General features: G+C 74.4%; 47 protein-coding genes, 1 pseudogene and 1 riboswitch (2 of these 49 cut by a window edge). Of the genes and pseudogenes, 33 read left to right on the top strand and 15 right to left on the bottom strand.

Annotated features, from left to right (window positions below; genetic code table 11):
* Nucleotides 1-1,332, top strand: partial view of a glycosyltransferase 87 family protein gene (locus ACWCHM_RS20015; RefSeq protein ID WP_454219350.1) — the 3' portion only. It extends 6 nt beyond the left edge of the window; only the last 1,332 of its 1,338 coding nucleotides appear in the window; its start codon lies beyond the left edge, outside the window; its stop codon occupies nt 1,330-1,332.
* Here the strand turns inward: ACWCHM_RS20015 and ACWCHM_RS20010 are convergent.
* Nucleotides 1,231-1,782 (bottom strand): GNAT family N-acetyltransferase, encoded by a 552-nt coding sequence (locus tag ACWCHM_RS20010; RefSeq protein WP_204956942.1) that lies wholly within the window; start codon nt 1,780-1,782, stop codon nt 1,231-1,233. The two genes, ACWCHM_RS20015 and ACWCHM_RS20010, sit on opposite strands and share 102 nt — an antisense overlap.
* A 77-nt stretch (nt 1,783-1,859) precedes the next feature.
* On the opposite strand from ACWCHM_RS20010, the gene ACWCHM_RS20005 reads away from it, so the two are divergent.
* From ACWCHM_RS20005 to ACWCHM_RS19985, 5 genes are all read left to right on the top strand, one after another.
* Nucleotides 1,860-3,089 (top strand): winged helix-turn-helix domain-containing protein, encoded by a 1,230-nt coding sequence (locus tag ACWCHM_RS20005; protein WP_421489086.1) that lies wholly within the window; start codon nt 1,860-1,862, stop codon nt 3,087-3,089.
* A 4-nt stretch (nt 3,090-3,093) separates the two neighbouring features.
* Nucleotides 3,094-3,786: a DUF2752 domain-containing protein gene (locus ACWCHM_RS20000; RefSeq protein WP_421489085.1), complete on the top strand. Its 693-nt coding sequence runs from the start codon at nt 3,094-3,096 to the stop codon at nt 3,784-3,786.
* Nucleotides 3,787-3,934: 148 nt separating this feature from the next.
* Nucleotides 3,935-4,678, top strand: coding sequence for an FAD-dependent thymidylate synthase (thyX, locus tag ACWCHM_RS19995; protein WP_204957321.1), 744 nt, complete (start codon nt 3,935-3,937; stop codon nt 4,676-4,678).
* Between the two features lie 46 nt (nt 4,679-4,724).
* Entirely contained in the window at nt 4,725-5,651 is a 927-nt protein-coding gene (gene dapA, locus ACWCHM_RS19990) for a 4-hydroxy-tetrahydrodipicolinate synthase (RefSeq protein WP_204956944.1), read from the top strand.
* A 52-nt stretch (nt 5,652-5,703) separates the two neighbouring features.
* A complete protein-coding gene (locus tag ACWCHM_RS19985) occupies nt 5,704-7,392 on the top strand; it encodes a ribonuclease J (protein WP_357685152.1) in 1,689 nt (562 codons plus the stop codon).
* A 75-nt stretch (nt 7,393-7,467) separates the two neighbouring features.
* On the opposite strand, the gene ACWCHM_RS19980 is transcribed toward ACWCHM_RS19985, so the two are convergent.
* Both ACWCHM_RS19980 and ACWCHM_RS19975 read right to left on the bottom strand, forming a co-directional pair.
* Nucleotides 7,468-8,457, bottom strand: a complete 990-nt coding sequence (locus ACWCHM_RS19980; RefSeq protein ID WP_454219348.1) for an SMP-30/gluconolactonase/LRE family protein — start codon at nt 8,455-8,457, stop codon at nt 7,468-7,470.
* Nucleotides 8,458-8,660: 203 nt separating this feature from the next.
* Complete coding sequence (locus ACWCHM_RS19975) at nt 8,661-9,539, bottom strand: helix-turn-helix domain-containing protein (RefSeq protein WP_454219347.1); 879 nt, start codon at nt 9,537-9,539, stop codon at nt 8,661-8,663.
* Between the two features lie 183 nt (nt 9,540-9,722).
* Here ACWCHM_RS19975 and ACWCHM_RS19970 point away from each other — a divergent pair, with 183 nt between their 5' ends.
* Entirely contained in the window at nt 9,723-10,922 is a 1,200-nt protein-coding gene (locus tag ACWCHM_RS19970) for a S1 family peptidase (protein WP_454219346.1), read from the top strand.
* 84 nt (nt 10,923-11,006) lie between these two features.
* Here the strand turns inward: ACWCHM_RS19970 and ACWCHM_RS19965 are convergent, their stop codons facing one another.
* Entirely contained in the window at nt 11,007-12,611 is a 1,605-nt protein-coding gene (locus tag ACWCHM_RS19965) for a YbjN domain-containing protein (protein ID WP_454219345.1), read from the bottom strand.
* Nucleotides 12,608-13,084 (bottom strand): YbjN domain-containing protein, encoded by a 477-nt coding sequence (locus tag ACWCHM_RS19960; RefSeq protein WP_454219343.1) that lies wholly within the window; start codon nt 13,082-13,084, stop codon nt 12,608-12,610. The genes ACWCHM_RS19965 and ACWCHM_RS19960 overlap by 4 nt, the downstream gene beginning before the upstream one ends.
* Before the next feature lie 113 nt (nt 13,085-13,197).
* Here ACWCHM_RS19960 and ACWCHM_RS19955 point away from each other — a divergent pair, with 113 nt between their 5' ends.
* Nucleotides 13,198-15,669: a DNA translocase FtsK 4TM domain-containing protein gene (locus ACWCHM_RS19955; protein ID WP_454219341.1), complete on the top strand. Its 2,472-nt coding sequence runs from the start codon at nt 13,198-13,200 to the stop codon at nt 15,667-15,669.
* Between the two features lie 61 nt (nt 15,670-15,730).
* On the opposite strand, the gene ACWCHM_RS19950 is transcribed toward ACWCHM_RS19955, so the two are convergent.
* Nucleotides 15,731-15,976, bottom strand: a complete 246-nt coding sequence (locus ACWCHM_RS19950) for a hypothetical protein (RefSeq protein ID WP_281899691.1) — start codon at nt 15,974-15,976, stop codon at nt 15,731-15,733.
* A 143-nt stretch (nt 15,977-16,119) separates the two neighbouring features.
* Between ACWCHM_RS19950 and ACWCHM_RS19945 the strand changes: the two genes are divergently transcribed.
* A complete protein-coding gene (locus ACWCHM_RS19945; RefSeq protein WP_454219338.1) occupies nt 16,120-16,650 on the top strand; it encodes a DinB family protein in 531 nt (176 codons plus the stop codon).
* Nucleotides 16,651-16,673: 23 nt separating this feature from the next.
* On the opposite strand, the gene ACWCHM_RS19940 is transcribed toward ACWCHM_RS19945, so the two are convergent.
* Nucleotides 16,674-16,988 carry a DMT family transporter gene (locus ACWCHM_RS19940; RefSeq protein ID WP_204923907.1) on the bottom strand — a complete coding sequence of 105 codons (315 nt, stop codon included), beginning with the start codon at nt 16,986-16,988 and terminating at the stop codon, nt 16,674-16,676.
* Between the two features lie 58 nt (nt 16,989-17,046).
* Nucleotides 17,047-17,113: riboswitch (guanidine-III (ykkC-III) riboswitch) on the bottom strand.
* Between the two features lie 91 nt (nt 17,114-17,204).
* Between ACWCHM_RS19940 and ACWCHM_RS19935 the strand changes: the two genes are divergently transcribed.
* The 11 genes from ACWCHM_RS19935 to pspM all read left to right on the top strand — a co-directional run bounded on the left by ACWCHM_RS19935 (nt 17,205) and on the right by pspM (nt 30,849).
* On the top strand, nt 17,205-18,128 hold the full coding sequence (locus ACWCHM_RS19935) for an ornithine cyclodeaminase family protein (RefSeq protein WP_454223119.1): 924 nt from the start codon (nt 17,205-17,207) through the stop codon (nt 18,126-18,128).
* Nucleotides 18,129-18,310: 182 nt separating this feature from the next.
* Nucleotides 18,311-19,849, top strand: coding sequence for a 30S ribosomal protein S12 methylthiotransferase RimO (rimO, locus tag ACWCHM_RS19930; RefSeq protein WP_454219336.1), 1,539 nt, complete (start codon nt 18,311-18,313; stop codon nt 19,847-19,849).
* A gap of 77 nt (nt 19,850-19,926) precedes the next feature.
* On the top strand, nt 19,927-20,514 hold the full coding sequence (pgsA, locus tag ACWCHM_RS19925) for a CDP-diacylglycerol--glycerol-3-phosphate 3-phosphatidyltransferase (protein WP_454223118.1): 588 nt from the start codon (nt 19,927-19,929) through the stop codon (nt 20,512-20,514).
* 260 nt (nt 20,515-20,774) lie between these two features.
* Nucleotides 20,775-23,966, top strand: a complete 3,192-nt coding sequence (locus ACWCHM_RS19920; RefSeq protein ID WP_454219335.1) for a hypothetical protein — start codon at nt 20,775-20,777, stop codon at nt 23,964-23,966.
* A gap of 345 nt (nt 23,967-24,311) precedes the next feature.
* The gene (locus ACWCHM_RS19915; RefSeq protein WP_454219334.1) at nt 24,312-24,773 is read left to right on the top strand and encodes a hypothetical protein; all 462 of its coding nucleotides are present in this window, start codon (nt 24,312-24,314) and stop codon (nt 24,771-24,773) included.
* Between the two features lie 44 nt (nt 24,774-24,817).
* Nucleotides 24,818-27,001 (top strand): sensor histidine kinase, encoded by a 2,184-nt coding sequence (locus ACWCHM_RS19910; protein ID WP_454219333.1) that lies wholly within the window; start codon nt 24,818-24,820, stop codon nt 26,999-27,001.
* A gap of 41 nt (nt 27,002-27,042) precedes the next feature.
* Entirely contained in the window at nt 27,043-27,663 is a 621-nt protein-coding gene (locus ACWCHM_RS19905; RefSeq protein ID WP_281899672.1) for a response regulator, read from the top strand.
* Between the two features lie 128 nt (nt 27,664-27,791).
* Nucleotides 27,792-28,367 (top strand): CinA family protein, encoded by a 576-nt coding sequence (locus ACWCHM_RS19900; protein ID WP_454219332.1) that lies wholly within the window; start codon nt 27,792-27,794, stop codon nt 28,365-28,367.
* 166 nt (nt 28,368-28,533) lie between these two features.
* Nucleotides 28,534-28,977, top strand: a complete 444-nt coding sequence (locus ACWCHM_RS19895) for a helix-turn-helix domain-containing protein (RefSeq protein WP_204956964.1) — start codon at nt 28,534-28,536, stop codon at nt 28,975-28,977.
* A 188-nt stretch (nt 28,978-29,165) separates the two neighbouring features.
* The gene (locus ACWCHM_RS19890; RefSeq protein WP_204956965.1) at nt 29,166-30,038 is read left to right on the top strand and encodes a PspA/IM30 family protein; all 873 of its coding nucleotides are present in this window, start codon (nt 29,166-29,168) and stop codon (nt 30,036-30,038) included.
* 22 nt (nt 30,039-30,060) lie between these two features.
* Nucleotides 30,061-30,849, top strand: a complete 789-nt coding sequence (gene pspM / locus ACWCHM_RS19885; RefSeq protein ID WP_204956966.1) for a phage shock envelope stress response protein PspM — start codon at nt 30,061-30,063, stop codon at nt 30,847-30,849.
* A 66-nt stretch (nt 30,850-30,915) separates the two neighbouring features.
* Here pspM and ACWCHM_RS19880 read toward each other — a convergent pair whose 3' ends face one another.
* Together ACWCHM_RS19880 and ACWCHM_RS19875 are read right to left on the bottom strand one after the other, a co-directional pair.
* Nucleotides 30,916-34,527, bottom strand: a complete 3,612-nt coding sequence (locus ACWCHM_RS19880) for a hypothetical protein (protein WP_454219331.1) — start codon at nt 34,525-34,527, stop codon at nt 30,916-30,918.
* A gap of 151 nt (nt 34,528-34,678) precedes the next feature.
* Nucleotides 34,679-35,509 carry a DNA-formamidopyrimidine glycosylase family protein gene (locus ACWCHM_RS19875; RefSeq protein WP_421489072.1) on the bottom strand — a complete coding sequence of 277 codons (831 nt, stop codon included), beginning with the start codon at nt 35,507-35,509 and terminating at the stop codon, nt 34,679-34,681.
* 109 nt (nt 35,510-35,618) lie between these two features.
* Here ACWCHM_RS19875 and ACWCHM_RS19870 point away from each other — a divergent pair, with 109 nt between their 5' ends.
* The gene (locus ACWCHM_RS19870; protein ID WP_454219329.1) at nt 35,619-36,887 is read left to right on the top strand and encodes a hypothetical protein; all 1,269 of its coding nucleotides are present in this window, start codon (nt 35,619-35,621) and stop codon (nt 36,885-36,887) included.
* A gap of 49 nt (nt 36,888-36,936) precedes the next feature.
* Here the strand turns inward: ACWCHM_RS19870 and ACWCHM_RS19865 are convergent, their stop codons facing one another.
* From ACWCHM_RS19865 to ACWCHM_RS19855, 3 genes are all read right to left on the bottom strand, one after another.
* On the bottom strand, nt 36,937-37,074 hold the full coding sequence (locus ACWCHM_RS19865) for a CPCC family cysteine-rich protein (protein ID WP_454219327.1): 138 nt from the start codon (nt 37,072-37,074) through the stop codon (nt 36,937-36,939).
* The gene (locus ACWCHM_RS19860; RefSeq protein ID WP_454223117.1) at nt 37,040-37,159 is read right to left on the bottom strand and encodes a CPCC family cysteine-rich protein; all 120 of its coding nucleotides are present in this window, start codon (nt 37,157-37,159) and stop codon (nt 37,040-37,042) included. The genes ACWCHM_RS19865 and ACWCHM_RS19860 overlap by 35 nt, the downstream gene beginning before the upstream one ends.
* A 63-nt stretch (nt 37,160-37,222) precedes the next feature.
* The gene (locus ACWCHM_RS19855; RefSeq protein ID WP_454219325.1) at nt 37,223-38,017 is read right to left on the bottom strand and encodes an SAM hydrolase/SAM-dependent halogenase family protein; all 795 of its coding nucleotides are present in this window, start codon (nt 38,015-38,017) and stop codon (nt 37,223-37,225) included.
* Between the two features lie 100 nt (nt 38,018-38,117).
* Between ACWCHM_RS19855 and ACWCHM_RS19850 the strand changes: the two genes are divergently transcribed.
* Nucleotides 38,118-38,663 carry a hypothetical protein gene (locus tag ACWCHM_RS19850; RefSeq protein ID WP_281899657.1) on the top strand — a complete coding sequence of 182 codons (546 nt, stop codon included), beginning with the start codon at nt 38,118-38,120 and terminating at the stop codon, nt 38,661-38,663.
* A gap of 67 nt (nt 38,664-38,730) precedes the next feature.
* Here the strand turns inward: ACWCHM_RS19850 and ACWCHM_RS19845 are convergent, their stop codons facing one another.
* Nucleotides 38,731-43,404 (bottom strand): Lhr family helicase, encoded by a 4,674-nt coding sequence (locus ACWCHM_RS19845; RefSeq protein WP_454219323.1) that lies wholly within the window; start codon nt 43,402-43,404, stop codon nt 38,731-38,733.
* 179 nt (nt 43,405-43,583) lie between these two features.
* Between ACWCHM_RS19845 and ACWCHM_RS19840 the strand changes: the two genes are divergently transcribed.
* From ACWCHM_RS19840 to ACWCHM_RS19795, 10 genes and pseudogenes are all read left to right on the top strand, one after another.
* On the top strand, nt 43,584-43,961 hold the full coding sequence (locus ACWCHM_RS19840) for a hypothetical protein (RefSeq protein WP_281899653.1): 378 nt from the start codon (nt 43,584-43,586) through the stop codon (nt 43,959-43,961).
* A gap of 107 nt (nt 43,962-44,068) precedes the next feature.
* Complete coding sequence (locus tag ACWCHM_RS19835; protein ID WP_454219322.1) at nt 44,069-46,903, top strand: Na+/H+ antiporter subunit A; 2,835 nt, start codon at nt 44,069-44,071, stop codon at nt 46,901-46,903.
* Nucleotides 46,900-47,370, top strand: coding sequence for a Na(+)/H(+) antiporter subunit C (locus ACWCHM_RS19830; RefSeq protein ID WP_281899650.1), 471 nt, complete (start codon nt 46,900-46,902; stop codon nt 47,368-47,370). Before ACWCHM_RS19835 ends, ACWCHM_RS19830 begins: the two co-directional genes overlap by 4 nt.
* On the top strand, nt 47,367-48,872 hold the full coding sequence (locus ACWCHM_RS19825) for a Na+/H+ antiporter subunit D (protein ID WP_204956975.1): 1,506 nt from the start codon (nt 47,367-47,369) through the stop codon (nt 48,870-48,872). The genes ACWCHM_RS19830 and ACWCHM_RS19825 overlap by 4 nt, the downstream gene beginning before the upstream one ends.
* Nucleotides 48,869-49,453 carry a Na+/H+ antiporter subunit E gene (locus tag ACWCHM_RS19820; protein WP_204956976.1) on the top strand — a complete coding sequence of 195 codons (585 nt, stop codon included), beginning with the start codon at nt 48,869-48,871 and terminating at the stop codon, nt 49,451-49,453. The genes ACWCHM_RS19825 and ACWCHM_RS19820 overlap by 4 nt, the downstream gene beginning before the upstream one ends.
* Nucleotides 49,450-49,713: a monovalent cation/H+ antiporter complex subunit F gene (locus tag ACWCHM_RS19815; RefSeq protein WP_204923926.1), complete on the top strand. Its 264-nt coding sequence runs from the start codon at nt 49,450-49,452 to the stop codon at nt 49,711-49,713. The genes ACWCHM_RS19820 and ACWCHM_RS19815 overlap by 4 nt, the downstream gene beginning before the upstream one ends.
* A 154-nt stretch (nt 49,714-49,867) precedes the next feature.
* Nucleotides 49,868-50,221 (top strand): monovalent cation/H(+) antiporter subunit G, encoded by a 354-nt coding sequence (mnhG, locus tag ACWCHM_RS19810; RefSeq protein WP_204956977.1) that lies wholly within the window; start codon nt 49,868-49,870, stop codon nt 50,219-50,221.
* Nucleotides 50,222-50,382: 161 nt separating this feature from the next.
* Nucleotides 50,383-51,735: pseudogene (locus ACWCHM_RS19805) on the top strand (hemolysin family protein); the annotation flags it as partial.
* 143 nt (nt 51,736-51,878) lie between these two features.
* Nucleotides 51,879-52,943 (top strand): hemolysin family protein, encoded by a 1,065-nt coding sequence (locus ACWCHM_RS19800; protein WP_454219320.1) that lies wholly within the window; start codon nt 51,879-51,881, stop codon nt 52,941-52,943.
* 180 nt (nt 52,944-53,123) lie between these two features.
* Complete coding sequence (locus tag ACWCHM_RS19795; RefSeq protein WP_421489063.1) at nt 53,124-54,053, top strand: sporulation protein; 930 nt, start codon at nt 53,124-53,126, stop codon at nt 54,051-54,053.
* A gap of 74 nt (nt 54,054-54,127) precedes the next feature.
* On the opposite strand, the gene leuE is transcribed toward ACWCHM_RS19795, so the two are convergent.
* Both leuE and ACWCHM_RS19785 read right to left on the bottom strand, forming a co-directional pair.
* Nucleotides 54,128-54,793 carry a leucine efflux protein LeuE gene (gene leuE / locus ACWCHM_RS19790; RefSeq protein ID WP_204956981.1) on the bottom strand — a complete coding sequence of 222 codons (666 nt, stop codon included), beginning with the start codon at nt 54,791-54,793 and terminating at the stop codon, nt 54,128-54,130.
* Complete coding sequence (locus ACWCHM_RS19785) at nt 54,790-56,163, bottom strand: bifunctional pyridoxamine 5'-phosphate oxidase family protein/GNAT family N-acetyltransferase (RefSeq protein ID WP_454219318.1); 1,374 nt, start codon at nt 56,161-56,163, stop codon at nt 54,790-54,792. The genes leuE and ACWCHM_RS19785 overlap by 4 nt, the downstream gene beginning before the upstream one ends.
* 38 nt (nt 56,164-56,201) lie before the next feature.
* Here ACWCHM_RS19785 and ACWCHM_RS19780 point away from each other — a divergent pair, with 38 nt between their 5' ends.
* Nucleotides 56,202-57,237 carry the 5' portion of an aminotransferase class I/II-fold pyridoxal phosphate-dependent enzyme gene (locus ACWCHM_RS19780; RefSeq protein WP_454219317.1) on the top strand. 305 nt of this gene lie beyond the right edge of the window, so the window shows 1,036 of its 1,341 coding nt (coding positions 1-1,036); its start codon is at nt 56,202-56,204; the stop codon falls past the right edge of the window.

Here is a 57,237-nt window from a genome sequence, read left to right as displayed (position 1 = left end):
CAGGGGGCCAGGCGCACGACCGGGCAGGTCGTCGCGGTGGTGGTGCTCGCCGTCGCGGTGGCCGCCTTCCTGTCCGTGGCGGCCGTCCGGCACGGCTTCTTCGACCTGAAGGTCTACTACGGCGCGCTGACCTTCTGGGTGCACGACCACGGCGAGATCTACGACTACCTCAAGCCCGGCACCCAGTACGGCTTCACCTACCCGCCGTTCGCCGCCCTGGTGATGCTGCCGATGGCGTACCTGCCGTGGCCGGTCGCGATCACCGTCAGCGTGGCCGCCACGGTGGTGGTCAGCGCGGTGCTGGTCTGGTGGCTGCTCGACCCGGTCGCCCGGCGGGCCGGCTGGACGCGGTGGTTCGTCCTGGCGGTGGCGCTCTGCCTGGCCGCCGCGTTCGAGCCGATGCGGGAGACGGTCAACTTCGGCCAGGTCAACATGCTGCTGCTCTTCCTGGTGGCGGTGGACCTGCTGCGGCTGCTGCCGGCCCGTAACAGATGGGCCGGGGTGGGCATCGGGCTGGCCACCGCGATCAAGCTGACCCCTGGCGTGTTCATCGTCTACCTGCTGGTCACCAGGCGGTTCCGGGCCGCCGGCACCGCCGTCGCCGCCGCCGCGGCGGCCACCCTGCTCGCCGCGGCCCTCTTTCCCGACGCCGCCCGGGAGTTCTGGACGTCGGCGCTGTGGAACACCGACCGGGTGGGCGAGTTGGCGTTCGTGTCCAACCAGTCGCTGCGCGGGGTGGTGGCCCGGCTGAACCCGGAACATCCGAGCACCCTGGCCTGGCTGGCGCTGGTGCTGGTCACCCTGGCGGTCTGGGGCTGGCGCTGCCGGGCCGCCGTGGCCGTCGGCGACGAGGCCACCGGGCTGGCCCTGACCGGCGCGCTGATGTGCCTGGTCAGCCCGGTCACCTGGGTACACCACCTGGTCTGGTTGATCCCGGCGCTGATCCTGCTGGTCGACAACGCGGTCGCCGCGCCCGCCGGCAGCCTGCGGCGGCGGGCGCTGCTGGCCCTCGCGGTGGTCTCCTACGTGCTGCTGTGCAGCCGGATCGTCTGGGCGTGGGAGAAGGACTTCACCGGGGTCGGCGGCTTCCTGGGCAGCAACACCTACGTCTGGATCAGCCTGGCCCTGCTGGTGCTGCTGCCGATCCGCACCTGGGCGGCACCGGTCGGTGGCGGGCCCGGCGACCCGGTCGGACCGGTCGACCCCGCCGTCGGGCGGCGGCCGGCCGGCTCAGCCGGGCAACCGGCCGGTGTAGCGCAGTTCGTCGAGGTGGACCGGGGGGCCGCCACCGGCCAGCGGCACCTGGTAACGGGACCGCTCACCGTCGACTGACAGCCCGGCCCGCTCGTAGAACCGGCGGGCGCGGGCGTTGTCGGCGAGCACCCAGAGCCGGTACTCCCGCCAGCCGCGTGCCGCCAGCCCGTCGCGGGCGGCGGCGAACAGGGCCTGCGCGGTGCCGTCGCCCCAGTGGGCCGGCTCGACGTACATCGCCAGCACCTCGCCGTACGCCGGGTCGAGATCGCCCCGGTCCTGGTTGTTGCGGTACGGCCCGAAGGTGGTGAACCCGGCAGGCAGCCCGTCGATCTCGGCGAGCAGGGTGGTGAACGGGTGCTCCGGGTCGGCCGTGCCCACGTCCCGTCGGCGTTGCGCCCAGGCCACCGGGTTGAGTCGGGCCAGCACCTCGGCCGGCATGATGCCGGCGTACCCGGCCTGCCAGCCGTGGATGTGCACCCGGGCGATCGCCTCGGCGTCGTCGGGCTCCTCGCGGCGGATGGTGAGCATGCGTCCGTTCTATGCCCCGACGGGCGGTCGGTCCAGTGTCCGCTCCGGTGTCGTACCACTGGTCTAGGGTCGTCGCGATGGCCGCACCGGAATCGCTCTCGCTCGCCCAGGCCCGGCGGATGACGCTCGCCGCCCAGGGCTTCGCCGACCCGCCGCCCGCCGGCACGCCCACCCGCCGCCACCTGCGCCGGGTGCTCGACCGGGTCGGGCTGATCCAGATGGATTCGGTGAACGTGCTGCAACGCGCGCACTACCTGCCGCTCTACAGCCGGCTCGGCCCCTACCCGACCGGCCTGCTCGACACCGCCGCCTACCGCCGCCCGCGTGAGCTGTTCGAATACTGGGGGCACGAGGCGTCCCTGGTGCCGGTGGGGCTGCACGCTGCGCTGCGCTGGCGGATGGCCAAGGCCCGCGACGACGCCTGGGGCGGGATGCGCCGGATTGCCGCCGAGCAGCCCGAACTGGTCGCCTGGGTGCGCGACGAGGTGGCCGCCGCCGGGCCGCTGACCGCCGCCGAGATCGAACACGACGCGCCCCGGGAGACCGGCAACTGGGGCTGGAACTGGTCAGCGGTGAAGCGGGCACTGGAGTTCCTGTTCTGGGCCGGCGAGGTCACGGCCGCCGACCGGACGCCCTCCTTCGCCCGCCGCTACGACCTGCCCGAACGGGTGCTGCCGGCGGCTGCGCTCGACGCCCCCACGCCGACCGACGCGCAGGCGTACCGCACCCTGGTCGCGGTGGCCGCCCGGTCGCTGGGGGTGGCCGCCGAGCCGGAGCTGCGGGACTATTTCCGGCTCCCGCTGGCCGGTGCCCGGCAGGCGGTCGCCGACCTGGTCGAGGCCGGTGAGCTGGTGCCGGTGACGGTGCAGGGGTGGCGGCAGCCGGCCTGGCGGCACGTCGACGCCCGGCTGCCCCGGTGGGTGCGGGGCAACACCCTGGTCAGCCCGTTCGACCCGCTGGTCTGGGAGCGGGCCCGCACCGAGCGGCTGTTCGGCTTCGGCTACCGGATCGAGATCTACGTGCCGGCCGCGCAACGGGTGCACGGCTACTACGTGCTGCCGTTCCTGCAGGGGGAGCGGTTCACCGCCCGGGTCGACCTCAAGGCCGACCGCAGGGCCGGGGTGCTGCTGGTGCCGGCGGCCTGGCAGGAGCCCGGCGTCGACCCGGGGGAGACCGCCGTCGCGCTCGCCGCCGAACTGCACCGGCTCGCCGGCTGGCTCGGCCTGGACGCGGTCGCCCCACCGGCGGCCGGTGACCTGGCCGCCCCGCTGACCGCCGCGTTGCGCAGCCTCACCGGTGTACCGTGAGGCCGTGACGAGCGTTGACGGGCCGACCGGGCCGACCCGGTCGGGGCAGGGCACCGATCCGACGTCGACCGGTGCCGCACCGGCCGGCACCACCCACACGCTGAGCGACCCGCCCCCCGTCGGCACGCCGACCGGTCCGTACCCCGTCGGCACGCCGACCGACCCGTACCTCCACCCGGGCGCGGGCGTCGACGGGCTGCCGCCCGGGTCCTGGTCGGCGGGGCCGCCGGTGGTGTGGCAGCCACCCGAGCCGGACCGGCTGACCCGGTTCGTGCTCCGGCTGCACGCCCGTTCGCCGCGCTGGGCGGCGCCGCTGGCCGCGCTCGGCTGCGTCGCCGCGGGCATGGGTTACGCGCTGGTCAGTGATCCGACCACCAGCGACCCGGACGCCGCGCCGAGCTGCCTGCTCAAGCTGACCACCGGGCTGGACTGTCCGGGCTGCGGGGGCACCCGCGCGCTGTGGTACCTGCTGCACGCCGACCTGCCGGCCGCCGCCCGCCATCACGCCGTGTTCGTCTTCGCGGTGCCCTTCCTGGCGTACCTCTTCGTCGCCTGGGCGGGCCGGCAGGCGTTCGGGTGGCGGCTGCCCGAGCTGCGGCTCAGCTCCCCGGTGATCGGCGGGTTCCTCGCGGTCTGGATGGCGTTCTCGGTGCTGCGCAACCTGCCCTGGGCGCCGTTCACGGCGCTGTACGTCTGACCGGCTGCGGCCCGGCCGGAATCGGGTGGGAGACGTTGGCCACCCGCCGCCGGCCCGGGGCGGAACTGTCCATGATCTCGCTGGTCAGCGCGGTGGCCCGAGTTTCCCCGCAGCCCACCGGGCCACTACAGTCGCAGGAATGCCGGAGATGGTGCAGCCCCAGGTGCAGCTGATCGCGTGGACCCAGTTCCAGGCCCCCGACGACGTGCCGTGGTCGACCGACGCCGAGGGCGGCCAGGCGCTCGCCGAGTTCGCCGGCCGGGCCTGCTACCAGAGCTGGAAGAAGCCGAACCCGGCGACCGCCACCAACGCCGGCTACCTGGCGCACATCCTGGAGGTCGGGCACCTGTCGGTGTTGGAACACGGCAGCGTGACGTTCTACTTCACCGGGGTGTCCCGCTCGTTCACCCACGAGCTGATCCGGCACCGGCACTTCTCCTACTCCCAGCTCTCCCAGCGCTACGTCCCGGAGCGGGACGCGGCGATGGTCGAGCCGGCGGTGATCGCCGACGACCCGGAGCTGCACAAGCGGTTCGTCGAGGCCGCCGAGGCGAGCGTGCGGGCGTACACCGAGCTGTTGGAGGGGTTGGAGCAGCGGTTCGCCGACGAGCCAAACCCGACGCTGCGCCGCAAGCAGGCCCGGCAGGCGGCGCGGGCGGTGCTGCCCAACGCCACCGAGACCCGGATCGTGGTCACCGGCAACTACCGCGCCTGGCGGCACTTCATCGGGATGCGGGCCACCGAGCACGCCGACGTGGAGATCCGTGAGCTGGCCGTGGAGTGTCTGCGGCAGCTCCAGCGGGTCGCCCCGAACGTCTTCGCCGACTTCGTCGTCTCGACGCTGCCCGACGGCACCGAGGTGGCGACCAGCCCGCACGCACAGCTGTCCTGAGCCCTTCCCCACCGGCTGTCCGGTGCTCGTCCGCTAGGTTGTGAGCATGACGCACGACCACCCTGCCGCCCCCGACCGGGGCGTGTCGCGCCCGTTCGGGCGACTGCTCACCGCGATGGCGACCCCGTTCACCGCCGACGGCTCCCTTGATCTCGACGGCGCCGTCCGGCTGGCGACCCACCTGGTCGACGAGCAGGGCAACGACGCGCTGGTGCTCAACGGCACCACCGGCGAGTCGCCCACCACCTCGGACGCGGAGAAGGAGACGCTGATCCGGGCGGTGGTCGAGGCGATCGGTGACCGGGCGCAGATCGTGGCCGGTGTCGGCACCAACGACACCCGGCACACCATCGAGCTGGCCGCCGCGGCCGAGAAGGCCGGCGCGCACGGCCTGCTGGTGGTGACCCCCTACTACAGCAGGCCGCCGCAGCGGGGGCTGGTGGCGCACTTCACCGCCGTCGCCGACGGCACCGGCCTGCCGATCATGATGTACGACATCCCGCACCGCGCCGGGGTGCCGATCGAGACCGAGACGCTGGTGCGGCTCGCCGCACACGAGCGGATCGTCGCGGTCAAGGACGCCAAGGGCGACCTGACCGCCACCGGCTGGGTGACCAGCCGTACCGACCTCGCCTTCTACAGCGGCGAGGACTCGCTCACCCTGCCCACCCTGGCGGTCGGCGGGGTCGGGCTGGTCGGCACGTCGACCCACTTCACCGGCGCGCTCGCCAAGCAGATGATCGAGGCGTACGACGCGGGTGACACCGGCACGGCGCTGGCCCTGCACCGGCGGCTGCTGCCGCTGTTCACCGGGATCTTCCGCAGCCCGGGCACCATCCTGGTGAAGGCGGGCCTGAACGTACTGGGCCTGCCCGCCGGTCCGGTGCGTCCGCCGTTGGTGGACGCCACCGACGACGAACTGGCCCTGCTGCGCGCGGACTGCGCGGCGGCGGGCCTGGACCTGCCCGAATGATCGAACGACACGACGGACGCCGGGTTACGGCGTCGCAGAATGAGGTGGACGCGTGACCGAGGCGCAATTCGAGGGTGAACTGCCCCCGCCGCTGCCCGAGGGCGGGCTGCGGATCATCCCGCTCGGCGGACTCGGTGCCATCGGCCGGAACATGACAGTCTTCGAGTACGACGGCAAGCTGCTGATCGTCGACTGCGGGGTGCTCTTCCCCGACGTGGAGCAGCCCGGGGTGGATCTGATCCTGCCCGACTTCGGGCCGATCCTGGACCGGCTGGCCGACGTGCAGGCGATCGTGCTGACCCACGGTCACGAGGACCACATCGGCGCGGTGCCGTACCTGCTCGCCCACAAGCCGGACATCCCCCTGGTCGGCTCCCAGTTCACCCTCGCCCTGGTCGAGGCGAAGCTGGCCGAGCGGCGGATCCAGCCCTACACGCTGACCGTCCGCGAGGGCGGCCGGGAGCGGCTGGGGCCGTTCGAGTGCGAGTTCTTCGCGGTCAACCACTCGATCCCGGACGCCCTGGCGGTGGCCGTGCGTACCCCGGCCGGCCTGGTGCTGCACACCGGTGACTTCAAGATGGACCAACTGCCGCTGGACGGCCGGATCACCGACCTGGCCGGCTTCGCCCGGCTCGGCGCGGAGGGTGTCGACCTGCTCCTGTCGGACTCCACCAACGCCGAGATCCCCGGTTTCGTCACCCCGGAGCGGGAGATCGGGCCGGTGCTCGACTCGATCTTCGCGAAGGCGAAGGGGCGGATCATCGTCGCCTCGTTCGCCTCGCACGTGCACCGGGTGCAGCAGGTCTTCGACTCGGCGCTGGAGCACGGCCGCAAGGTGGCGCTGATCGGCCGGTCGATGGTCCGCAACATGGGCATCGCCCGCGATCTGGGCCTGCTCAACATCCCGGCCGGTCTGGTGATCGGGATCGAGGAGGCCACCACGCTGCCGCCCGACCAGATCGTGCTGATGTCCACCGGGTCGCAGGGCGAGCCGATGAGCGCCCTGGGCCGGATGGCCAGCGGCGACCACCGGCACATCACCATCGCCCCCGGCGACACGGTCGTGCTCGCCTCGTCGCTGGTCCCCGGCAACGAGACCTCGGTCTACCGGGTGATCAACCGGCTGGCCCGGGCCGGCGCGGTGGTGGTGCACAAGGACGTCGCCAAGGTGCACGTCTCCGGGCACGCCCCCGCCGGTGAACTGCTCTACCTGCTCAACGTGGTGCGCCCGAGCAACCTGATGCCGGTACACGGCGAGTGGCGGCACCTGCGGGCGCACGCCCGCCTCGGCATCGAGTCCGGGGTCGCCCCGGACCGGGTGGTGATCTGCGAGGACGGCGACGTCGTCGACCTGGTCGAGGGCCGGGCCAGCGTGGTCGGGCACGTGAAGAGCCGGTACGTCTACGTCGACGGCCTGGCCGTGGGCGACGTCAGCGAGTCGCTGCTCACCGAGCGGCGGATCCTCGGCGACGGCGGTTTCATCGCCACCACCGTCGTCGTCGACTCGGTCACCGGCAAGGTGGTCGCCGGCCCGACCCTGTCGGCGAAGGGCTTCTCCGAGGACCCGGCCGCGTTCAACCCGGTGATCCCGCTGGTCACCGAGGCGCTGAACCGGGCCGCCGCGGACGGCGTCACCGACCCGCACCAGCTCCAGCAGATCGTCAGGCGCACCGTGGGGCGCTGGGTCAACGACGCGTACCGCCGCCGCCCGATGATCGTCCCGACCGTCGTCGAGGTCTGAGCGGCTTCCCCCCACCCGGACGCTGCGGGCCGGCCACCGTCGTCACGACGGTGGCCGGCCCGTTGTGCGGTGGGCTCAGCGGTGGCGCAGGGTGGCCACGATCAGGTTGGGGTCGGTCGCCGTGACGTAGGCGGCGCTGGCCACCAGGACCGTGCGCCCGCGTACGGCCACCGAGGTGGGGTTCTGGAGCCCGTCGGCACCGGTCAACAGGGTCCTGGTCCGCCCGTCGTGGTCGATGCCGACCACCGTGTTGGGCCCGTTGAGGGCGGCGACGACCCGGCCGTCGGCGGTGAACGCGAAGTCGTCGATGCCGACCAGTCCGGTCGCCCTGACCTCGACGGCTCCCGGGCGGCCCTGCCGCAGCGGAATCCGCAGCAGGGTGCCCTGGTCCAGGTTGGTCACCCAGACCGCGCCGCCGCGCACCTTGACCCCGTTGACGCCGAGGAAGCCCGTCGCGGCGAGGGCGGACGCCGACGACCAGATCCGGGCCGGGCCGCCGGCCAACGGCACCGTGGAGATGGTGCCGAGCACCGAGTCGGTCAGGTAGAACGTCCGGCCCGTCGGGTCGAGCGCCAGCCCGTTGGGCAGCCCGGTGGCGGGCAACGCGGCGATCCGTCGGGGCGGCTGACCGGGCGTCAACCGGTAGAGGCCGGTGCTGGCGGCGTCGCCGCTGGCGTACAGGAAGTACAGGGTGCCGTCGCCGGTCCGGACGATCCCGGTGGTCAGGGCGAAGCCGAGCACCGGGGTGTGCACGCCGCCGTCGGCGGGGGCGGGCAGGGTGGCCAGCACCCGGGTCCGGCCCGCCGGGTCGACGGCGACGACCTGCCGGGCCGCCGCGAAGGTGAGGTAGGCGGTGCCGTCCGGGGCCCACACGATGTTCTCCGGCAGCTGTCCCGTCGTCGGGTCGAAGTGGACCGCGATCCGGGCCGGCAGGGTCGACGGGCCGGTGGCGGCCGGGACGGTTCCCGACGGGCCGGCGACCGCCGGTGCCATCTGCGTCGCCGGTGCGGCCAGGACGCCGACTGCCGCGACGGCCACCGCGAGGGTACGGATTCTTCTGCGCATGGTTCGTCCTTCGTAGGTGTGCGGACCCGCCGATCGGGTCCGGTGTCGGGCACGGACGGCCGGACGCCCCGTGCGGAGCGCCGTCGTCGCGTGGTGTCGGGCAGCGCCGACCCCCGCCGGACCACACGGTCCGGTGGCGGGCCCGGCGCGGCCGGGTGGGACGGCGGCACCCTGTCGACGCCGCCGGGATCGGGAGTGGAGGGTCAGCCGGGCAGCGGTTGCCGGGCGGTGGCGCGGCCGGTGACCGTGGTGTGCACCAGCAGGGTCATCGCCGCCTGCGACGGGGAACCCGGTGCGGTGGTGGCGACGACGACCGTCTGGTCGTCCTCGGTGCGCAGGTTCTGCTGGGTGACGGTCAGCGTGCCGACCAGCGGGTGCCGCATCGCGTACGTGGCGGTGCCGCCGGCCTTGACCCGGTGGTCGGCCCACCGGGCGGCGAACTCGGCGCTGCCCACCGCCAGTTCGCCCACCAGCGCGGCCAGCAGCGGATCCGTCGGGTGCTGCCCGGAGGCCATCCGCAGGGTCGCCACCACAGCCCGCGCCTTGGCCGGCCAGTCGACGTACAGCTCACGGGTGTGCGCGTCGAGGAAGACCAGCCGGGCCATGTTGGGTCGCCGGTCCGGCCGGTGCACCGTGTCGGGTTCCAGGTGACCGGCGAACAGGGCGTGGCCGGCGGTGTTCCAGGCCAGCACGTCGAGCCGCCGGCCGAGCACCAGCACGGGCACGTCCCCCAACGCGGCGACCAGGTCGTGCACCGCGGCGTCGACCCGTTCCGGCGGGGGCCGGCGGACGGCCGGGCGACGGGGGCCGGCGGCCAGCCCGGACAGGTGGCGGCGTTCCGCGGCGTCGAGCCGCAGCGCCCGGCTGAGCGCGTCCAGCACCTCGGGTGAGGCGTTCGTGGCCTGCCCCTGTTCCAGCCGCGCGTAGTAGGAGGCGCTCACCCCGGCGAGCAGGGCCAGTTCCTCCCGGCGCAGCCCCGGCACCCGCCGTCGGCCGCCGTAGGTGGGCACCCCGGCCTCCTGGGGGCTGAGCCGGGAGCGTCGGGAGCGGAGGAACTCGCCGAGTTGTCGTCGCGCCTGCATGGCTCCCAGTATCGGCAGCGGCCACCCGGCCAACCACACCCTGCGGGGGACAGGCAGCGCGGGAATGCGTGACCCGACGGTCACCGTACGTCGATAACTGTGGATCGGCTCATCCGTTCGCGGGCCGGCTGCGTACCTCCGTCCGGTGGGCGTACCCCGCGTCGGCCGAAAGGAGCATGGCGGATGGACCGCAGACGGATGACAGCGATCGGCGTCGTGCTGGCGGCAGCGGGACTGACGGCGGCGGTGACCCTGCCGTCGTTCGCCGGTGACCAGGGCGCGCCCCGGGCCGGGGGCACCGACGCCCGCGCGGCCGGTGGGCCGGCCCCCGAGGTGGTGGACGCGCTCAGCCGTGACCTGCGGATCAGCCGGGACCAGGCGGTCCGGCGGTTGACCGCGGAGCAGCAGGCGACGGCCCGGTTGGCCGGGCTGCGGGCGGCCCTCGGCAGCGACTACGGCGGGGCCTGGCTCAGCGGCGACGGGTCCACCCTCAACGTGGCGGTCGCCGACCCCGCCCAGGCCGACCGGGTCCGGGCCGCCGGTGCGGTGCCGAAGCCGGTCGACCGGGCCGTCAGCGAGCTGGACGCGGCGAAGACCCGGCTCGACGCGGTGGGCGGGCAGGCGTCCCCGGCCATCACCGGCTGGTACGTCGACGTCGCCAGCAACTCCGTGGTGGTGCTCGCCCAGCCGGGTGCCGAGGCGCGGGCCCGCCGGTGGGCGGCGGGCAGCGGGGCCCCGGCGGACGCGGTGCGGGTCACCACCTCCCGGGAGCAGCCGCGACCGCTGTTCGACCTGGTCGGCGGTGACCCGTTCTTCATCAACGACGTCGGCCGCTGTTCGATCGGCTTCTCCGTGGTGGGCGGGTTCGTCACCGCCGGACACTGTGGCCGGGTCGGTGACCGCACCACCGGGTTCAACCAGGCCCGGCAGGGGGTGTTCGCGGCGTCGTCGTTCCCGCGTGACGACTGGGCGTTCGTGCGCACCAACGGCCAGTGGACCCCGCAGGGGGTGGTCAGCGACTTCAACGGCGGTACGGTGCCGGTCAACGGCTCCGTCGAGGTGCCGCCCGGCGCGTCGATCTGCCGTTCCGGCTCGACCACCGGGGCCCGGTGCGGCGTCGTCCAGGCCCGCAACGCCACCGTCAACTATCCAGAGGGGACGGTGACCGGCCTGACCCGGACCGACGTCTGCGCCGAACCGGGCGACTCCGGTGGCTCGTGGATCGCCGGTGACCAGGCGCAGGGCGTCACCTCCGGCGGCTCCGGTGACTGCACCGTCGGCGGCGTCACGTTCTTCCAGCCGGTCAACGAGATCCTCCAGCGCAACAACCTGACCCTGGTCACCGCGAACGGCGGCCAGCAGGCGACGCGACGCGGCAGGTAACCGCCCCGCGCCCCGGTACCGCGGCCCCCGACCTCCACCGCCCGGAGGTCGGGGGCCGCTCCCGTCTCCGTCGGCCGGTGGCGGTCAGGGCAGGGCGGCGACCGCGGCGGCGTACGCGACGCCGGTGCTCACCGCCGCGTCGACCAGGATGCCGAGCTGCGCCGGGGCCACCCCGTGCGCCAGGTCGGTGGTGACGTCGCCGGCCAGCACCAGCTCACCGCCGGGCAGCTCGTGCACGTACGCCTTCGGCAGCAGCCGGTCGTGGTTCCACGCGTTGCAGAACTCGTACGCCTCGGCGAGCCGACCCGCCGCCAGCCGCCGGGCCGCCACCACCCGGGCGTGCAGGATCTCCCCGTCCCGGCCCAGCAGGCGGAACTGCACGACCGCCTCGTCCCAGCGGCCGACCACCACACCACCGGCGTCGACGGCGTACACGTCGCCCCGGGTGTCCAGCACGGCGGTGAGCTGCGAAAGGCTCAGCGGGGCCGGCTCCTCGGCCGAGGGCAGGAACGGTTCGTCGGCCGGGTCCTCGACGCTCTCCGGCGTCGGCAGGGGCACCGGGTCGCCGGTCGGCCGTTCGGCCAGCAAGGCGGCGATCCGGCCGGCGTGGTGCCCGGTGCCGTTGCGGGCGTCGAAGCTGCCCGCCAGCCGGGTCGCCTCGGCCAGCAGGTCGACGCCGAGGGTCGCCACGTCCAGGTCGGCGGCGGGCCGGTCGGCGTGGCCGGGGCGGCGGATCCGGCGGGCGTCGCGGCCGGACTCGGCGGCGAGCGTGCAGACCAGCGCCCCGGCGGCGGCGAACTCCAGCGCCGACAGGTCGTCGTAGGGGTGGTCCAGCCGGGGCAGCTGCTCGGCGAGGAGGTCCAGCGCCCGGTCCGGGTGCCCGGCCAGCGCGCAGAACCGCAACTGCGCGGCCAGGTACGGCAGCGCCGCGCGTTCCCGCCGGTGCCGCCGGTACGCCCGCAGGTGCGCCGTCGCGGCCCGACCGGCCGCCCCGGTGCGCAGCCACGGCAGCAGCCCCACCGCGAGGGCCCGTTCCGGCTGGTCGGTGCAGTCGACCCCGGCGTCGAGCGCGGGACGCAGCGCCGCCAACGCGGCCCGGTCGTCGCCCCAGCCGGCGAGCAGTTCGGCGCGGCGTACGGCCAGGCAGGCGGGGCAGCCGGCCTCCGGGTCCGGCGCGGCGGCCGTCCACCTGTCGTACCACAGGCGGGCGGTGGGCTCGTCGCCGGTGTGGTCGGCGAGCCGGCAGCGCAGCTGGGCGACCACGCCGGCCTCCGCGCCGACCCGGTGGGCCAGCGCGTCGAGCAGGGCGTTGGCCTGGTCCAGCCCGATCCGGGGGGTGCCGATGGCGGCCTCCACCGCCTGGCGCAGGTGCCGGCGCAGCAGTTCCGCGTCACCGGGGCGGGCGTCGAGCAGGTCGGGGGACCGGTCCACGGCGGCCAGCAGGCGGCGTACCGGCTCGATGATCCGCCACCGGCCACCGTGCCGCAGGTATGCCGCCACCAGCGCGAACCGGGCGTCCAGGGCGGAATGCGGGTCGCCGAGCGCGTCGGCGCGGGCGGCAATCCGGTCGAGTTCGGCCAGCCGGGCCTCCCCGTCGGGCAGGTCCCCGGCGTCGGCGAACGCGGCGGCCAGGCCCGGGTCGCGCGGCGCGGGCGGCCCGTCCGCCCCGGGAGTGAACCCGCCGGTCATCCGGGCGTCCGGCCGGGTAGCTGGCCGACGGCGGCGGCGAGCTGGCAGCCGGCGGTGATGCCGCAGTCGAGCAACCGGTCGAGCTGGTGCGGGGTGACCCCGCGTTCCAGGTCGGTGATCACCTCGCCGCAGACCTGGGCCCGGCCGTCGTCGTCGACGTGCACGAACGCCTTCGGCCAGAACCGCTCGTGGTTCCACCCGTTGCAGAAGGCGTAGAGCGCCGGGACGTGTTCGATGTCGAAGGTCGCCGCCGTCAGGGTGCGGACCTGGAGCAGCTCGCCCTGGCCGCCCTGGCGCAGGAACCAGATCAGGCTGTCGTCCCAGCGGCCCACCAGGTCCCCGTCCCCGTCGGCGACCACGACGTACCTCCGGGTGCCCAGCACGGCGGCGACCAGCTCGGTGGTCAGCGGACGCAGGGCCTGCGGGTCACCCGCCAGGGGGTCGGGACGGTCCGCGAAAGCAGGCGACGCCATCGGGCATCCCTTCTGAGGCGAATAACACGTCTGCGGGCGTGGTCCGTGCTGCGACGCGCGGACACGACCCGGAAAAGCGGCGGTCTGCCGGGTCACGCCGTTACGGTGACTCTATGGCGGGCCGTACCTCTCAGGCGAGCCGGCGACGCGGCGCGTCGCCGCGCGGCACCACGAACAGTCGTGCCCGTCAGCCGGCGAAGAAGACCACCCGGGCGACGGCCCGGCGGCGACCGGCCCCCCGGCCCGCTCCGGCGGCGTACGTGGGCCGGGCCATCGGGGCACTGTGGATGGGCCTGGCGCACGGGGTCGGCTGGGGCTTCCGGGCCGCCGGCCGGCAGGCCGCCTCCGCCCGGGAGCTGGACCCGGAACACCGCCGCGACGGTGCCGGCCTGCTGCTGTTCGGGCTGGCCATCCTGAGCGCGGTGGCGATCTGGTTCTCCGGCGCCGGCCCGTTCGGCGCGCGGCTGGCCGACACCGTACGCCTGTTCCTGGGCGCGATCGCGGTGGTGGTGCCGGTGCTGCTGATGATCGGCGCGTGGCGGCTGATGCGGACCCCGGTGGACCTGGAGCACCGGGGCCGGGGCCTGGTCGGCTGGGGCTCCATGCTGGTCGCCACGGCGGCGATGCTGCACATCGGACAGAATCCGGTCGACCCGGTGCAGCGTGACTACGCCGGTGGCCTCGTCGGCGCCGGCATCGGTAACCTGCTGGAGCGGGCGGTGACCGCCTGGGTGGCGATGCCGCTGCTGATCCTGCTGCTCGTCTTCGGCCTGCTGGTGGTGACCGCCACCCCGATCAACAAGATCCCGGAGCGGCTCGGGCTGCTCGCCGGCACGCTGGTCGCCCCGCCCGAGGCCCCGACGGAGGAGGACGCGGAGCCGACGGAGGCCGTCGCGAAGCCGGCCCGTAAACGCCCGGCCCGCAAGGCTGCGCCCCCGCCGCCCGACCCGGACGACTTCGACGACGTCGGCCCGGAGGTCGACCTCCAGGAGACGATCGTGCTGCCCCGCCGGCCGGCGAGCCGGGTGCCGGCCAGCCGCAAGCCGGTGGAGCCGCCTGAGCACTCCGCCCCGCCCACCCGCGCCGAGCAGCTCGCGCTGACCGGGCTGGCCGGCGACTACGTGCTGCCGCCGGCCAACATGCTCACCGGTGGCGCGGCCCCGAAGACCCGCAGCAAGGCCAACGACGAGGTGATCGCCGCACTGACCGGCGTCTTCGACCAGTTCGGGGTGGACGCCGAGGTCACCGGCTTCACCCGGGGCCCCACCGTCACCCGGTACGAGGTCGAGCTGGGGCACGGGGTCAAGGTCGAGCGGATCACCCAGCTCTCCCGCAACATCGCGTACGCGGTGAAGTCACCCGACGTGCGCATCCTCAGCCCCATCCCGGGCAAGAGCGCGGTCGGGGTGGAGATCCCCAACACCGACCCGGAGAACGTCGCCCTCGGTGACGTGCTGCGCTCCCGGGCCGCCACCAGCGACCACCATCCGATGGTGGTGGCCCTCGGCAAGGACATCGAGGGCGGTTTCGTGGTGGCCAACCTCGCGAAGATGCCGCACATCCTGATCGCCGGTGCCACCGGCGCGGGCAAGTCGAGCTGCCTCAACACCCTGCTGGTGTCCATCCTGACCCGGGCCACGCCGGACGAGGTGCGGCTGCTGCTGATCGACCCCAAGCGGGTCGAGATGACCGGCTACGAGGGCATCCCGCACCTGGTCACCCCGATCGTGACCAACGCCAAGAAGGCGGCCGACTCGCTGGAGTGGGTCGTGCGCGAGATGGATATGCGCTACGACGACCTCGCCGCCAACGGGGTCCGGCACATCGACGACTTCAACCGCAAGGTGCGCAACGGCGAGATCAAGGCCCCGCCGGGCAGCGAGCGGGAGATGCGGCCGTACCCGTACCTGCTGGTGATCGTGGACGAGCTGGCCGACCTGATGATGGTCGCCCCGCGCGACGTGGAGGACTCGGTCGTCCGGATCACCCAGCTCGCCCGCGCCGCCGGCATCCACCTGGTGCTGGCCACCCAGCGGCCGAGCGTCGACGTGGTGACCGGTCTGATCAAGGCGAACGTGCCGTCGCGGCTGGCGTTCGCCACCTCGTCGCTGGCCGACTCCCGGGTCATCCTCGACCAGCCGGGCGCGGAGAAGCTGCTCGGCCGGGGCGACGGGCTGTTCCTGCCGATGGGCGCGTCGAAGCCGGTCCGGATCCAGGGCGCCTGGGTGACCGAGCGCGAGATCGCCGACGTGGTGAAGTTCTGCAAGGACCAGCGCGAGCCGGAGTTCCGCTCCGACGTGCTGGCCCCGGCGCAGGACAGCAAGAAGAAGATCGACGAGGACATCGGGGACGACCTGGACCTGCTGGTGCAGGCGGTGGAGCTGGTGGTGACCTCGCAGTTCGGTTCGACCTCGATGCTCCAACGCAAGCTGCGGGTCGGCTTCGCCAAGGCGGGCCGGTTGATGGACCTGATGGAGACCCGGGGGGTGGTCGGCCCGTCCGAGGGCTCCAAGGCCCGCGACGTGCTGGTCAAGCCGGACGAGCTGGAAGAGGTGCTGGTCGGCCTGCGCGGCGACGTGGACTGACCCGGGACGTGCGACGGGCCCGCCGGATCTCCGGCGGGCCCGTTCGCGCGGGTGGGTCAGGTCAGCTGTTCATCATGGCGCTGATCAGCACGAGGCTCAGGACGATGGCGGCCACGTTCGCGGCGGCGGCGTACCAGCCCAGCGGCTTGTCGCCGAGCACCGCTCCGACGATGCCGAGCGCCAGGCCGATGATGCCGAAGATGACCGGCGCGATCAGCAGCGCGACGACGGCGAAGACGAACGCCAGGATGGTGCAGATGCGGGCGGCGTTGGTACGCGGGCGGGCGGGGGCGTGGGTGTCGGCCATGACGTCCTCCGTGGTCGGGGGCTGGTTGCTGTGGTGATCGATCACTACCCACACCGGACGGAAACTACGCACCGGGCGGCGATGCGGTGCCGGCGCGGGAATTCCGGTCGATCCGGGGCCGGACGGTATGACAGGGTCACCCGATGCCGGCATCCCGTCGTGACCTGCTGCGGTCGCAGTTCGAGCTGACCTGGTCCCTGTTCGAGTACCACCTGGAACGTCTGGAGCCGGCGGACCTGCTCTGGGAGCCGGCACCGCACTGCTGGACGATGCGCCCGGCTGCCGACGGTGGATGGGTGCCGGACTGGGCGGACGTCGAGCCCGACCCGGTCCCGGTCCCGACGATCGGCTGGATCACCTGGCACATCGGCTGGTGGTGGACGGTCGCCGTGGACCATGCGCGGGGGCGTCGGCCGCGGGAGCGTACCGAGATCGACTGGCCCGGTGACCGGGACCGGACGGTGGCATGGCTGGGCGACCTGCGTACCGCGTGGTTGGCGGTGTTGGACCAGCTCGGCGACGCCGATCTCGACGCGACCGCGTCGTTCCCGTGGCGGGACGACCCGGCGTACACCGTGGCCCACATGGTCGCCTGGGTGAACGCCGAGCTGATGAAGAACGTCGCCGAGATCGGCCAACTCCGGCTGCTGCGGCACGCGGGCGACGCGCCCTGACCCGGGCGGTTCCCCGGGCCCGCTCAGTGGAAGAGCTTGAGGCCGACCACGCCGGCCACCACCAGCAGCAGGCTGAGCAGCCGGGGCAGGCTCGTCGACTCGCCGAGGGCGACCATGCCGACCACGGCGGTGCCGACCGCCCCGATGCCGACCCAGACCGCGTAGCCGGTGCCGACGGGGATGTCGCGCAGCGCGTACGCCAGGCCCGCCATGCTGGCGACCAGGGTGACCGCGAAGACGGCCGAGGGTAGCGGCCGGGTGAACCCGGCGCTGCGGTCGAGGGAGACCGCCCACGCGGTCTCCAGGAGTCCGGAGAGCACCAGCACGATCCAGGCCATCGGGCATCACCTCGGGGGTGCGGGTCCCGGGCCGTCGGCCGGGGACGAGTCGGTCAGGTACGGGGCGTCTTGGCCTGACCGGGTACGCCCGCGACTCGTCCGGGGTGGCCGCGCGGGCCACCACGACCGACGCTAGCACCGCCGGCCGCCGAGGTGGGGTGATCCTCCCCACCACACCTTGAGTTGAAGTCAGCTTGAGGTCGCAGCATGGGGAGCATGACGCTGCTCTTCGACGACCGGCAGGTCGCCGCCACCCTGGACGCGCCGACCACCGTCGCGGCGATGCGGGACGCCCTGCTGGCCGCCCACGCCGGCCGGCTCGTCGCGCCACCCCGGGCCTCCGCACCGCTGGCCGGCGGGCGGATGGTGCTCACCGCCGGGCAGCTCACCGACGAGTGGTACGGCTTCCGCTCGTACGACACCCTCGGCCACCCGGCCGGCGAGCAACTGGTGGTGCTGCACGACGCCCGGACGGGCGCGGTACGGGCCATCGCCGTCGGCGCGGAGCTGGGCTCCCGTCGTACCGGTGGGCTGGGCGCGGTGGCCGTCGACGCGCTGGCCCGCCCGGACGCCGCCACCCTGGGCGTGATCGGCTCCGGCGGTCAGGCGTGGACGCAGGTGTGGGCGACCGCCGCCGTCCGGCCCCTGCGTGAGGTGACCGTGCACAGCCGCTCGGTGGCCCGCCGCGAGGCGTTCGCCGCCCGGGTCCGCGCCGAGCTGGGGATACCCGCCCGCGCCGTCGGCTGCGCCGCCGAGGCGGTCCGCGACCGGGACCTGGTGGTGCTCGCCACCACCAGCGTCACCCCGGTGCTGGCCGCCGCCGACCTCGCCCCGGGCACCCACGTCAACACCGTCGGCTTCAAGCAGGTGCACCGGCACGAGTTCGGCACCGACCTGCTCGACGCCGCCGACGTGCTGGTCACCGACTCGCCGGCCCAGGCGGCGGCGTACGACCCGCCGATGCTGACCGCCGTCGGGCCGTACCCGGGCAGGTTGCGTGACCTGGGGGCGGTGCTGGCCGGTGCGGTCCCCGGCCGCACCGGCGCGGACCAGGTGTCGGTGTTCTGCTCCACCGGCCTGGCCGGCACCGAGGTCGCCCTGCTGGACCGGCTGGTCCGGGTGGGTGCGACGCCGGTCTGACCGCCGGAGTGTCGGCTGCGGCGGGCGGGTGCACCATGATCAGATTGCAATTCTGGCGAGTGTTCCCGGCGTGTCGTGCGCATTTTCGTCATTTGATCAACGATGGGCCGGGCGGCGGGGTGAACCGGCCGACACCGCACGCCGCCGTCGATCGGGCCCGCTCCCGCGCCCGGTACCCTCGGATGGTGTCCGCCACCCCCACGCCTGACAACGCCGGCCCGTCGCGGCCCGCCCCGCAGCCGTCGCCCGCCGACGGCCGCCGGGTCGCCCTGCTGACCCTGGGCTGCGCCCGCAACGAGGTCGACTCGGAGGAGTTGGCCGCCCGGCTGCACGCCGACGGCTGGCAGGTCACCACCGACGGCGAGGGTGCCGACGTGGTGGTCGTCAACACCTGCGGGTTCGTGGAGAAGGCCAAGCAGGACTCGATCCAGACGCTGCTCGCCGCCGCCGACACCGGGGCGAAGGTGGTCGCCGCCGGTTGCATGGCCGAACGGTACGGCCGGGAGCTGGCCGACAGCCTCCCCGAGGCGCAGGCGGTGCTCAGCTTCGACGACTACCCCGACATCGCCGCCCGGCTCGACTCGGTGCTGGCCGGCGAGGCGATCGGCGCGCACACCCCCCGGGACCGCCGCGAACTGCTGCCGCTCACCCCGGTCAACCGGCGCGAGTCGGCGGTGTCGCTGCCCGGCCACGGCACCCCCACCCGGGCGACGATGGAGACCGACGAACACACCCCCGCGCACCTGCGGCAGGTGCTGCGTCGTCGGCTCGACACCGGCCCGGTGGCCTCGCTGAAGCTGGCCAGCGGCTGCGACCGGCGGTGCGCGTTCTGCGCGATCCCCGCGTTCCGGGGCGCGTTCGTCTCGCGTACCCCCGACGAGCTGCTGGCCGAGGCGGAGTGGCTGGCCAAGACCGGCGTCCGCGAGCTGGTGCTGGTCAGCGAGAACTCCACCTCGTACGGCAAGGACCTGGGCGACCCGCGGGCGCTGGAGAAGCTGCTGCCGCAGCTCGCCGCGATCGACGGCATCGTCCGGGTGCGGGCCAGCTACCTCCAGCCCGCCGAGACCCGGCCCGGCCTGGTCGAGGCGATCGCCACCACTCCCGGCGTGGCCGCCTACTTCGACCTGTCGTTCCAGCACTCCAGCGAGCCGGTGCTGCGCCGGATGCGCCGGTTCGGCTCCACCGACCGGTTCCTGGAGCTGCTGGCCAGCGCCCGCGCCCTGGCTCCGGAGGCGGGCGCGCGGAGCAACTTCATCGTCGGCTTCCCCGGCGAGACCCGGCAGGACGTGGCCGAGCTGACCCGCTTCCTGACCGAGGCTCGGCTCGACGCGATCGGCGTGTTCGACTACAGCGACGAGGACGGCACCGAGGCCGCCGGGCTGCCCGGCAAGCTCTCCGCCGCCACCGTCAAGCGCCGCTACGACCGGCTCGCCGCGCTCGCCGACGAGTTGTGCTCGCAGCGGGCCGAGGAGCGGCTCGGCAGCACCGTGGAGGTGCTCGTCGACACGGTCGACGACGGCGTGGTGGAGGGCCGGGCGGCGCACCAGGCCCCCGAGGTTGACGGCTCGACCACCCTGGTCGCCCCGGTCGGCGGCGGGGTCGACCTGGCCGCGTTGCGCCCCGGCGACCTGGTCCGGGCCACGGTCACCGCGACCGAGGGCGTCGACCTGGTGGCCGTGCCGGATGAGATGATCTCGGCGGCGCCCGGCGCGGAACGGTGACGGTGGGCCCGGACGGAGCGGGGGAGCCAGGTGGGGCGGTGCCAGGTGGGCCTCGACGGCCGGAGCGGGGCGCGGCGGTGACCGGGGCGGCGGAGTCCGCGCCGCCGGTGGCCCGGGTGCCGGTGCTCAACGCGGCCAACGGCCTGACCCTGCTGCGGCTGGTGCTGGTGCCGGTCTTCGCCGCGTCGGTGGTCGCCTCCGGCATGACCCACACCGGGTGGCGGATCGCCGCCTGCCTGATCTTCGCGTTCGCCTCGATGACCGACCTGGTGGACGGCTGGATCGCCCGCCGCTTCGGCCTGGTCACCTCGGTCGGCAAGGTGGCCGACCCGATCGCCGACAAGGCGCTCACCGGCGCGGCCCTGGTGCTGCTGTCCGTCTACGACCGGCTGCCCTGGTGGGTGACGGTGCTGATCCTCGTCCGCGAGCTGGGCATCACCGGGCTGCGGTTCTGGGTGATCCGGCACGGCGTGATCGCCGCCAGCCGGGGCGGCAAGCTCAAGACGGCGTTGCAGATCCTGGCCATCGCCTGGTATCTGTGGCCGATGCCGGCGGCCCTGGTCGCCGTCGGGCCCTGGATCATGGCCGCCGCCGTGCTGGTCACCGTGGTCACCGGCTTCGACTACGTCGCCCAGGCCCTGCGCCTGCGCCGCCCCCGCTCCTGACCGGGGCTTCCCCACCTCACTCACCTCACGCGCCGTGCGGCCCGCGCGCAGCCGGCGTCAATCCCCGGCCGGCCACCGTCGGCTCCCGGCCCGTGCCGGAATCCCGGGTCCGCGGGACGGCTGTCCCTGCCGGCCGGGACGTCCCGCCCCGCAGAGTCGTCACCGCACCGGCCCCCTGCGGCCCGGTGTGGCGTCGGCCCGGTCGGATCGACGCCCGGTGACGGCGGGCGCGGTCGCGTCCGGTGGCGGGAGGAGCAGCGGTGGGGACAGCGACGAGACATGCCCGGGGGCGGTCCCCGGGCGGCGGGTGGCGCAGCCGCCGGCTGTGGGCGGCGGGGCTGACGGCGGTGCTGGCGGTCACCATGCACCAGACCCCGGCCCGTGCCGCCGACCCGGTGCCGTTCGACGAGCAGGCGGTGCACGGGGCGCTGTTCGGGGCGGTGGTGCAGTTGCGCGACGCCGGGGCGGCCGGGCTGAAGGACGCCCTGCTCACGGCCGAGCTGCTGGATTGGCGTACCAGCCAGCCGGGTGCCGACGCGACGCAGGTGGCCGGGCACGTGGCCACCACCCGGGCGGTCGCCGACGCGGCGGTCGGCGACGCACGGGCCGAGGACCGGTCCCGGTTCGCGGTGGCGATGGCGGTGCTGGCCCGGCTCGGCGAGTCCAGCGGCGCGGTGACCACCGGCCCGGCGGTGCGGGCCTTCCTGGCCAGCACGGTCGGCGCGGAGGGCGCGAACGTGGTGCCGGACGCGTTGAACCTGGTCCGGGGCGGCTACCAGGACGCGGCGTGGAACGCCCGTTCCCGGGACCTGGTCCAGGACACCTGGCGGGAGCTGCACCGCCGGGCCGCCACCGACGACGCGCTCGCCACCGGCTGGGACAGCGCGTTCGCCGGGCGCACCGGCACCGGGGTGCGTACCCCGGTCGACGGGTTGCTGGCCGCGCGGATCCACGAGCCGCGCGCCGACGGCAACACCGGCACCCTCGGCTACTACGTGCCGCTGTCCGCGATCCGCGACGTCCGCGGTGACGCGACCGCCTTCAAGGCGCTGGTGCAGGAGCGGGCGTACGCGACGCTGAAGGTGCTCGACACCGACGGCAACAACCGGATCACCGAGGTGGTCGGCTACGCCACCACGTACCCGCTCAACCAGGACCCGAAGCCCAGCCAGGCGGTCATCGACGCGGAGAAGGCGAAGACCGAGTCGAACCGCAAGATCTTCGAGGGCCTCGGGTCCACCGTCACGGTGCTGTCCACCCTGGTCGGCTTCGTCGACAAGAAGTTCGGCAAGCAGCTGGAGACCATCGGCAAGGCCGTGGTGACCTCGGTGACCGCGATCAACACGTACGTGACGACGGTGCTCGGGCAGGGGCTGACCATGGCCGCGACGGCGATGGGCACGGCGGTGCTGACCGGTAACCTGCTCGGCGCGGCGGTGAGCCTGATCGGCCTGTTCGCCGGGGGCGGTGACCCGAACGCCGCGATCCAGGCGGAGATCGGCAAGCTGCGCCAGCAGATCGACCGGCTGGCCAAGGGGATCGACAAGCGGTTCGACCGGATCGAGTCGGCGCTCAAGGAGATGTACGCCGGACTGGTCGCCCAGCTCGACGCGCTCACCAAGGGCCTCGACGAGGTACGCGCCAACCTGGGCCGGATCGCCACCCAGTTGCAGACCATCGAACGCAAGGTCGACTCGATGGCGCTCGCCACCCACGTGGCCCTGGAGAACATCGCCAAGAGCCAGCTCAACCAGGTGATCACCACGTACGTGCACCACAAGGAGATCACCGGGCAGCCGATCCCGGACTACCTGGGCACCTACTTCCCGAAGGCCGAGTCGCCGACCTTCACCTTCGCCACCGTCAACGCCGCCGACGAGGGCACCTTCACCGCGCCGGCCGGCACCAGCCTCGCCGACCCGGTCAGCGTGCTCGACACCCACCTGCCCGCCGGCTCGATCAACTACCTGGGCCAGTGGGCGCGTAACCGGGTCGGCGGCACCTGGACGGTCGGCCCGGTCGCCAACGCCGCCGCCTGGTCCACCGCCGCCCGGGTCTACAACATCCTGCAACTGGAGAACCCGCAGTTCGCCGCGCAGGTGGCCGCCGGGCGGGGCGACGCCGTCGCCGAGGCCGGACGGACCATCAACGAGCGGGTCCGGCAGTTCAGCCAGCCGACCGCCGACGGCGGCACCAACCCGTTGTTCACCGCGCTGATGGCCGACTACCGCACCGCGGTCGCCGGCTGGAACGCCCAGGTGGAGAACGTCCGCAAGGCGGTGGTCTGGAACGGCAGCGACACCCTGCCGGTGCACGACATGTGGGGCAGCCCGGACCAGGAACTCCCGGCGGCGAACCGGATTCCCGAGACCGAGTCGATCGGCGGGTGCGGCCCGAGCCGGGTCAGCCGGCCGACCCCGTCGACGGTACGCCGCAGCAACCTGCCCAACGCGTTCCACCTGGCCCACCACGCCATGCCCCCGGGGCACGCCCCGACGTTCTCCACCTGCTACGACGCGAACTTCGTCAACGTGGAGGAGCACGAGGGGCCCCGGTTCCAGACCACCACCGGCGACCTCCAGATCACCCTGCGGTCGCGGGTGAAGTGGGCCGGCGGGGACTGGCAGGAGGTGCAGACCGCCACCCGCGTGTTCCCCATCGGCACGTTCTGCTCGTGGGACGTCCGGTCGCCGATCCCGCAGGGCTACTGCTACGACGAGAACAAGTACCTCACCGAGCGGTGGCCGGGGACGTACAAGCCGGCGTTCGAGTCGGCGGCGATCCCGGTCGTCGCCACCCAGGCGACGTCCGCCCGCAGCAAGGCCGCCGCGATGCTGTCCGGCCGGCAGAAGTACTTCTACCGGGTGATGCGGGCCGGCACCGGGCCGAACCCGCCGAGCAGCGACACCTGGGAGGTGTCCCGGGTGCTCTGGCAGAAGGGCAAGGCGGTCTCCGACGCGCTGCGGCTGTTGCAGGCGTACACCGAGCTGGGCTGGGGCACCGCGCTGGAACTCGACGACAGCCTCGCCGGCCTGCTCTTCGGCGGCCAGGGGTTGCCCGCCGACTACAGCCGCCCGCGCAGCGACGGCGACCAGTCGCCCCACCAGCACCTGCGCAACGCGATGACGCAGGCGGTGGCCAACTACGCCGACTGCGTCCAGACGTTCGACTGGAACCCGTGCGACGGGGAGCGGTCGGGCTTCGACCCGCTGCGTGACCAGGGCCAGTACGGTGCCGGCTGCGTCCAGGCCAGCGTGCCGGACAAGCCGCGTGACCCGCTGAGCGCCTGCCTGGCCAGCGCGGCGTTCGTCCGGGTCGGTCAGCTCGGCCAGCGCTACGACCACTGGTCGTCCCGGGTGCGTTCCGGCGGGCACACCGAGGGGCTGCCGGAGGTGACCGCGGCGACCGACATGACCCGGGCGACCACGGTGAGCGTGCACCCGGCGGGCTGACCGCGCGTCGACCGGGAAGGGCCCCGTCGGCCCGAGCGGGTGGGACCCTTCCCCCGCCCGCCGGGCCGGCCGGGGCCCTTCCCCCGTCGCCGGCCGGGGCCCCTCCCGCGTGTCCGGTCGGGCCCTTACCGCGCTTCCCGGGCCGGGGCCGCCGTCCGATCGGTCCCGCCGGGCCGGGACATCCGACCCGGGTCGGCGGGACAGCCGGCGGGTGACGATGGCGCGACCGTCCACCCCGCCGGCCCGCCCGGCGGTGCCACTGTGGACTGTCGACCACCTACGCTGCGGCGGACGGGTGCCGGGCGACCGGTCCCGCCGTCCAGGTACGGCACCCGAGGAGTGATCATGACCCTGACCGCTGGCGACGACCGACGGATCGTGCTGATCGCGGCCGACGACACGTTCTGCCACGTCTACCAGGACCTGTCCGACCTGCTGTCGACCGCCGACCACGGCGAGAAGCTCGCCGGGGCCGTCGAGTTCTTCGACGTCACCGGGAGGCGGCTGCACCCGGTCTACTCCGCCGACTGGCGGCTGGAGGCCCTCGACGCCGGCACCGCCCCGGCGCAGCCCGAGGCCGTCAGGCAGCGGTTGACCGCGGTGCTCGCCCACGTGGCGCAGTACGTCCGCAGCCACCCGGACGTGCTCGCCCGCTCCCGGATCACCCTGGAGCAGGCCCTGGCCCAACTGCCCCGGCTGGACGGCCCGGACCTGCCGCACGACATCGGCACCCTGCCCGACCACCTCGAACACGACACCGGCAACTGGCTGCACAACGCCATGCACGCCGCCGGCTGGGCCGACTGACCCAGCCGCTCCCGCCACCGACGACCAACCCCGGAGGGCCTGCCGTGCCGTCGCCCATCGCCGCGCTGTCCCCGTCCCGCCGGGTCCTGGCCGGGGCGGGCCTGGTCGTCGCCGGGCTCGTCCTGGCCGGGCAGTGGTGGTACCCGCAGCCGGCGGCGCTCGGGCCGGCGGCGCTGACCGGCACGATCGCGGTCGCGTTCACCGCGCTCGGCGCGCTGGTGCTCGCCGGGGTGCCCGGTCACCCGGTCGGCCGGCTGATGCTGGCAGCCGGACTCGTCGCCGGGACGGCGGTGCTGGCGTTGAGCTGGCCCGCCGTCACCCCGCTGGCCTGGCTGGGGCAGTGGCTCTGGTGGCCGCCGTACGGGCTGATCTTCCTGGCCCTGCTGGTCTTCCCGGACGGCCGGCTGCCGGGCCCAGGGTTCCGGCCGGTCGCGGTCGGGCTGGTGGTCACCACGGCGGTGGTGGCCGTGGCGCTGGCCGTGGCCGCGACCAGCGACCCCCGGGGCCTGCTGCTGTCCGCGACGACGGCCGTCGACCCGACCGCGCGGCTGCTGGTCCGGGTCGCCCTGCTGACCGTCGGGGTGGAGCTGCTGCTGGTGGCCGCCGTGCTGGTGGCGCTCGCCCGCCGCTTTCGGCGGGCCGTCGGCGAGGCCCGCCAGCAGCTCGCCTGCCTGCTGGCCGCCGGGGTGCTGTTCCTGCTCGGCTTCCTGCTGGACTGGCTCAACCTCTCCGGCGCGTGGGTGCTGATGGTGATCGCGATCCCGGGCGCGATGACGCTGGCCGTGCTCCGCTACCGGCTCTACGGCCTGGAACAGGTGATCAACCGGACCCTGGTCTGGCTGGTGATGAGCCTGCTGGTGATCGCCGCGTTCGTCGGGGTGGTCGCCCTGCTGCGGGACCTCGTGCTGCGCGGGGACACCTCGAACGCCTCGCTGGTGGCCACCGGGCTGATCGCGGTGACCTTCGAACCGCTGCGGCGGCGGGTGCAGCGCGGGGTGAACCGGCTGCTCTACGGCGACCGCGACGAACCGTACGCGGTGCTGGCCCGCCTCGGTGACCTGCTGGAGCGGACGGTCCAGCCGGAGGCGGTGCTGCCGTTGCTGACCGGCACCATCGCCCGCTCGCTCCAGGTGCCGTACGTGGCGGTGGAACTCGGCGGGGAGCCCGACGACGGGCGGCCCGCCCGGGTGCACGCCGCGCACGGCCGGGCCACCACCACGCTGGAACGCTTCGACATGGTGACCCACGGGGAGCGGGTGGGGCGGCTGGTGGTGGCCCGGCGGGCACCGGGCACCCGGTTCACCCCGGTCGAGCGGCGGCTGCTCAGCGACGTCGCGTTGCACGCCTCGGTGGCCGCCGCGACCGCCCGGCTGATCCGCGACCTGCGCGACTCCCGGGAACGCCTGGTCACCGCCCGGGAGGAGGAGCGCCGCCGGCTGCGCCGGGACCTGCACGACGGGCTCGGCCCGACCCTGGCCGGCATGTCGATGCAGGTACGCGCGGCCCGCAAGCTCGCCGACGTCGACCAGGCCCGGCTGGCCCGCATCCTCGACGGGCTCGCCGACGACCTGCTCACCTGCACCGGGGAGGTACGCCAACTGGTCGACCAGCTCCGTCCGGCGGCCCTGGACCGGGGGTTGGAGTCGGCGTTGCGGGCCGAGTGCCAGCGCTTCGACGGCCCGACCCTGACCGTGCGGCTGAGCGTGGCGGACCCGCTGCACGGGCTGCCGGCGGCGGTGGAGGTGGCGGCGTACCGGATCGTCGGCGAGGCGCTGGCCAACACGGCCCGGCACGCCGGGGCGACCTGCTGCGACGTGGTGGTGCGCCGGGGCCGGTCGCTGGTCGTGGAGGTGTCCGACGACGGCACCGGCATCGTCGCCCGCCGGCCCGGCGGCGTCGGGCTGGACTCGATCCGGGAGCGGGCCGCCGAGCTGGGCGGCGGCAGCGACATCGTCGACCGCGACCCGCACGGCACCCTGATCCGCGTCCGGCTCCCCCTGCCCCCACCCACCCCACCCACCTCCGCGCCCGCCCCGCCCGCTCCCGCCCCGCCCGCCCCCGCCCCGCCCGCTCCCGGTGATCAAGAGGTTCGCGTCAGAATCCGCCCGGAGGATGACGCGAACCTCTTGATCACCGAAGGTCCCCCGGTGCTGGAGGATGACGCGGACCTCTCGATCACCGGAGGTCCCGGGGTGGAGCAGAGTGCTGCGGGAGGGGGAGGGCAGTGACGGGAGAGGGGACTCGTGGCGGGCCGGTCCGGGTGCTGATCGTGGACGACCACCCGGTGGTCCGCCGTGGCCTGCGGACGATGCTGGAGGGCGAGACCTGGGTCGACGGCGTGCTGGAGGCCGCCACCTGTGCCGAGGCGATCGGCATCGCGTCGACCGAGTCCGTCGGGGTGGTCGCGATGGACGTGGCGCTGCCGGACGGCGACGGTGTGGAGGCGACCCGGCGGATCGTCCAGGGCCGGCCGGAGATCCGGGTGCTGATGGTGACCATGACCGACGACGAGGACGTGGTCGGTCGGGCGCTGCGGGCCGGCGCGCGGGGCTACGTGCTCAAGGACACCGACCCGGATGTGATCGTCGACGCGCTGCGGACGGTGGCCGGCGGCGGGCTCGTCCTCGGCCCCCGGGTCGGTCCGCAGGTGCTGACCAGCCTGCGCCGCCAGCCGGTCGAGCTGCCGCCCCCGTTCGACCGGCTCACCCCGCGCGAGCGGGACATCCTGCGCCGGCTGGCCGGCGGCGACACCAATGCCCGGATCGCCCGCCACTTCGGGCTCAGCGAGAAGACGGTCCGCAACCAGCTGTCGGCCGTCTTCGCCAAGCTCGGGGTGGCCGACCGGGTCCAGGCCGCCCTGCTCGCCCGGGACGCCGGCCTCACCGGGTGACCCTGATCCGGCGGGCGGGAGCGGATCCGACGATGCCGCCCGGACGCCGCACCGGCGGGGCGGGAACTGACACGATGATCGGTCGGGCCGACATGAGTAGCAGGGTGACGTCGGGGAAGGAGGACGGCATGGGGACCGATGCGCAGCACGAGCGACCCGCGGGCAGCCCGGCGGCGGGGGTGGTGCACAGCCTGCACGAGCGGCAGCAGACCCTGGCCACCGTCGAGTCCCTGACCGGTGGGCTGCTGGCCGCCGCGATCGTGGAGATCGCCGGGGTGAGCGCCGTCTACCAGGGTGGGTTGGTGACCTACGCCACGGAACTCAAGGCGCGGCTGGCCGACGTACCCGAGGATCTGCTGGCCCAGCGCGGGCCGGTCGACCCGGACGTGGCCATCGCCCTGGCCGAGGGGGGTCGGCGGCGCTGCGCCGCCGACTGGGGGCTGGCCACCACCGGGGTGGCCGGTCCCGAGCCGCAGGACGGCAGACCTGTCGGCCTGGTCTATGTCGCGGTGGCCGGGCCGGGTGGCCCGGTGGTCCGCCGGCTCGACCTCGACGGAGGCCGGAACCACATCCGCGCAACGGCGGTGATCGAGGCGTTACGCCTGCTGGCGACGCGTATCCACAGGGCCTTTCCGGAGCCGGGGCCGGGCCCGCGACCCGGGCCGGCGGCGGGGGTGCCGCCGGCCGGCGCGGGCCGGCGGTGAGCGGTGTTGTCCAGATCCGACAGGCGGGGTGGGATGTCGCCGGGCCGACCAACGGGTACGGTTGCGGGAAGGCTCCGGCGTACGGCGTCGGCTGCGGCGCGGTCGACCGCGTCCGGCGCGGGCGACGGTCCGCCCGGAGCGTGAAATCCCGTCAGGGGGAGGTGCGATGGTCCTGCTACGCCGGGTGATCGGTGACGCACTTCGGGCGCGCCGCCAGGGTCAGCACCGCACCCTGCGCGAGGTCTCCACCGCCGCCAACGTGAGCCTCGGTTACCTGTCCGAGATCGAGCGCGGCCAGAAGGAACCCTCCAGCGAGCTGCTTGCCGCCATCTGCGACGCGCTGGGTGCCCGCCTGTCCGAGTTGCTCCGCGAGGTGAGCGACACCGTGGCGCTGGCCGAACAGTTGCCGGGCGTGCTCATGCCGGTGCAGGACGAGCCGGCCGCCGCCGGTCCCGCCACCGGGGTGCGCAAGGCCACCGGTCGGGGCGTGCGTCAGGTGACCACCGACGGTGCGGTCGCCGTCTCGGTCCGCCAGGAATCCCCACTCAAGGCCACCCTGCGCAGCGCCCGGGTCCGCCCGAGCGACCGGGACGTGGTCTGCGCTGCCTGACCCCGCCGTCCGTCCCGTGGCCGGGGTGGCCGACGCCGCGTAGTGTTGATCGCAGGCCGCCGGAGCACTCCCCACGGCACGATCGGCCCTGCTGGTGTCGGGTTGCGACGATGGGGGGCGTGTCGGGCGGCCCGTCCGGCCCCGCTGTGGCCGAGGCGCAGCGACGCTACTGAGGGGATACTGCGGAGATGGCGAACCCGTTCGTCAAGGGCTGGAAGTACCTGATGGCGCTGTTCGGTGCCAAGATCGACGAGCACGCCGATCCGAAGGTGCAGATCCAGCAGGCCATCGAGGACGCGCAGCGTCAGCACCAGGCGCTGGTCCAGCAGGCGGCGGCGGTGATCGGCAACCAGCGGCAGCTGGAGATGAAGCTCTCCCGGCAGATGACCGAGGTCGAGCGGCTCCAGGGCAACGCCCGGCAGGCGCTGGTCCTCGCCGACCAGGCACGGGCCAAGGGCGACGAGGCCGAGGCCGGCCGCTATGAGCAGTCCGCCCAGGTGCTCGCCACCCAGTTGGTCTCCGCCGAGCAGGCCACCGAGGATCTCAAGACCCTGCACGACCAGGCGCTCGGGGCCGCCGCCCAGGCCCGCCGCGCGGTCGAGAACAACTCGATGATCCTCCAGCAGAAGCTCGCCGAGCGGACCAAGCTGCTCAGCCAGCTCGAACAGGCCAAGATGCAGGAGAGCGTGGCCCGGTCGCTGGAGTCGATGTCCTCGATGACCGCGCCGGCCAACACCCCCTCGCTGGACGAGGTGCGCGACCGTATCGAGCGCCGCTACGCCAACGCGATGGGCCGCGCCGAGCTGGCCGGCAACTCCGTCGAGGGACGGATGCTGGAGATCCAGAAGTCGACGCTGGACAGCGCCGGGTCGTCCCGGCTGGAGCAGATCCGGGCCAGCATGGCCGGCGACCAGCTCGGTGGCCGGCAGGAGCAGCCGGCGGCACAGCAGCAGGCCCAGCCGGCCGCCCCGACGGCCGACCCGGCCGCCGCCGCCCGGCTGGACGAGATCCGGGCCAGCATGAGCCGCGACCGCGGCGTGGGGGACACCACCGCCGGCTGACCGCCGGCACGAGGAGGTACGGGTGGCCGACGAGCGAACGCGACACTTCCGTCGACTGGGCCGGCTGCGGCGTTCCGCCCGCCGGTGGAGCGTCCTGGCCGGTGGGCTCACCGGCGCGGCCGCGGTGCTGACCCCGTACGCCGGGCTGGGGTTGCCGGACGCGGCCTGGGCCGGTGCCGCGGGCAGCGCCGTCGCGCTGGCCGCCTGGCGCTGGATCGACCTGCGGGCGTTCGCGGCCCGCCCGGTGCCCCCCGCCCTCGACCCGGCCGAGGCCGCCGCCCGCTCCCGGGCCCGGCTGGTCGCCGCCGTCGAACGCCTCCCGGTCGGCCCCGGCGTGCTCGCCGAGGCCCGCCGGTTCCGCTCCCGGTTCGCGCTGCGCGGCACCTCCGCCGCCGAGTCGTGGGCCCGGCTGGACCGGGCCGCGCTCACCCTGGCCGGGATCGCGCCCCGGCTGACCGGCCTGGCCGAGCCGGCGGTGCTGGAGGCCGCCGCCGCCGACCGCTCGTTGCGCGACCTGGCCGACCGGACGGCCGGGGTGGAGCGCGCCCTGCGGCTCGCCCCACCCGAGGCCCGGCCCCGGCTCGCCGAGGCCCACCGTGCCCTGCTCGACCAACTGGTCACCGGGGTCACCGCCTACGAGGGACTGGTCGCCGCCGCGGCCGGCTACGTCGCCGAGGACGCCCACCCGGAGGTCCTCGCGGACCCGTCCGCCGCCCGGCTGATGGAGGCGACGGACCTGCTGCACGGCGTCGCCGCCGCCCTGGCCGAGCTACGCGCCGTCGGCGAACCCCAGCGCACCCCCACCCGCTGAGCGCCAGCGCGGCGGCCCGGCCCGCCCCGCCGGACTGGTCACCGCCCGCAGCCGCGCCGGTCGACCTCAGTGGGGTGTGTGCACCGGCAGCGGGTCGGTCCACGGTGAGCTGCCCACCACGTTGAACGAACGGACCCGGTAGTGGTAGGTGACCCCCCGGGCCAGTCCGGTGTTGGTGAAGCTGCGGCCGGTGACGGTGAAGCTAACCACCTCCCGGTCGAACGTCGGGTCCACCGCGCGCTGCACCACGAACCCGGCTCCCGGGCCGGCCGGGACGCTCGCCACCCAGTTCAACGACACCGTCGCCGTGTCCGGCGCGGGTACGGCGACCGTCGCGGCGACCCCGGTCGGCAGCTCCGGCACCGGCGGGGTGGTCACCGTCGCCACCGTCGACCACGGTGAGGCCGCACCGAGGTAGGTGGTCCGGACCCGGTAGTAGTACGTGGTCTCCGGGGCGACCGCCGGATCGAGGTGGTGGTCGGACACCGGCACGGCGGTGGTGCCCGGACCGCTGGTGAAGGTCGGGTTGGTGGCCCGCTGCACGTCGAGCCCGGTGGCGAAGGAGCGGTTCACCCAGCGCAGCGCCACCCGCAGCGGCGCCGCCGGTGGCACCGTCGCGGCCAGCCCGCCCGGCGAGGACAGGCGCACCGACGCCGGGCTGCTGTTCGACCAGGCCGAGCAGCCGGCCCCGTTCTCGGCCCGGATGCGGTAGTGGTAGGTCACGCCGGGGGTGATGCTGGCGTCGGTGTACCGGGTCGCGGTCGCCGCCACCGTGATGGTGGTCAGTCCGGCGGTGAAACCGGCGTCGGTGGCCCGCTGGAGCAGATGCCCGGTGGCCGCCGGCCGGCTGCCGTTGCCCGTCCAGGCCAGCGCGATCGCCGGGAGCGCCGTCGCCGAGCCGGGCACCGGGGTCGCGGTCAGCCCGGTCGGCGCGCGGGGCGAGACCCGTAGCACCAGCGGCCGGCTCATGCCCAGGTCCCGCAGTCCCGCCGCGCCGCTTGCCCAGCGGAACTCCCAGCCCAGGTTGACCTGCTGGTTGACCACGGTCGCCGGCCGGCCGTCGCAGGGGCTGACCGGGCTGGCGTCGAGGCGTACCCCGGTGGGTCGGGTCGGGTCGAGCAGCCGCAGGCTGTCGGCGACCTTGAACGGCAGCGGCGGCACCTCGGGTCGCAGCGCCACCACCACGTCCTCGGCCGGGTTGACCCGGACGGTCTGCTTCCAGCCCCGCTCCCCGCCGTCGGGGGCGCGGACCGTGCCGTCCCCGCCGATCCGGTTGACCACCTGCACGTCGCAGCCGTCGAACCGGACCGGGTGGGTCTGCCGGCCGGTCCCGCAGATCCGCCACAGCTGGATGCCGTCGGCCGGGTCGGCCGGCCCCACCGTCGGGTCGGCGGCGACGAGGATCTCGGTGGCCGGGTCGGTCGGGCCGAGCGGCAGGGTCACCGGGCCCAGCGGGCCGGCACCCGGGTGGGGTACGCCGAGCCGGCCGGCCCGTCGCCCGTACTCCGGCTCGAAGACCGGGCCCACGGTTTTCACCTGGATCGGCAGGGTGACCGGCGTGGTGCCGCCCGGCGGGGTGAAGGTGAGCGAGGTGGCCTGCGCGGAGGCGACCGTCGCCCGTGCGGTGGTGGTGCCGAACGCCAGGTCGTACACCGGGTGCGGGACCACCGGCGGGCGCTGGCCGGCGGCGTACGCGGCGGGCAGCCGCTCGGCCAGCCGGTCCAGGTCGTACCGGCGACCCGGGGTGCCGGAAACCCGGAACTGGAGCACGGTACGGGTGTTCGGGCCGTACCCGGGCAGGGTGGTGGGGCCGCCGCCCTCGGCACGGCGGTCCCCGGCGGCGGTGTGCCGGTCGTAGCGGGGGTCGAAGCTGGGCAGCGGGGCCGGACAGTCGTTGTAGAGCAGCACCGTCGCGCCGGGCGGCAGGGTGGAGAAGTCGACGATCACGTCGGCCCGTTCGCCGGGGGCGAGCAGCAGCGCGGCCGAGTCGACGTTGAGCACGGTCGGGTCGCGGCGGTCGTAGCGGTAGCCGACCGGCCGGTTGGGCAGCACCACCGGGGCGGGGAGCAACCCGCACTCGTTGCCGATCTGGATCATGGGTGGGCCGGCGGCGGCCGGGTCCGGCACCCCGCCGTCGCGCCCGTCGGTGGGCCAGTCGGCGGGCCGGCCGGGGGCGCGGACCGCCTCCACCATCGGCACCTCACCGGCGTCGGCGTCGGCGAGGCTCCCGTCGGCCTGCCACATCGGCCCGTCGGAGCGGGCCCGGTAGAGCTGGAGGTTGACCGACCGGTCGGCGCAGCCGTTGACGATCCGGAACCGGTACGCCGTCGGCCGCACCCGCAGGTACGGGTAGGCGACCCCGTTGACCAGCATGGTGTCCCCGTACGCCTCGGGCACGGCGCTGGGGTGCGGCACCCCGGGGGCCTGTGGCGGCTCGTGCGGCGCGGCCACCGGATCGTGGTGCGGGTTGTCCACCGGGCCGACCCGGGGCCCGTCCTGCCCGTCCACGGCGGGCAGCCACGGGCCGTAGTCCCAGCGGCCGGTGGGGTTGCGCCCGTGCTCCCGGTACGGGTCCTGGCGGGGCTGGTAGACGTGCGGGTGCCACAGGCTGCCCCGGGCACCCCAGCGGTCCCGGTCCCAGGTGGGGTCCTCGGCGGCGAGTTGGGCGTCGTCGGGGACGAAGGTGCGGTCCTGGATCACCAGCGGGATCTGGTCGGCGGGGAGCACCCCGTCGGCGGTCAACTCCTCCTCGACCGGGTCGGTGAGCAGGTAGAGGGCGAACTGACCGGACAGCACGGTCAGCCGGGACAGGCCGAGGGTGTTGTCGTGCAGGCACATCAGCCGGCCGCTCTGCGCGTTCGGGTAATAGAGCGTGGTGGCTCCCGCCCCGGGCGGCGGCATGTCCGGCACGTGGGTCAGGCCCGGCCCGGTCGGGTACGGGGTGATCTCCCCGGCCGGGGTCACCCACTGCCAGGGGTTGCCGGCGCTGATCCACCCGGTGTGCGCGCCGGACAGGTGCGGCACGGCCCGGTTCTGCGGGTAGGGCGCGGGCCCCTGAAGCGGCCCCGCCCCGGCTCCGGGGAGGCTGGTGTCGACCGGCAGGAACAGGTCCCCGGCCGGGCCGGTGGGGAGCTGGTTGATGAACTTGATCCGGACCGGCCGCCCCCGTCGGGCCATGATCAGCGGCCCGAGGTGGTAGGGCCGTTCGGGTGGGGCGACGGTGTTGTGGCCGTGCGGGTCGGTGCCCAGGTTGAGCTGGCGGTAGCCGCGCAGCCGGGTGGTGGGCAGGTCCCGGTGCAGCCGCTGGGTGTACTCGGCCAGCCCGATCTCGTAGTAGTCGCAGCCCGGCCAGCTTACCGTGTCCGGGACGGCGACCGGCAGGTGCCCGCCCAGCTCGGTGCGGCCGGCCGGGCCGGGCAGCGGCAGCGGCAGCGCGTCGACGAACTTGCGCAGGCCGGTGCCGGTGACCACCCGGCTCTGCGGGTCGCGTACCGGCAGCGGGCTGCCGGCGAAGTTGGGCACCGGGCCGAAGTAGCGGGGCACGGCGGCCGGGTCGAGGGTCGCCGGCGCGGGATCGGGTTCGCCGGTGCGGGCGGCCGGGACGGTGGGCCGGTCGGGCCGGTGGGGGCGGGCGACCCGGGTCGTCCAGTGCGGTCGCAGTCTGCGGAACAGGGCCATGGCTCTCCCCGGGCACGGGGACCCGCCGCCCCCACCCCGACGTGGTGGCGGTCGCGTCCGATGGTTACGAACGGTGAGCACTCCACCGCAGCATGCGACGTCGGCGGCCGGATAGGAATTACCCATTCGTCCGTCTCTGCAGGTTGTCCCGTCAGCCGGGAGGTGCCGCCGGGTCGACCGGCGGTGGTGCGGGCTGGCAGGTCGGGCACCAGTAGGTGACCCGTTCGCTCAGGTCCTCCTTGGCGATGGCGGTGCCGCAGCGGCGGCACGGTTGGGCCCGCCGCCCGTAGACGTAGCTGGTCTGGCCCCGGCGCAGCGAGCCGGTGGTGCTCTGGGTCCACCGGCCCCGGTTGGCGGCCAGCAGCCGCTGGGCCAGCGCCACCGTGCCGGGCAGGTCGGGCACCGCGCCGACCGGCGTCCACGGGGAGAGCCCGCGCAGGAACAGCAGCTCGCACTTGTAGAGGTTGCCCACCCCGGCCAGGTTGCGCTGGTCCAGCAGCGCCTCGCCGATGGTCACCCCGGGGGCGGCGGCCAGCCGGCGGACCGCCTCGGCCGGGTCCCAGTCCGCGCCGAGCAGGTCGGGGCCCAGGTGTCCGAGCAGGCGCTCCTCCTCGGCGGTGGGCAGTAGGGCCAACTCGTGCAGGTGGTAGCCGACCGCCACCGCCTGCGCGCCGCGCAGCACCGCCCGGATCAGGTGGGCCGGCCGGGCCGTCCAGCGTTCCCCCGGGGCGTACGCCCGCCAGACGCCGTCCATCCGCAGGTGGGAGTGCAGCGTCCAGGCGGTGGTCGACGCCACCGGGGTCGGCGCGGTCAGCCGTAGCAGCAGGTGCTTGCCCCGGCTGGCCGACTCGGTCACCGTCCAGCCGGTCAGGTCGGTGGTGGCCAGCGCGGGCACCCGGAAGTCGCTGCCGGTGAGCCGGGCCCCGGCGAGCGCGCGGTGCAGGACGCGGGCGGTGTTCCAGACGGTGTCTCCCTCGGGCACCCCAGCATTCTCCCTCGTCCGAACAGAATTCGCATGTATCGCTATTTGTAGCGTGCTTCCTGTCGATCTATGAAAAAATGCACTATAGGGGAGTCTTGAGGAGAATGTTATGGCCTTTGGCCCCTGTCGTCACCCGTCGTCCCTGTTGGTCGGTCTGCTGACCCTGACCCTGGCCGGTGGTCTCGTCCCGACCGCCGCCACCGCCGCATCCCGTACCCCCGGCCACGCCGCCGCCCCAGCCGCACCCACCGGCGGGGAGCACTGGACCGTCGACCTCGCCGTGGCCGGCGGCGACGACGTCAACGTCCGCTTCGGAGCCGGCCGGCTGCGCCTCGCCGACCCGCACCCGACCCGGCGCACCCGGCCCGCCGCCCTGGGCGCGCCGGTCGCCGAAGGGGTGCTGCTCGCCCCCGCGCGCACCCTCGCCGGCCCGGCCAACCGGGTCCGCGCCGACCTCACCGCCGAGGCGGCCACCGGTGCCACCGTCGGCGTCCAGGTACGCGGCTGGCGGGCCACCGGCTGGACCGAGTGGCGGGAGGCCGGCACCGGGCCGGCCGTCTTCGACCGCCAGGTCACCCGGGTCCAGGCCCGGGTGCTGCTCACCACCCGCGACGCGCACGCCGCCGCATCGGTACGCGCGGTGCGGCTCACCGCCGACACCACCGCCGCCGCCACCCCGGCCCCCACCGCCGCGCGCAGCTACCGGGTCTTCGCCACCCGGGAGGGCGAGGTCGGCGGGGTCACCGCCAACGGGCGCACCATCAAACCCCGGGACCACTTCGTCGCCCTGCCGTCCCGACGTGGACTGTCCCCGATCGACACCGGGGACTACACCGTGCGGGTCTGCACCACCAGCGGCAGCCGCTGCGAGTACGCACCCGTCTGGGACGTCGGCCCGTGGAACACCCGCGACGACTACTGGAACCCCGCCGCCGTCCGCGAGAACTGGAAGGACCTGCCGCAGGGACGACCCGAGGCACAGGCCGCCTACCAGTACGGCTACAACGGCGGCAGGGACCAGTTCGGGCGTACCGTGCTGAACCCCGCCGGCATCGACCTCGCCGACGGGACCTTCTGGGACGGCCTGCTGCTCACCGACAACGCCTGGGTCGACGTGACGTACCTGTGGACCGGCAGCGGCCCGCGCGGCGTCATCGGCTCCGGGCCGCTCAACATCCGTACCGGCCCCGGCACCTCGTACCCGGTGCGGGGGCTCGCCGCCACCCACGCCAACGTGCCCATCCAGTGCTACGTCACCGGGCAGACGGTCGCCGGGACGTACCGGACCACCAACAGGTGGAACCGGCTGGCCGGTGGCCAGTACGTCAGCCACGCGTACGTGTCCTCGGTGTACGGCGGCACCGTGTCCCACTGCTGACCGGTGCGCCATCCCGCCCCCGACCAGCCGGGTCGGGGGCGGGAATGGCTCAGGGCCGCTCGTCCGGGCGGGGCGGGCGGACCATGTCCTGGTAGCGGGGGTGGCTGGCGCCGTACACGGCGAAGTTCAGCCGGGCATGGGTGAGGCTCAGGTCACCGTTGGGACCCCCCCCGCACCACGTCGGCATCGGCGTCGCCCTGGCCGTCATCGGTCCAGAAACAGACCGGACAGGTGCCCCCACCCGTCCGGGACGCACAACAGGGACAGCCCACCGGAACCCACACTTCACCCACCGCAGCAGCATTCCACACCGGACCACCGACAGGGAGCGCAGCTCACCCTCCGGGGCGTCCCCGCACCGTCACCGTGGCACCCGGGGCGACCCCGAGCAGGTCCACCGCCCGGCCGCCGTTGCGGGCCACCGCGACCAGGCCGGCGGAGTCGACGAGCACCACCAGGTCACCGGCCGGCACGTCGCCGAACGTCGTCCCCCGCACCGCCTGACGGCCGTCGACCCGTACCGTGTCGGGCAACGCCGCCAGCAGGTCGGCCCCGGCGGCGAGCTGCACGTTGCCGAAGTGGTCCACGGTGAGCACCTCGGCGGTGAACCCGTCGGCCTCCCGGCGCAGCACCGGTGCGGGCAGGGTCACCAGGCCGGCCGGGTCGACGGGCGGGCCCGCGTCGGCCGGCGGGTCGCCGAGCGCCAGCCGGGCCGCCACCGGGGCGAACACGTCCCGGCCGTGGAAGGTACCCGACACCTCCGCCGCCACCCAGCCCGGCGAGGTCAACTCGACTGCCGCGGTGACCCCGCCCAACGCCTGCGCCGCCGCCGGCAGCAGCCCGTTGTCCGGGCCGACCAGCAGCCCACCAGGTGTCACCAGCGCCACCGCGCGCCGGGCGGTGCCCACCCCCGGGTCCACCACCGCCACGTGCACCCCGTACGGCAGGTACGGCACCGCCTGGGCGAGCACCGCCGCGCCGCGTCTGACGTCCCCGGCCGGCACCAGGTGGGTCACGTCGATCACCCGGGCGGCCGGGGCGATCCGGCCGATCACCCCGTGGCAGACGGCGACGAACCCGTCGGTGAGCCCGTAGTCGGTGGTCAGCGAGATCCAGGGGGTCGGGGTCATGCCGGCAGGCTAGTGCGGTGACCGCCCTATCACTGACCGGACACCCCGATCGACCGACCGGCCGGTGCCGGGCGCGCACCCGGTTCGGCAGACTGCCGGGGTGACCAAACGCCTCCGCCTCCTGCCCGTGACCACCACCGTCCTGCTCGCGCTGGCCCTCGCCGGCTGCGGCGACGACCCCGGCGACGAACGGGACGGCGGGGCGTGGGCCGACGGCCGGTCGAAGGCCCCGGCCACCAGCGAGGCACCCCCGGCCGACGGCCCACCGAAGGCCGGGAAGTCGGGCAGCACGCCCCGGGAGAGCCCCTCCACCCCGCCGTTCGTGCTGCCGACCAAGGAGACCAGCGCCCCCGCCGCCCGCAAGGTGGTCGACGCGTTCAAGGCCGCCGGCCTCACGGTGGCCGACCCGCGGGACCGTTCCAAGGACTGCGGCCCCAACGGTACGGGTGTCGGCTGCGCCCAACTGATGGTCACCGACGCCGTCGCCGTGTACGTCTTCCCCGACGAGGCGAGCGCCGCCAACCAGACCGACGTGTGGGGGACCAAGGCGTACCGGGCCGGTGCGGTGGTGCTGAACTACCTGGGCACCCGGACCAGCGCCGCCGAGCAGAAGCGCTACAACGACGTCCTGGTGAAGCTCGGCTGACCCCGCCGGTGTTCCGGCCGCCGCCGGTCGGGGTGACCCGGCCGGCGACGCGGGGCGGCCCGCCCGGTCAGCCGCGCAGCCGCAGGCCCCGGGGGGTGGCCCGGAAACCGGCGGCGGTGAGCGCGTCGTGCAGCGGCGAGGAGTGCACCGACCCGCCGTCGGCACGCTCCACCGACATCGCCCCCAACGCGCCGGAGTGCACCGCGTCGGCGAGCGCCTTGCCGGCGGCGGCCAACGCGTCGCCGTCGTCGGTGAAGGAGAGGATCGTCCGGCCGCCCCGCTCGACGTAGAGGGCCAGCTCGCCGCCGACCAGCACCACCACCGCCCCGGCCTTGCGCCCGGCCCGGTGCCCGCTGCCCGGGGCGGTGCCGTCACCGGAGTCGACGGCCCGCTCCGGCCAGGGCAGCGCCGCACCGTACGGGTTGGCCGGGTCGGTGGCGGCGAGCACCGTGGCCGGACCGCCGCCCCGCCCGGAGTCGGTCGGCTCGGCCAACGCCCGTAACCGGTCCACCGCCCCGGGCACCGCGAACTGCGCCGCCCCCAGCCCTTCCACGAAGTAGCCGCGCCGGGCCGCGCCCCGTTCCTCCAGTGCGGCGAGCACCGGGTAGACGGCGGCGAACCCCCCGACCACCTGCTCGGCCACCACCGCGCCCCGGGTCACCACCCCGTGCCGGTCGAGCAGCAGATCGGCCAGGGCGGCGGCCCGCCGGGTCGGGTCGGTGTCCCGCTCCGGCAGGCGCGACCAGCGCCCGGCCACCGTGGGCGGACCACCCCGGCTGGGCAGTGCCACCCGACCCGGGCGGCGGTAACGGGTCCGGGGGGCCGCTGGACGGGACCGGTGCGCCCCACCCGCGCCGAGCGCCGCCCGCAGCGGGGCCAGCGTGTCGTTGGTGAGCCGCCCCGCCCAGACCAGATCCCAGATCGCCGCGCTGAGGGCGGCGTCGTCGGTGCAGCCGACCCGGTCGGCGAGCGAACGGAAGAACAGCGCCTGACCGTCGCCGAGCGCGTCCAGCACGGCGTCGTGCAGCGGGGTGCCGGCGAAGCCGTCGTCCGGCGGGGGGAGCAGCAGCGGCGCGACGTCCGCGTACGCCAGGGTGAGCCAACCGTCGCCGCCGGAGATCGCCCCCGAGCCGGCCCAGAGCACCTCCCCACCGGCGCACAGCTCGTCGAGCTGGGCGGGGGAGTAGTCGGCGACCCGGGCGGGCAGCACCAGCCGTTCCCACGCCGACGCCGGCACCGCCGTACCCTGCAACTGCTCGACGGCGGCGGCCACCGCCTCCACCCCGCGCGCCGACGAGCCGATCTGCTGCCAGCGGGGCAGGAAAGCGGCGAGCACCCGGGGCGGCACCGGCTCGATCTCCCGGCGCAGCGCGGCGAGCGACCGGCGGCGCAGCAACCGCAGCACCTCGGCGTCGCACCACTGGGTGCCGACGCTGTCCGGGGCGAACTCGCCGGAGACCACCCTTCCGGTCGCGGCGAGCCGGCGCAGCGCCTGCTCCACCACGAACACCCCGAGCCCGAACCGGGCGGCGCAGGTGGCGGCGGCGAACGGCCCGTGGGTGCGGGCGTACCGGGCGACCAGGTCGCCGAGCGGGTCGGCCACCGGTGTCAGGTACGCCTCGGCCACCCCGACCGGCAGCGCCACCCCGAGCGCGTCGCGCAGCCGGGCCGCGTCCTCGATGCCCACCCAGCGGTCCTCGCCGGCGATGCGGACCCGCAGCACCCGGCGGGCCGCCGCCAGCTCGGTCAGCCACTCCGGCGGTACGCCCCGCTCGGCCAGCTCCGCCCCGGTCAGGTCGCCGACGACCCGGAGCAGTTCGACCACGTCCTCGGCGTCGCGGGGGCGACGTTGCTCGGTGCGCCAGCGCAACTGCCGCCCGGTCTCGGCGAGCACCGCCGGATCGAGCAGCTCGCGCAGGTCGACCCGGCCGAGCAGCTCACCGAGCAGCGCCGAGTCCAGCGCCAGCGCGGCGGCCCGGCGCTCGGCCAGCGGGGCGTCCCCCTCGTAGAGGAACGCGCCCACGTAGCCGAAGAGCAGCGACCTGGCGAACGGCGACGGGCGTTCGCTCTCGATCTCGACCAGGCGGACCTTCCGGCTGGCCAGGTCGCGCATCAGCTCGGCCAGGGCGGGCTGGTCGAAGACGTCCTGCAGGCACTCCCGGGCGGCCTCCAGGGTGACCGGGAAGTCGGCGTACTCGCGGGCCACGTCGAGGAGCTGGGCGGCGCGTTGGCGTTGCTGCCACAGCGGTTGCCGGCGGCGCGGGTCACGCCGGGGCAGCAGCAGCGACCGGGCGGCGCACTCGCGGAACCGGGCGGCGAACAGCGCGGAGGTGCCCACCGAATCCTCGACCAGCTGGGCGATCTCGTCGGGCTCGAACACCACCACGTCGGCCCCGGGCGGCTCGTCGGCGGTGTCCGGCAGCCGCACCACGATCCCGTCGTCGGAGGGCATCACCTGGGCGTCCACCCCGTAGCGTTCGGCCAGCCGGCGGCCGATCGCCAACGCCCACGGGCCGTTGACCCGGGCCCCGAGCACGCTGTGCACGGCCAGCCGCCAGTCGCCCAACTCGTCGCGGAACCGCTCCACCAACACCGTACGGTCGTCGGGTAGCGAGCGGGTGGCGGCCTGCTGTTCCCGCAGGTAGGCCAGCAGGTTGTCGGCCGCCCAGTCGTCCAGGCCACCGGCGCGCAACGCGGCGCGGGCGGCGGCGTCGTCCTGGCGCAGCAACGCCCGGACCCGGCTGCCGATGGCCCGGCCCAGCTCGACCGGCCGGCCCAGCTGGTCGCCCTTCCAGAAGGGCATCCGGGCCGCCTGGCCGGGCGCGGGGGAGACCAGCACCCGGTCGGGAGTGATCTCCTCGATCCGCCAGGACGACGAGCCGAGCAGGAAGACGTCGCCGACCCGGGACTCGTAGACCATCTCCTCGTCCAGCTCGCCGACCCGCGCGGCGCGTTCCGCCCCGGCCAGGAAGACCCCGAACAGGCCCCGGTCGGGGATGGTGCCGCCGCTGGTGACGGCGAGGCGCTGGGCCCCGGGTCGGCCGGTGAGCACGTCGGTGGCCCGGTCCCAGACCAGCCGGGGCCGCAGCTCGGCGAAGGCGGTCGACGGGTAGCGGCCGGAGAGCATGTCGAGCACCGCGTGCAACGCCGAGTCGGGCAGCTCGGCGAAGGGCGCGGCCCGGCGGACCAGCACCGCCAGGTCGCCGAGCGACCAGGGTTCGAGGGCGACCATGGCGACGATCTGCTGGGCGAGCACGTCGAGCGGGTTGCGCGGGTAGTGCAGCTCCTCGATCGCGCCGGCCGCCATCCGCTCGGCGACCACCGTGCAGGAGAGCAGGTCGCCCCGGTGCTTGGGGAAGACCACGCCCCGGGACACCGCGCCCACCTGGTGCCCGGCGCGGCCGACCCGTTGCAGCCCGGCCGCGACGCTGGGTGGGGCCTCGATCTGCACCACCAGGTCGACCGCGCCCATGTCGATGCCCAACTCCAGGCTGGAGGTGGCGACCACGGCGGGCAGCCGGCCGGACTTGAGCGCCTCCTCGATCTGCTTGCGTTCCTCCCGGGAGACGCTGCCGTGGTGGGCGCGGGCGATCACCGCCTCCGCGCCGGCGGCCGTGCCTGACTGGGCCATCGCCTCGGCCGGGGGACGGGGCGTGCGCAGCGGTCCCACCGGGCCGCCCCAGCGCTGCGCCCCGCCCGGCCCGTCTGCTTCGCCCGGCCCGTTGTCCGCCCCGCCCGGCCCGTCGCCCGCACCGGCGGGCGGGGTGGCTCCGGCGGCTTCCCGTTCCTCGGTGGCCAGCTCGTTGAGCCGGGCGCAGAGCCGCTCGGCGCTGCGCCGCGAGTTGGTGAACACGATGGTCGAGCGGTGCGCCCGGATCAGCGCGAAGACCCGTTCCTCGACGGCCGGCCAGATGGACGCCCGGCGGGGGCCGGGGCCGCCGAGGGCGTCGTCCGGCGGCTGCTCGGTCTCGTCGAGCCGGGTCATGTCCTCCACCGGGACCTGGACGCTCACCTCGATCGTCTTGGGGGTGGCCGGCTGGACCACGTCGACCGGGCGGGCGCCGCCGAGGAAACGGGCGCAGGCGTCGATCGGCCGGACGGTGGCGGACAGGCCGATCCGCTGGGCGGGCCGGGCCAGCAGCCCGTCGAGGCGTTCCAGGGAGAGCGCCAGGTGGGCGCCGCGCTTGGTGCCGGCGACGGCGTGCACCTCGTCGAGGATGACCGTCTCGACACCGCGCAGTGATTCCCTGGCGGCGGAGGTGAGCAGCAAAAACAGTGATTCGGGGGTGGTGATGAGGATGTCGGGCGGGGTGCGGGCGAAGGCCCGCCGTTCGTCGGCGGGGGTGTCGCCGGTACGCATCCCGACGGTGATGTCGGGCGGTGCCACCCCGAGCCGGGTGGCGGCCTGCCGGATGCCGGCGAGCGGGGCGCGGAGGTTGCGTTCGACGTCGACCGCGAGCGCCTTGAGCGGGCTGACGTAGAGCACCCGGCAGCGGTGTCGGGCGTCGGCCGGGGGTGGCGCGTCGGCCAGCCGGTCGAGCGACCAGAGGAACGCCGCGAGGGTCTTGCCCGAGCCGGTGGGCGCGACCACCAGAGCGTTGCGGCCGGCGGCGATCGAGCGCCACGCGCCGGTCTGGGCTGCGGTGGGGGCGGCGAAGGCGGCGGTGAACCACTCCCGGGTGGCCGGGCCGAAACCGGCCGGGACCCCCGCCCCGCCCGTCGCGCCCCGCCGCCCCGTCACGCCCCCATCCTGCCCCGGTGGTGTGACATTACGCCGGAACCACTGACGTTCTGCCCGGCTAAGAGAAAATTGCACGCCTATTGTACGTTTTGCGGTTTAAGTCTTACTTAACTGCTTGCTTGTGGCCCACAACATAAAGTAACTTCTCCCGGAGCGCCGCACCAGGTGAAAGGAATCGGATGTTCGTCGAGGAGCGTGGCCCGACGCCCGGCACCGACGTGCTCATCCGCAAGGTCGAAGGTCACCTCACCGCCCTGCGGACCAGTCTGCGCGGCCCCGAGTTGGCGCTCGCCGAGCGCCTCGCCGACAGTCTGCGGGAGTTAGTCGTCTCCACCGCCCAGGCCAGCGCCGCCGACCGGGGTCAGGTGCGGGTCGCCGTGCACTATTTCGTGCTCCGCCGGGAGAGCCGCGGCACGATGCTGCCGGTGCGTTCGCTCGCCGTCGCCCAGCGGGTGGTCGACAAGGTCGCCCTCCAGCTCGGCCGCCCCGACCTGCTCGTCGAGTCCCGGCGCGCGCTGACCCCCGCGCTCCCCGGCGCGGACACTCCACCCGGCTGATCGGACTATTTCCCCGAAAACGCCCCATAGTGGGTAGAACTGGCGTGTGATCGGTGCTGGCCGGACAACTCGCCCGGCGCGCGCCGCCAGTTCGACGGGGAGGACGCGTGCTCGTACTGCTGCTCCTCCATCTGGTGGCGGCGCTCGTCGCGCCGCTGCTGGTCCGCTGGTGGGGCCCGCGCGCCTGCTACCCGCTGGCGCTGGTGCCCGCCGCCGCCCTCGGCTGGGCGCTGACCCGCACCCCGGCGGTCCACGACGGCGGTGCGGTCGTCGAGACGTACCGCTGGATCGGCCAGCTGGACCTCGACGTGGCGTTGCGGATGACGACGCTGTCCTGGCTGATGACCCTGCTGGTCGGCGGGGTCGGCGCGCTCGTCCTGGTCTACTGCGGCCGGTACTTCGCCCCCGGCGCGGCGGGCCTGCCCCGGTTCGTCGCGGTGCTGGTCGCCTTCGCCGGAGCGATGCTCGGCCTGGTCCTCGCCGACGACCTGCTGCTGCTCTACGTCTTCTGGGAACTCACCACCGTCTTCTCCTACCTGCTCATCGGGCACAGCACCGAGCGCCGCTCCAGCCGGTGGGCGGCGGCCCAGGCGCTCACGGTCACCACCCTCGGCGGGCTGGCCATGCTGCTCGGCTTCCTGATCCTCGGCGGGCACGCCGGCAGCTACCGCTGGTCGGAGATCGCCGCCGCGCCCCTGCCCGGCGGCGGGACGCTGGTCGCGGCGGTGCTGCTCATCCTGACCGGCGCGCTGGCCAAATCGGCGATCGTGCCGTTCAACGGCTGGCTGCCGGTGGCGATGGCCGCACCCACCCCGGTCAGCGCCTACCTGCACGCGGCGGCGATGGTCAAGGCCGGCGTCTACCTGATCGGCCTGCTCGCCCCGGTGCTCGCCGACACCGGCCCGTGGCGGCCGGTGCTGCTCACCCTCGGCCTGGTCACCATGCTCGCCGGCGGCTGGGCGGCGCTGCGCCAGTGCGACCTGAAACTGCTACTGGCCTACGGCACGGTCAGCCAACTCGGCCTGCTGACCGTGACGATCGGCACGGGCAACGCGGACGCCGCGCTCGCCGGGGTGGCGATGCTGCTCGCCCACGCCCTGTTCAAGGCGGCGCTGTTCCTCGTCGTCGGCATCATCGACCACGATGTAGGCACCCGTGACCTGCGGGAACTCTCCGGTCTCGGCCGCCGGGCCCCGGCGTTGGCGGTGGTCGCCACGCTCGCCGCCGCCTCGATGGCGGGCGTGCCGCCGCTGCTCGGCTTCGTCGCCAAGGAGGCGGTCTTCGCCGCCCTGACCGCCCGCCCGGTGGTGCTCGCCGGGCTGGTCCTGGGCACCGCGCTCACCGTCGCCTACAGCATCCGCTTCCTCTGGGGCGCGTTCGCCACCCGCCCCGGCACCGCCGAGACCACACCGGAACCGGTACCGCTGCCGATGCTCGCCCCACCCGCCCTGCTCGCGGTCGCCGGGCTGGTCGCCGGCCCGGCCGCCGCCGCACTGAACGGCCTGCTCGACCCGTACGCGGAACTCTTCGGCCCGCCGCACGACACGCTCGCCCTCTGGCACGGCCTGACCCCCGCCCTCGGCCTGTCCGTGCTGGCGCTGGCCGGCGGGGCCGTGCTGCACGCGGTCCGCGGCCCGCTCGCCCCGGCGCTGGCCCGGTGGAAGCTGCCGTTCACCGGCAACCAGGGGTACGAGTGGGCCACCCACCGGTTCGACCGGCTCGCCATCGAGGTCACCGGGGCCACCCAGCGGGGCTCGCTGCCGCTGTACCTGGGCACCGTCCTGCTGGCCCTGGTGCTGGTGCCGGGTGCTGCCCTGCTCAGCACCAGCCCCTGGCGGACCCGGATCGCGGTCTGGGACAGCCCGCTGCAACTGGTGGTGGGGCTGGTCATCGGGGTCGCGGCGCTCTTCGCGGTCAACGCCCGACGGCGGCTGACCGCGATGCTGCTGGTCGGGGTGACCGGCTACGGCACCGCCATGCTGTTCGTCCTCTACGGGGCACCCGACCTGGCGCTGACCCAGTTCCTGGTGGAGACCGCCACCATCGCCGTGTTCGTGCTGGTGCTGCGCCGGTTGCCGGAACGGTTCTCGGCCCGGCCGCTGCGCCGCAGCCGGTGGGCCCGCCGGGTGCTCGGCGTCGCCGTGGGCGTGATGCTGGCCGGACTGGCGCTGGTCGCCTCCGGGGCCCGGACCGCCGTGTCCATCTCGACCGCCTTCCCGGCGCTCGCCGTCGCCGAGGGCCACGGCCGCAACGTGGTCAACGTGACCCTGGTGGACATCCGGGCCTGGGACACCATGGGTGAACTGTCGGTGCTGGTGGTGGCCGCCACCGGGGTGGCCAGCCTGATCTTCGAACGGTCCCGCACCGGGCCGCGACCGCGTCGGGTGGAACCCGCCACCGCCGGCCACGGCGACCGGGCGGTGTGGCTGCGCGGCGGGACCACCCTGCACGCGCGCCGCCGGTCCATCGTCTTCGAGGTGGTGACCCGGCTGCTGTTCCACACGATCGTGCTCTTCTCGCTGTTCCTGCTCTTCTCCGGCCACAACGCGCCCGGCGGCGGCTTCGCCGGTGGCCTGGTGGCGAGCCTGGCGCTGGCCGTGCGCTACCTCGCCGGTGGCCGGTACGAACTGGCCGAGGCGGCCCCGGTCGGGGCGGGCACGGTTCTCGGCGCGGGCCTGGCGATCGCCGTCGGTGGCGGCGTGGTCTCCCTGCTGACCACCGGCACCGTGCTCGCGAGCACCCGGGTCGACCTGCCGCTGCCCGGCCTCGGCGGGCCGTACCTGGTCACCTCGCTCTTCTTCGACATCGGCGTCTACCTGATCGTGGTGGGGCTGATGCTGGACATCCTGCGCAGCCTCGGCGCCGAGATCGACAGGCACATCGAGGCGGCCGGCAAGTCCGACCGGGGGCTCGTCGTCGACCACGAGGGGGACCGGCGGTGAGGGACGGTGGGACGGGCCCGACGCTGGTGCTGGTGATCGCCGTGGGCGTGCTCACCGCCACCGGGGTGACCCTGCTGCTGGAGCGCAGCCTCACCCGCATCCTGCTCGGCGTCATCCTGCTCGGCAACGGGGTGAACCTGCTCATCCTGGTCGGTGGCCGCTCCGGCGGTGCGCCGGTGGTGGGCGCCGGCCCGGACGACGCGATGAGCGACGCGCTGCCGCAGGCCATGGTGCTCACCGCCATCGTGATCACCTTCGGGCTGACCGCCTTCCTCGCCGCCGTGGCGTACCGGAGCTGGTATCTCGGCGGCGACGACGAGGTCCAGGACGACGTGGAGGACCAGCAGATCGTCGCGCTCGCCGCCCGTAACGAGGTACCCAACGCCGACCTCGGCGGCGAGGGGCCGGGCGACGACCCCGAGCAGGTGGACCCGGAACCGCCCCGCCGACCGGGCGGCATCCGGTGAACCGCCTGGTGCCGCTGCCGGTGGTGGTGCCGCTGCTCGGGGCCGCCCTCACCCTGATCCTGGTCAACCGGCCCCGGTTGCAGCGCACCGTGAGCGTGGTCGCCCTCGCCACCAACCTGGTGGTCGCGGTGCTGCTGCTGGTCCGGGCCCACCGGGACGGGCCGGTGGTGACCGAGGTGGGCGGCTGGCCCGCGCCGGTCGGCATCGTGCTGGTCGCCGACCAACTCGCCGCGTTGATGCTGGTGGTCTCGTCGGCGGTCACGCTCTGCGTGCTGCTCTACTCCATCGGCCAGGGCCGTGCCGAGACCAGCGAGTCCGCGCCGGTGAGCATCTACCACCCCACCTACCTGGTGCTGACCGCCGGGATCACCAACGCGTTCCTCGCCGGTGACCTGTTCAACCTCTTCGTCGGCTTCGAGATCCTGCTCGCGGCGAGCTTCGTGCTGATCACCCTGGGCGGTACCGAGGCCCGCATCCGCACCGGCTCGACGTACGTGGTGGTCAGCATCCTCTCCTCGATGATCTTCCTGACCGCGGTGGGACTGGTGTACGCGGCCACCGGCACCCTCAACCTGGCGCAGCTCGCCGGCCGGCTCGACGCGCTGCCCGACGGCGTACGGCTGGCGTTGCAGTTGACGCTGCTGCTCGCCTTCGGCATCAAGGCGGCGCTGTTCCCGCTGTCCGCCTGGCTGCCGGACAGCTACCCGACCGCCCCGGCGCCGGTCACCGCCGTCTTCGCCGGCCTGCTCACCAAGGTCGGCGTCTACGCGATCATCCGGACCGAGACGCTGCTCTTCCCCGGCGGGGAGGCATCGACCCTGCTGATGGTGGCGGCCGGACTGACCATGGTGGTCGGCGTGCTCGGCGCGGTCGCCCAGTCGGACATGAAGCGGCTCTTCTCGTTCACCCTGGTCAGCCACATCGGCTACATGATCTTCGGGGTGGCGTTGGGCACCACCGCCGCGCTCTCCGGCGCGATCTTCTACGTGGTGCACCACATCACCATCCAGACCACCCTGTTCCTGGTCGCCGGCCTGGTCGAGGAGCGGGCCGGCAGCACCGACATGCGCCGGCTCGGCGGGCTGGCCCGGATCGCCCCGCTGCTGGCGGTGCTCTATTTCGTCCCAGCGATGAATCTGGCCGGCATCCCCCCGTTCTCCGGCTTCCTCGGCAAGGTCGGTCTGCTCCAGGCCGGGGTCGCGCACGGCGGCGCGCTGCCCTGGGTGCTGGTCGTCGCCGGCACGCTGACCAGCCTGCTCACCCTCTACGCCGCCTCCCGGGTGTGGAACATCGCGTTCTGGCGTGCCCCGCAGCTCGCCACCGCCGACCCGGTGACCCGGCTGCCCGCGCTGATGATCGGGGCCACCGCCGCGCTGGTGGTGCTGGGGTTGGCGCTCACCGTCGCCGCCGGCCCGCTGTTCCAGGTCACCGCCGACGCCGCCGTCGACCTGCGGCTGCGGACCCCGTACGTACGGGCCGTGCTGCCCGGCGGCCCGTCGTGACCGGCCGGACGCGCCGCCGGGCCGGCACACCGCCCCCGCCCACCGGACGCCGCCGGGACCAGCTGATCGCCCTCGGCTGGCTGGTCGTGGTCTGGAACCTGCTCTGGGGGAACTTCTCCCCGGCCAACCTGCTCGCCGGCCTGCTGGTCAGCGGGGCGGTGCTGGTGTTCTTCCCGCTCCCACCGGTCTCCTTCGGCGGTCGGCTGCGGCCCCGGGCGCTGCTCCGGCTCGCCGGGGTCTTCGTCGTCGAGCTGGTCAGCGCCAGCATCCACGTCGCCGCCATCGCCGTACGTCCCGGCTTCCGCCCGCGCGGCGCGATCATCGGGGTGCGGCTGCGGGTCCGCACCGACCTGAACCTGGCGCTCACCGCGGAGTTGCTGTCCCTGGTGCCGGGCACCCTGATCGTCGAGGTCGACCGGGACGCCGGCGTCCTCTACGTGCACGTGCTCGACGTGCGGTCCCCGGCCGACCTGACCGGCAGCAGGGACCGCATCCTCGCCGTCGAGGAACGGATCGTGCGGGCCGTCGGCTCCGCCGCCGAGCTGCGGCAGCTCACCACCGAACCCACGGAGGCCCCGTGACCGTCGTCCTCGCCGTCGTCCTGACCGTGCTGCTGTCGACCACCGCCCTGCTGGCGCTGGCCCGGATCTATCGGGGCCCGTCGCTGCTGGACCGGGTCATCGCCGCCGACCTGCTGCTCGCCACCATGCTCGGCGCGGTCGGCGCGGAGGCGGCGGTGAACCGGCACGCCACCACGCTGCCGGTGCTGGTGGTGCTCTCCCTGCTCGGCTTCGTCGGTTCGGTCGCCCTGGTCCGCTTCGCCGCCCGGGAGGAGCCGTGACCCCGCCCGCCCCGGGGTCGGGCCGCCGTTCCGGGTCCGGCCGCGACCGGTTGCCGGTCCGCGACCGCGCGCCGGGTCGACGCCGCGCGCCGGCTCGACTCCGGATCCCGGGTCCCGGCCGGGTCGCGTCGGTTCCGGCCGGGGGAGGGCGGGCATGAGCGTGGGTACGGTGACCGACTGGCTGGCCGCCGTCGCCCTGGTGTCCGGGGCGCTGCTCAGCCTCGCCGCCGGGATCGGTGTGCTGCGCTTCCCGGACGTGCTGGACCGGATGCACGCCGCCACCAAACCACAGGTGCTCGGGGTGCTGCTGTTGCTGCTGGGGCTGGTACTGCGACTGCGTACCGCCGCCGACCTGGGCATGATCATCCTGGTCGGGGTCTTCCAGCTGGCCACCGCCCCGGTGGCCGCCCAGATGATCGGTCGGGCCGCCTACCGGTCCGGCCGGGTCGACCGCAGCCTGCTCGACGTCGACGAACTGGCCGGGGAACCACCCCGGACCGGTGAATAGTGGGATGAGCAGGAACTTTGTCCCCACCCTCAGCGGGCGTCCAGCAACCGCCGATAGAATTGCGGCATGATCGACTCCTCTGCCCAGGAGGGCAGCAGTAGCCAGCCGGGTCGTGCCCGGCAATCCCCCGCCCCGACGTCCACGGGAGCCCTGAGCGACCCGTGTTGATCGTCGTCGGCCTCGTACTCATCATCGTTCTCACCGCCGCCACCGGCTACTTCGTAGCGCAGGAGTTCGGCTACGTCGCCGTGGACCGGGGCAAGCTCAAGCAGCTCGCCGACGACGGCGACGCCAAGGCCGCCCGCGCCCTGGAGGTCACCGGACGGCTGTCGTTCATGCTCTCCGGTGCGCAGCTCGGCATCACCGTGACCGCCCTGCTGGTCGGTTACGCCGCCGAGCCCTACCTCGGTGCCGGGCTGGCCGAACTGCTCGGCGGCGTCGGCGTCGCAACCGGCGTCAGCCTGCCGCTGTCGGTGGCGTTGGCGCTGGTCATCGCCACCGTCGTGCAGATGGTCCTCGGTGAGCTCGCCCCCAAGAACCTGGCCATCGCCCGCCCCGAGACCCTGGCGCGGGCGCTGAGCCGGTCCACCCTGATCTACCTGAAGATCGCCGGGCCGCTGATCACCCTCTTCGACCGGGCCGCCGTCCGGCTGCTGCGCCGGGTCGGTATCGAACCGATCGAGGAACTGCCCAGCGGCGCCACCCCGGCCGACCTGGAACAGATCATCGCCGAGTCCCGGGAGGAGGGGCACCTCGACGCCGAGATGTCCGACCTGCTCGACCGGGGTCTCGACTTCCGGGAGCTGACCGCCGGGGAGGCCATGGTGCCCCGGGTCGACGTGCACACCATCCGGTCGCACGAACCGGTCAGCCGGGTGGTCGAGCTGCTCGACACCGGTCACTCCCGGTTCCCGGTACGCGGCGTCGACGGCGTCGACGACCTCGTCGGTGTGGTCGGCATCGCCGACGTGCTCGGGGTGCCACCGGCCGAGCGCGCTACCACCCCGGTCAGCGCGGTGGCCGTACCGCCGCTGCTGGTGCCGGAGACGTTGCCGCTGCCCACGGTGCTGGACCGGCTGCGGTCCGGGCACCGGCAGCTCGCCTGCGTGGTCGACGAGTACGGCGGCTTCGCCGGCGTGATCACGCTGGAGGACATCGCCGAGGAACTCGTCGGACCGATCCGCGACGAGGACGACCCGCCCGAGCCGGCCCCGATCCGGCAGGACGACGGCTCCTGGGTGGTGCCGGCGCGCTGGCGGATCGACGAGGTTGCCGACAGCACCGGCATCGCCCTGCCCGAGGCCCCCGAGTACGACACCCTCTCCGGGTTGGTCATGCGGGAGCTGGGCCGGGTGCCCGAGGTGGGTGACCGGCTGGAGATCAGCCTGCCGGTCGACCACGACGAGCCCGCGGAACGGCCGACGGCCCTGGTCGAGGTGCTCGCCGTGGACCGGCACGTGGCCGACTCCGTCCGGCTTACCCTGGCCGGCGACCAGAACCCCGACGGGGAACCCCCGGCCATCGGCGGCGAGGGCGACCAACGCCGCGCCACCAACGCCCGCGCCACCGGCAACAGGGGTGACCGACGCGGCGGCGCGAACGCCCGTGCCACCGGCGGTGCCGACACGCGCGTCACCCAGGGCCGGGAGGAGCGGTCATGAGCCCCACCGTCGCACTGCTGGTGTCGGTGCTGCTGCTCGCCCTCAACGGCTTCTTCGTGGCCGCCGAGTTCGCCCTGGTCGCGGCCAAGCGCTACCGGCTGGAACAGACCGCCGCCTCGGGCAGCCGGGCCGCCCGCGCCGCCCTGGACGGGGTACGGGAACTCTCCCTGATGCTGGCCGGCGCGCAGCTCGGCATCACCCTGTGCACCCTGGGGCTGGGTGCGTTGGCCGAACCGGCGATCGAACACCTGATCAGCCCGCTGCTGCACGCCGTCGGCCTGCCGGCGGCGGCCAGCCACGTCGTCGCGTTGGTCTTCGCGTTGGGGCTGGTGACGTTCCTGCACCTGGTGGTCGGCGAGATGGCCCCGAAGTCGTGGGCGATCACCGATGCCGAGCGCTCGGCGACCCTGCTGGCGCTGCCGTTCCGGGCCTTCGCCCGGGTCGCCCGCCCGGTGCTGTCCGTGCTCAACGCCCTGGCCAACGCGATGCTGCGGCTGGTCGGGGTGCAGCAGCAGGACCAGCTCGCCCAGGTCCACGGCCCGGACGAACTGCGCATCCTGCTCGAACAGTCCCGCGAGCACGGGCTGCTCGGTGCCGAACAGCACCAGATGCTGACCAGCATGCTGGAGTTGCAGGGCACCACCGTCGCCCAGGTGATGGAACCCTTCGACCAGATCGTCACGGTCCACCGCACCGACACCGCCGAGCGGATCGAGCAGGTCAGCCGGGACAGCGGCAGGTCCCGGCTCGCCGTCCTCGACGACGGCGGTGAGGTGTGCGGTCTGGTGCACGTACGGGAGGCCGTCCGGGCCGTCACCACCGGCCGGACGGCCACCGCCGCCGAGCTGATGACCAGGTCGTTCACCCTGCCGGCCACCTCCTCGGTCACCGAGGCGGTCGCCGCGATGCGCGCCGACCAGGCCCAGCTGGCGCTGGTCCGCAACGGCGGCGGCCCGACCCGGCCGATCGGTTTCGTGGCGCTGGAGGACCTCCTCGAAGAGGTCATCGGCGAGTTCGACGACGAGACCGACCCGATCCCGAGGGGCCGCCGGATGCGCTGACGGTCGTACCGACCGTCGTTGCGCAGGATCGACGCAACAGGGGCGATGTGGTGGTGTCGCAGTGGCATGGACACCGCTACATCGCCCCCTCGCGTTGGTCGAAGAAGCCCCGCCCCGCTCCGCCCGGTCGGGTGTTCGGGTGGAGGAGTGCCGGGCCGGTCAGCGGGAACCCGGACGGTCATGCGGTTGACCGGTGTGTCCCGGGAGTCCGGTGTGACCGGGTTGTCGGTGAGTACCACCCTGACCAATCCGAGCACCCGCCCGGGGCTGCGGCTGCCGGGGCGGGTGACCCTCAGCGCCGGGTCGCAGGACGTGCCGATCCGGCACGTACGGCTGGGTCTGGTGGCGACCGCCGAACCGGAGGACCCCCGTTCACCCCGTCGCCTCGTGCAGTACCACCAGGTGCCGGTCGGGGGACGGTTCGTCGTACCGGCGGGGCGGCGGCGGGCCATCGACTTCGCCGTGCCGCTGCCGTGGGAGACCCCGGTGACGATCTTCGGCGGGGTGCCGGTGATGAGTATGCGTACCGGGCTGCGTACCGAGGTGTCGGTGGACCCGGAACTGGAGCAGGGTGCGATGGTGCCGGTCTTCATCCATCCGCTGCCCACCCAGCAGCATGTGCTCGCCGCGCTGGACACGTTGGGTTTCGTGCTGCGGCAGGCGGGACTGGTGTCGAGCCGGCTGCCGGGGGTCGCGCAGACCCTGCCGGTGCACCAGCGGCTCGGCTACTGGGTCGCCCCGCTCTACGCCGGCCCGATCACCGAACTGGAGCTGATCTTCGTGACCAACCCGGCCGGCTTGGAGGTGCTGCTCTGGATGGACCGGCGGCTGTCGTTGACCGGGATCAGCCACCAGAGCATCAGCCGGTTCCGGGTCTGGCACACCGGTGCCGACCAGCAGGACTGGGTAACTGTGGTGGACAGGTGGTTGCGTAGGGCGATCGACCGGCACGCGGCGGCGGCCTCGGATGCGCACTGGTCGGCCCGGGTCACCGAGTCGGCCCACGTCAGCCGACAGCCTGACGAACCGGTGCGCCCGGGTTTCGGGTTGGGTGGCACCGCCGGGAGTGGAGGAATCGGCAGCGGGGGCGGGGGTGGTGACGGCACCTGACCCGCCCGGCCGCAGCGGTGTCGGCGGGCCAGGTGCGTCGTCCCGGTGTCCCCGGTGTCGTGTGAGGGGCGGGGTCAGATCGAGGCGGTGGCGAGCTTGATGCCGAAGCCCAGGAAGAGCATGCCGACGCCGGTGGTGGCGCCGGCGGCCAACCGGCGACGCTGCCGGAACTGGGCGGCCAGGAAGGTGCCCGCGAAGATCAGCGCGGTCAGGTAGAGCGCGCTGGTCACCTGGGCGATCAGCCCGAGCAGCAGGAACGACAGCGCCGGCCAGGCGTAGCCGGGGTCGACGAACTGGATGAAGAACGAGATGAAGAAGAGGATCGCCTTCGGGTTGAGCAGGCTGATCACCAGCGCCTTGCGGAACGGGCTGCGCAGCGCCTCGGGCTCGGCGGCGTCGATCAGTCGGGGCGTCGCGGGGTCGTGGCGGTCACGCCACCGTCGCCAGGCCCCCCGCAGCATGGTCAGCCCGACGTAGCCCAGGTAGGCCGCACCGGCGTACTTGATCACAAGGAAGAGCGGCGGGTACGCCTTGAGCAGCGACGCCACCCCGGCAGCGGAGAGGATCATCAGCACCGAGTCGCCGAGGAAGACCCCGCCGGCCGCCCGGTAGCCGGTCGCCACGCCGCGCTTGGCGGCGGTGGAGAGCACGAAGAGGGAGTTCGGCCCCGGCAGCAGAATGATCGCTACGGTGCCCAACACGTACGTCCAGATGTCGGTGATGCCCAGCACGCCCGTCATCCTCGCTCCGCCGGTGCCGAACGGCGAAGCCATTCCCGCAGCCTGGCCTGTGCGTTCGGCCACTCGTCGACGGTCATGGCGTACTGCACGGTGTCCCGCCAGGAGCCGTCCGGGCGCTGCCTGTGCATCCGCAGCACGCCCTCCCGGGTCGCGCCGAGCCGGGCGATCGCGGCCTGCGACCGGGTGTTGCGGATGTCGGTCTGCCAGACCACCCGCACCGCCCCCAGGTCGTCGAACGCCCGACCGAGCAGCAACAGCTTGGCCTCGGTGTTGACGGCGCTGCCCCACCAGGGCCGACCGAGCCAGGTGTACCCGATGGCGACGCAGCGCCGCGCCGGGTCGAGGTCGTAGTAGGAGGTCGATCCGATGACCGCGCCGGTGCGGGCGCAGCGCTGCACCCACGGCACCCGTTCGCCGCGTCGCCGGGCGTCCAGCGCGGTGCCGACGACGGCCCGCATCGCGGCCGGGTCGGTGGGCGTCGGGTGGCTCAGGTGGGCCCAGACCTCCGGCTCGGCGGTGGCGGTGAAGAGGTCGTCGGCGTGCGCCGGGGTGAGCGGCTCCAGCAGCACGTGCGCGCCGCGCAGCGGCACCGGCTCGTACCACGGCGAGACGGCGGAACCCGGCCCGGACGACCCGGTGACCTCCGCCCCCGACCCGGCGGGCCCGGCGGTGTCGGACCGGCCGGTGACGTGCGCCGGGTCGGGGCGTGCCGGTCCGACCGGCTCCCGCACGGAGGTGCCGGAGAGGTAGGCCGGCAGCGGGGCGGTCACCCCGGCGTCGGGCTCCGGCGGGCCGGCGACCTGCCGCAGCGGCACCACCCCGGCCCAGTACGGCAGGTCGAGGTCGGCTGGCTCGTCGCGGACCCCGCCGGTGCGGGTCCGCACCGACACCTCGCGCAGCGGCAGCGCCAGGACGGCCGTCTCGGCCAGCTCCCGCCGGCTCGGGGGGCGGCTGTCGGCGGCCCGCCCGGCGGCGGCCTTCTCCACCAGGGCGGTGAGCACCGTGCGCTTGTCCTCCTCGTCGGTCACCAGGTGGGCGGTGCCGTGGGCGACGACCGAGCGGTAGTTGGCGCTGTGGTGGAACTGGGAACGACCGAAGACCAGCCCGTCGAGCAGGGTCACCGTGACGCAGACCGGCAGCCCGGCGTCGCCCCGGGCGGCGAGCAGCGGCCGGCTGCCGGTGGAACCGTGCAGGTAGAGGGTGTCACCGACGCGGACGTGCAGGGTGGGCAGCAGTCGCGGCTCACCGTCGACCACGAACCCCAGCACGCAGTGGTAGGCCTCGTCGAGCACCGCGTGGGCGGTGGCCCGGTCGTAGCTCATCCGGTCCCGGCTGCGGCTGGCGGTGGTGCGTGCGGTCGGCGCGTACATGTGACATCCCGCCTTTGTTCTAGTACGATCCTGGAACTGTGGCAGCACATTATCAGATCCTCGGGTCCACGTCCGCCGCGATTTCGGCGAGCGTGGAAACCGGCATCCGCAGCGGCGCGCTCGCCGCCGGTGACGCGCTGCCGCCCGTCCGCGCCCTCGCCACCGCGTTGGCGGTCAGCCCGGCCACCGTGGCGCGCGCCTACCAGGAGCTGCGCCAGCGGGGTCTGGTGGTCACCGCCGGCCGGCACGGCACCCGGGTGCGGCCCCGGCCGCCGGTCGCCCCGCGCCGCGCCGCGCACGCCCCCGCGCCCGCCCCCGGCACCCGGGACGTGTCCCACGGGCAACCCGACCCCCGGCTGCTGCCGCCGTTCGGCCCGCACCTGGCCGCGCTCGCCGACACGGTCGGCCCACCCGTCGGGTACGCCACGACCGGCGTGCACCCTGCCCTGGCCGAGGCCGCCCGCTCCCGGCTGGCCGCCGACGGGGTGCCCGCCGACGAGTTGACCGTCACGGGGGGCGCGCTCGACGGCATCGAACGGCTGCTCGCCACCCACCTGCGCCCCGGTGACGCGGTGGGCCTGGAGGACCCGGGCTGGGCCAACCTGCTCGACCTGGTCGCCGCGCTCGGGTTGCGGCCGGTCGGCTTCCCGGTCGACGACGAGGGGCCCGTCGTGTCCGGGGTGCGCGACGCGGTCGCGCTCGGGGTGCGGGCGCTGGTGGTGACCAGCCGGGCGCAGAATCCGACGGGCGCCGCCGTCTCCGCCGGCCGGGCCGGGGAGTTGCGGGCCCTGCTCGCCGGCCGCCCCGACCTGCTGCTGATCGAGGACGACCACGCCGCCGAGCTCTCCCGGCTGCCGGTGCACCCGCTGGCCGGGGCCACCCCGACCTGGGCGTTCGTCCGCTCGGTCAGCAAGCCCTACGGGCCCGACCTGCGGCTGGCGGTGCTGGCCGGTGACGAGGTGACGGTGTCCCGGGTGGCCGGCCGGGCCAGGGTGGGGGCCGGCTGGGTCTCCACCGTCCTGCAACGGCTCGTCCTGTCGCTCTGGCGTGATCCGGCCACCACCGCCCTGGTCG

The sequence above is a fragment of the Micromonospora sp. SCSIO 07396 genome (assembly GCF_053667945.1).
This window is presented reverse-complemented; position numbering and strand designations above follow the sequence as displayed.

Bases quoted from the DNA above. Each gene is read 5' to 3' on its own strand.
- ACWCHM_RS20010 (WP_204956942.1), bottom strand. From the start codon at position 1,782: ATGCTCACCATCCGCCGCGAGGAGCCCGACGACGCCGAGGCGATCGCC.
- ACWCHM_RS20005 (WP_421489086.1), top strand. From the start codon at position 1,860: ATGGCCGCACCGGAATCGCTCTCGCTCGCCCAGGCCCGGCGGATGACG.
- thyX (WP_204957321.1), top strand. From the start codon at position 3,935: ATGGTGCAGCCCCAGGTGCAGCTGATCGCGTGGACCCAGTTCCAGGCC.
- dapA (WP_204956944.1), top strand. From the start codon at position 4,725: ATGACGCACGACCACCCTGCCGCCCCCGACCGGGGCGTGTCGCGCCCG.
- ACWCHM_RS19980 (WP_454219348.1), bottom strand. From the start codon at position 8,457: ATGCGCAGAAGAATCCGTACCCTCGCGGTGGCCGTCGCGGCAGTCGGC.
- ACWCHM_RS19975 (WP_454219347.1), bottom strand. From the start codon at position 9,539: ATGCAGGCGCGACGACAACTCGGCGAGTTCCTCCGCTCCCGACGCTCC.
- ACWCHM_RS19970 (WP_454219346.1), top strand. From the start codon at position 9,723: ATGGACCGCAGACGGATGACAGCGATCGGCGTCGTGCTGGCGGCAGCG.
- ACWCHM_RS19965 (WP_454219345.1), bottom strand. From the start codon at position 12,611: ATGACCGGCGGGTTCACTCCCGGGGCGGACGGGCCGCCCGCGCCGCGC.
- ACWCHM_RS19960 (WP_454219343.1), bottom strand. From the start codon at position 13,084: ATGGCGTCGCCTGCTTTCGCGGACCGTCCCGACCCCCTGGCGGGTGAC.
- ACWCHM_RS19955 (WP_454219341.1), top strand. From the start codon at position 13,198: ATGGCGGGCCGTACCTCTCAGGCGAGCCGGCGACGCGGCGCGTCGCCG.
- ACWCHM_RS19950 (WP_281899691.1), bottom strand. From the start codon at position 15,976: ATGGCCGACACCCACGCCCCCGCCCGCCCGCGTACCAACGCCGCCCGC.
- ACWCHM_RS19945 (WP_454219338.1), top strand. From the start codon at position 16,120: ATGCCGGCATCCCGTCGTGACCTGCTGCGGTCGCAGTTCGAGCTGACC.
- ACWCHM_RS19940 (WP_204923907.1), bottom strand. From the start codon at position 16,988: ATGGCCTGGATCGTGCTGGTGCTCTCCGGACTCCTGGAGACCGCGTGG.
- ACWCHM_RS19935 (WP_454223119.1), top strand. From the start codon at position 17,205: ATGACGCTGCTCTTCGACGACCGGCAGGTCGCCGCCACCCTGGACGCG.
- rimO (WP_454219336.1), top strand. From the start codon at position 18,311: ATGGTGTCCGCCACCCCCACGCCTGACAACGCCGGCCCGTCGCGGCCC.
- ACWCHM_RS19915 (WP_454219334.1), top strand. From the start codon at position 24,312: ATGACCCTGACCGCTGGCGACGACCGACGGATCGTGCTGATCGCGGCC.
- ACWCHM_RS19900 (WP_454219332.1), top strand. From the start codon at position 27,792: ATGGGGACCGATGCGCAGCACGAGCGACCCGCGGGCAGCCCGGCGGCG.
- ACWCHM_RS19895 (WP_204956964.1), top strand. From the start codon at position 28,534: ATGGTCCTGCTACGCCGGGTGATCGGTGACGCACTTCGGGCGCGCCGC.
- ACWCHM_RS19890 (WP_204956965.1), top strand. From the start codon at position 29,166: ATGGCGAACCCGTTCGTCAAGGGCTGGAAGTACCTGATGGCGCTGTTC.
- ACWCHM_RS19880 (WP_454219331.1), bottom strand. From the start codon at position 34,527: ATGGCCCTGTTCCGCAGACTGCGACCGCACTGGACGACCCGGGTCGCC.
- ACWCHM_RS19870 (WP_454219329.1), top strand. From the start codon at position 35,619: ATGGCCTTTGGCCCCTGTCGTCACCCGTCGTCCCTGTTGGTCGGTCTG.
- ACWCHM_RS19865 (WP_454219327.1), bottom strand. From the start codon at position 37,074: ATGCCGACGTGGTGCGGGGGGGGTCCCAACGGTGACCTGAGCCTCACC.
- ACWCHM_RS19855 (WP_454219325.1), bottom strand. From the start codon at position 38,017: ATGACCCCGACCCCCTGGATCTCGCTGACCACCGACTACGGGCTCACC.
- ACWCHM_RS19840 (WP_281899653.1), top strand. From the start codon at position 43,584: ATGTTCGTCGAGGAGCGTGGCCCGACGCCCGGCACCGACGTGCTCATC.
- mnhG (WP_204956977.1), top strand. From the start codon at position 49,868: ATGAGCGTGGGTACGGTGACCGACTGGCTGGCCGCCGTCGCCCTGGTG.
- ACWCHM_RS19800 (WP_454219320.1), top strand. From the start codon at position 51,879: ATGAGCCCCACCGTCGCACTGCTGGTGTCGGTGCTGCTGCTCGCCCTC.
- ACWCHM_RS19795 (WP_421489063.1), top strand. From the start codon at position 53,124: ATGCGGTTGACCGGTGTGTCCCGGGAGTCCGGTGTGACCGGGTTGTCG.
- leuE (WP_204956981.1), bottom strand. From the start codon at position 54,793: ATGACGGGCGTGCTGGGCATCACCGACATCTGGACGTACGTGTTGGGC.
- ACWCHM_RS19785 (WP_454219318.1), bottom strand. From the start codon at position 56,163: ATGTACGCGCCGACCGCACGCACCACCGCCAGCCGCAGCCGGGACCGG.